This is a genomic window from Oscillospiraceae bacterium (genome assembly GCA_015067255.1).
Classification (GTDB): Bacteria; Bacillota; Clostridia; order Oscillospirales; family SIG519; genus SIG519.
Genome location: SVMS01000018.1, coordinates 1 through 43,176, shown reverse-complemented (window position 1 = coordinate 43,176; position 43,176 = coordinate 1). Strand labels below are relative to the sequence as shown.

36 protein-coding genes are annotated in these 43,176 nt (G+C 37.6%); 28 read left to right on the top strand and 8 right to left on the bottom strand.

Annotated features, from left to right (window positions below):
- The coding region (locus E7480_05560) for a 1-deoxy-D-xylulose-5-phosphate synthase (protein ID MBE6904057.1) at positions 1–226 on the bottom strand (226 nt) is incomplete at its 3' end.
- Positions 227–495: 269 nt separating this feature from the next.
- On the opposite strand from E7480_05560, the gene E7480_05555 reads away from it, so the two are divergent.
- Together E7480_05555 and E7480_05550 are read left to right on the top strand one after the other, a co-directional pair.
- A complete protein-coding gene (locus tag E7480_05555) occupies positions 496–1,344 on the top strand; it encodes a transketolase (GenBank protein ID MBE6904056.1) in 849 nt (282 codons plus the stop codon).
- Positions 1,344–2,282 carry a transketolase family protein gene (locus E7480_05550; GenBank protein MBE6904055.1) on the top strand — a complete coding sequence of 313 codons (939 nt, stop codon included), beginning with the start codon at positions 1,344–1,346 and terminating at the stop codon, positions 2,280–2,282. The genes E7480_05555 and E7480_05550 overlap by 1 nt, the downstream gene beginning before the upstream one ends.
- 68 nt (positions 2,283–2,350) lie before the next feature.
- Here E7480_05550 and E7480_05545 read toward each other — a convergent pair whose 3' ends face one another.
- On the bottom strand, positions 2,351–3,874 hold the full coding sequence (locus E7480_05545; GenBank protein ID MBE6904054.1) for a hypothetical protein: 1,524 nt from the start codon (positions 3,872–3,874) through the stop codon (positions 2,351–2,353).
- Positions 3,875–4,058: 184 nt separating this feature from the next.
- On the opposite strand from E7480_05545, the gene E7480_05540 reads away from it, so the two are divergent.
- A complete protein-coding gene (locus E7480_05540; GenBank protein ID MBE6904053.1) occupies positions 4,059–5,126 on the top strand; it encodes a radical SAM protein in 1,068 nt (355 codons plus the stop codon).
- Positions 5,123–6,109: a phosphate acyltransferase PlsX gene (plsX, locus tag E7480_05535; protein ID MBE6904052.1), complete on the top strand. Its 987-nt coding sequence runs from the start codon at positions 5,123–5,125 to the stop codon at positions 6,107–6,109. Before E7480_05540 ends, plsX begins: the two co-directional genes overlap by 4 nt.
- Positions 6,110–6,399: 290 nt before the next feature.
- Here the strand turns inward: plsX and E7480_05530 are convergent, their stop codons facing one another.
- Positions 6,400–6,576, bottom strand: coding sequence for a DUF1540 domain-containing protein (locus E7480_05530; protein MBE6904051.1), 177 nt, complete (start codon positions 6,574–6,576; stop codon positions 6,400–6,402).
- A gap of 133 nt (positions 6,577–6,709) precedes the next feature.
- Between E7480_05530 and E7480_05525 the strand changes: the two genes are divergently transcribed.
- Positions 6,710–7,387 (top strand): serine/threonine protein phosphatase, encoded by a 678-nt coding sequence (locus E7480_05525; protein MBE6904050.1) that lies wholly within the window; start codon positions 6,710–6,712, stop codon positions 7,385–7,387.
- A gap of 86 nt (positions 7,388–7,473) precedes the next feature.
- Here the strand turns inward: E7480_05525 and E7480_05520 are convergent, their stop codons facing one another.
- Positions 7,474–8,571: a hypothetical protein gene (locus E7480_05520; protein ID MBE6904049.1), complete on the bottom strand. Its 1,098-nt coding sequence runs from the start codon at positions 8,569–8,571 to the stop codon at positions 7,474–7,476.
- Positions 8,572–8,849: 278 nt separating this feature from the next.
- Here E7480_05520 and E7480_05515 point away from each other — a divergent pair, with 278 nt between their 5' ends.
- The 7 genes from E7480_05515 (at position 8,850) to E7480_05485 (ending at position 19,399) form a co-directional block, all read left to right on the top strand.
- Positions 8,850–9,941: a cadherin-like beta sandwich domain-containing protein gene (locus E7480_05515; GenBank protein ID MBE6904048.1), complete on the top strand. Its 1,092-nt coding sequence runs from the start codon at positions 8,850–8,852 to the stop codon at positions 9,939–9,941.
- A 40-nt stretch (positions 9,942–9,981) separates the two neighbouring features.
- Positions 9,982–11,805, top strand: coding sequence for a translational GTPase TypA (typA, locus tag E7480_05510; GenBank protein MBE6904047.1), 1,824 nt, complete (start codon positions 9,982–9,984; stop codon positions 11,803–11,805).
- Between the two features lie 135 nt (positions 11,806–11,940).
- On the top strand, positions 11,941–13,731 hold the full coding sequence (locus E7480_05505) for a polysaccharide biosynthesis protein (GenBank protein ID MBE6904046.1): 1,791 nt from the start codon (positions 11,941–11,943) through the stop codon (positions 13,729–13,731).
- 64 nt (positions 13,732–13,795) lie between these two features.
- The gene (locus E7480_05500) at positions 13,796–15,055 is read left to right on the top strand and encodes an L-rhamnose isomerase (GenBank protein ID MBE6904045.1); all 1,260 of its coding nucleotides are present in this window, start codon (positions 13,796–13,798) and stop codon (positions 15,053–15,055) included.
- Between the two features lie 16 nt (positions 15,056–15,071).
- The gene (locus E7480_05495) at positions 15,072–17,030 is read left to right on the top strand and encodes an SDR family NAD(P)-dependent oxidoreductase (GenBank protein ID MBE6904044.1); all 1,959 of its coding nucleotides are present in this window, start codon (positions 15,072–15,074) and stop codon (positions 17,028–17,030) included.
- Positions 17,031–17,320: 290 nt separating this feature from the next.
- Entirely contained in the window at positions 17,321–18,604 is a 1,284-nt protein-coding gene (locus E7480_05490) for a PHP domain-containing protein (GenBank protein ID MBE6904043.1), read from the top strand.
- 192 nt (positions 18,605–18,796) lie between these two features.
- Positions 18,797–19,399, top strand: coding sequence for a cell filamentation protein Fic (locus E7480_05485; GenBank protein MBE6904042.1), 603 nt, complete (start codon positions 18,797–18,799; stop codon positions 19,397–19,399).
- 56 nt (positions 19,400–19,455) lie between these two features.
- On the opposite strand, the gene E7480_05480 is transcribed toward E7480_05485, so the two are convergent.
- Complete coding sequence (locus tag E7480_05480; protein MBE6904041.1) at positions 19,456–19,803, bottom strand: helix-turn-helix transcriptional regulator; 348 nt, start codon at positions 19,801–19,803, stop codon at positions 19,456–19,458.
- Positions 19,804–19,966: 163 nt separating this feature from the next.
- Here E7480_05480 and E7480_05475 point away from each other — a divergent pair, with 163 nt between their 5' ends.
- Complete coding sequence (locus E7480_05475) at positions 19,967–20,461, top strand: DUF1273 domain-containing protein (protein MBE6904040.1); 495 nt, start codon at positions 19,967–19,969, stop codon at positions 20,459–20,461.
- A gap of 62 nt (positions 20,462–20,523) precedes the next feature.
- Here E7480_05475 and E7480_05470 read toward each other — a convergent pair whose 3' ends face one another.
- Positions 20,524–21,315, bottom strand: coding sequence for a HAMP domain-containing histidine kinase (locus E7480_05470; GenBank protein ID MBE6904039.1), 792 nt, complete (start codon positions 21,313–21,315; stop codon positions 20,524–20,526).
- Between the two features lie 219 nt (positions 21,316–21,534).
- Here E7480_05470 and E7480_05465 point away from each other — a divergent pair, with 219 nt between their 5' ends.
- The 11 genes from E7480_05465 to E7480_05415 all read left to right on the top strand — a co-directional run bounded on the left by E7480_05465 (position 21,535) and on the right by E7480_05415 (position 34,144).
- Entirely contained in the window at positions 21,535–22,731 is a 1,197-nt protein-coding gene (locus E7480_05465) for a homoserine dehydrogenase (protein ID MBE6904038.1), read from the top strand.
- A 23-nt stretch (positions 22,732–22,754) separates the two neighbouring features.
- Positions 22,755–24,560, top strand: a complete 1,806-nt coding sequence (gene lepA / locus E7480_05460; protein MBE6904037.1) for an elongation factor 4 — start codon at positions 22,755–22,757, stop codon at positions 24,558–24,560.
- Positions 24,553–25,638 carry a radical SAM family heme chaperone HemW gene (hemW, locus tag E7480_05455; protein MBE6904036.1) on the top strand — a complete coding sequence of 362 codons (1,086 nt, stop codon included), beginning with the start codon at positions 24,553–24,555 and terminating at the stop codon, positions 25,636–25,638. The genes lepA and hemW overlap by 8 nt, the downstream gene beginning before the upstream one ends.
- Entirely contained in the window at positions 25,639–27,153 is a 1,515-nt protein-coding gene (gene cls, locus E7480_05450) for a cardiolipin synthase (GenBank protein ID MBE6904035.1), read from the top strand. It abuts the gene before it with no gap.
- A 224-nt stretch (positions 27,154–27,377) separates the two neighbouring features.
- The gene (locus E7480_05445; protein MBE6904034.1) at positions 27,378–29,036 is read left to right on the top strand and encodes a ribonuclease J; all 1,659 of its coding nucleotides are present in this window, start codon (positions 27,378–27,380) and stop codon (positions 29,034–29,036) included.
- Between the two features lie 18 nt (positions 29,037–29,054).
- On the top strand, positions 29,055–29,489 hold the full coding sequence (gene aroQ / locus E7480_05440) for a type II 3-dehydroquinate dehydratase (protein ID MBE6904033.1): 435 nt from the start codon (positions 29,055–29,057) through the stop codon (positions 29,487–29,489).
- 159 nt (positions 29,490–29,648) lie between these two features.
- Entirely contained in the window at positions 29,649–30,836 is a 1,188-nt protein-coding gene (gene pgk, locus E7480_05435) for a phosphoglycerate kinase (GenBank protein ID MBE6904032.1), read from the top strand.
- A 74-nt stretch (positions 30,837–30,910) separates the two neighbouring features.
- On the top strand, positions 30,911–31,675 hold the full coding sequence (locus E7480_05430; GenBank protein ID MBE6904031.1) for a triose-phosphate isomerase: 765 nt from the start codon (positions 30,911–30,913) through the stop codon (positions 31,673–31,675).
- Positions 31,676–31,710: 35 nt separating this feature from the next.
- The gene (locus tag E7480_05425; protein MBE6904030.1) at positions 31,711–33,228 is read left to right on the top strand and encodes a 2,3-bisphosphoglycerate-independent phosphoglycerate mutase; all 1,518 of its coding nucleotides are present in this window, start codon (positions 31,711–31,713) and stop codon (positions 33,226–33,228) included.
- Between the two features lie 12 nt (positions 33,229–33,240).
- On the top strand, positions 33,241–33,531 hold the full coding sequence (locus E7480_05420) for a DUF1294 domain-containing protein (GenBank protein MBE6904029.1): 291 nt from the start codon (positions 33,241–33,243) through the stop codon (positions 33,529–33,531).
- A 163-nt stretch (positions 33,532–33,694) separates the two neighbouring features.
- Complete coding sequence (locus tag E7480_05415) at positions 33,695–34,144, top strand: hypothetical protein (protein MBE6904028.1); 450 nt, start codon at positions 33,695–33,697, stop codon at positions 34,142–34,144.
- 217 nt (positions 34,145–34,361) lie between these two features.
- On the opposite strand, the gene E7480_05410 is transcribed toward E7480_05415, so the two are convergent.
- A complete protein-coding gene (locus tag E7480_05410) occupies positions 34,362–35,087 on the bottom strand; it encodes a 16S rRNA (uracil(1498)-N(3))-methyltransferase (GenBank protein MBE6904027.1) in 726 nt (241 codons plus the stop codon).
- 184 nt (positions 35,088–35,271) lie between these two features.
- Here E7480_05410 and E7480_05405 point away from each other — a divergent pair, with 184 nt between their 5' ends.
- The 4 genes from E7480_05405 (at position 35,272) to recG (ending at position 39,681) form a co-directional block, all read left to right on the top strand.
- Positions 35,272–35,706 carry a hypothetical protein gene (locus E7480_05405; protein MBE6904026.1) on the top strand — a complete coding sequence of 145 codons (435 nt, stop codon included), beginning with the start codon at positions 35,272–35,274 and terminating at the stop codon, positions 35,704–35,706.
- A 109-nt stretch (positions 35,707–35,815) separates the two neighbouring features.
- Complete coding sequence (gene srtB / locus E7480_05400; GenBank protein MBE6904025.1) at positions 35,816–36,598, top strand: class B sortase; 783 nt, start codon at positions 35,816–35,818, stop codon at positions 36,596–36,598.
- Positions 36,599–36,616: 18 nt separating this feature from the next.
- The gene (locus E7480_05395; protein MBE6904024.1) at positions 36,617–37,639 is read left to right on the top strand and encodes a LytR family transcriptional regulator; all 1,023 of its coding nucleotides are present in this window, start codon (positions 36,617–36,619) and stop codon (positions 37,637–37,639) included.
- Positions 37,640–37,647: 8 nt separating this feature from the next.
- Complete coding sequence (gene recG, locus E7480_05390; protein ID MBE6904023.1) at positions 37,648–39,681, top strand: ATP-dependent DNA helicase RecG; 2,034 nt, start codon at positions 37,648–37,650, stop codon at positions 39,679–39,681.
- Between the two features lie 240 nt (positions 39,682–39,921).
- On the opposite strand, the gene E7480_05385 is transcribed toward recG, so the two are convergent.
- Positions 39,922–42,732 carry a hypothetical protein gene (locus E7480_05385; GenBank protein MBE6904022.1) on the bottom strand — a complete coding sequence of 937 codons (2,811 nt, stop codon included), beginning with the start codon at positions 42,730–42,732 and terminating at the stop codon, positions 39,922–39,924.
- Positions 42,733–43,176 lie beyond the last annotated feature (444 nt).

Sequence of the window (43,176 nt, the reverse complement as noted above, 5' to 3'; positions counted from 1 at the left end):
GTTTTTGATGTCCCACATCCCATACTATTTTATCTTCGGGCACATCAAAAACCTTGAGAATGGCAACGGTCAGCTCAACAACACCTAAATTTGAAGCAAGGTGTCCGCCTGTTTTAGAAATATTATCAATAAGAAATTTCCGAATTTCAGAGCAGAGCTGTATCAATTCTTTTTCAGAAAGGCTTTTTACATCGGACGGATTTTCAATTTTTTCTAAAATACTCATATCACAAGCCCTGCCTTTCAAAAAATTTTAAAGTTTATTTTAAATGATAGTATACCATTCTAATAAATTATATTACATATAATATAAAAAGTCAATTTGTTTTATTTAATATATTATTTACTCTTGAAAAATCTTTAATACAGTGGTATAATTGTTATAATTGCGATATTTTTGTCAAAATTATTTTTTAAACAAGGGATTTTACAGTTTTATTTTCAGCTGTATTATTTGTGCATTTTTGCACATTCCCATATGAAAGGAAGATATAAATGGAAAAAGCAAAGCTTAACGAGCTTTCGGTAATTGCCGCAAAAACAAGATTGCTCATACTGAAAGCAGTACACAGCGCAAGCTCAGGACATCCCGGCGGTTCTCTTTCGTTAGCAGATATTCTGACTTACCTTTATAACGTGGAGATGAACATTGATCCCAAAAATCCTAAGGATGAAAACAGAGACCGTTTCGTGCTTTCTAAAGGCCACGCTTCCCCTGTTATTTATTCTGCTCTTGCGTTAAGAGGATTTTTCCCCGTTGAAGAAATCAGCAATTTCAGAAATATCAACAGTATGCTTCAGGGACATCCCGATATGAAGAACATTCCCGGTATAGATATGTCCTCCGGCTCTTTGGGACAGGGAATTTCCGCTGCTTGCGGTATGGCTAAATCAGCCAAAATTTTCAATAAGGACTACCGTGTATATGCCGCTATGGGCGACGGTGAAATTCAAGAGGGTCAGGTATGGGAGGCTGCTATGTTTGCGGCTCACTATAAGCTTGACAATCTCTGTGCAGTTCTTGACTTGAACGGTCTTCAGATTGACGGCGAAATCAAAAGCGTTATGTCCCCCTATCCCGTTGATGAAAAGTTCAAGGCTTTCGGCTGGCACGTTATTGTTATTGACGGTCACGATTTCAATCAGATTGAGGCTGCTTACAACGAAGCAAAAACAGTTAAAGGCAAGCCTACAATAATTATTGCAAACACAGTTAAGGGTAAGGGCGTTTCCTTTATGGAAAACAACTATGCATGGCACGGAAACGCTACCAATGAAGAACAGTATCAGCAGGCTGTAAGCGAATTAAATGCTCAGCTTGAAGCTTTGGGAGGTGCAAGATAATGGCAGATAAGAAGGCTACAAGAGAGGCTTACGGTGAGGCTCTTAAGGAATTCGGCGCAAAATATGACATCGTTGTTTTAGATGCCGACCTTACAAAATCCACAAAAACAGATACCTTTAAAAAGGCTTTCCCCGAAAGACATATTAACTGCGGTATTGCAGAGGGCAATATGATGGACGTTGCAGCAGGTATTGCAACTACAGGCAAAACGGTTTTTGCCTCCTCCTTTGCTATGTTTGCGGCAGGAAGAGCTTACGAGCAGATAAGAAACGGTATTGGTTATACTCATCTTAACGTTAAAATAGGCGCTACCCACGCAGGTCTTTCAGTTGGTGAGGACGGTGCTACCCATCAGTGCAACGAGGATATCGGACTTATGACTACTATCCCCGGAATGACTGTACTTTGTCCCTGTGATGCAGGCTCTACAAGAGCTGCTGTTGAAGCCGCTATTCTTCACGACGGTCCTGTTTATCTTCGTTTGGGACGTCTTGCCGTTGAAAGCATTTATCCCGCTGACCTTAAGCTTGAAATAGGAAAGGGCAACGTTCTCAGAGAGGGTACTGACGTTACTTTAATTGCAACAGGTCTTATGGTTCAGATTACTCTTAAAGCTGCTGAAATGCTTGCCGAGCAAGGAATAAGCGCAAGAGTTATAGATATGATAAGCCTTAAGCCTATTGACGAAGAGCTTATTATAAAGGCTGCAAAAGAAACAGGCTGTATAGTAACTGCTGAGGAGCATAACAGATTCGGCGGTTTAGGAAGCCTTGTTTCCTCTGTTGTTGTAAACAATGCTCCCGTTCCTGTTAGAATGGTTGCAGTTGAAGACAGCTTCGGAAAATCCGGAAAGGTTCCCGCTGTTCTTGAAAAATTCGGACTTACAGCAGAAAACATTGTAGCTAAGGCTTTGGAAGCAATTAAAGCAAAAAACTAATTTTAAATAGCGAAAGGGTGCAATCCGTAAGGACTGCACCCTTTCTTTTTTTGGAGGATTTTATAAAATTAGCTATCGGCTTGTTCAATTGGTTGTTCAAGAGCAACCGCTTCAAGCTCGGAAATAAGCTCATTGATTTTGGGAATATAGCCCGAGGGCAAACGTTTAAGATATTGTACTGTATCAATATGCCCATTCTGAAGCAGACTATCCAAAGTTTTAACGGCATTGATTTCACTCCAATATGTGCTTGGACCTACGTCTACCGTAGCTGTGTATTCAAAATTTCTTATACTCTGAGGTGTTATTTTTGCAAAATCAATAAATGAATCGTTGACAATAGGCACTGTACGTTCAACAGAATATTTATTTAAAATAAAGTCAAGCCAGATAAGAGCTATATCCTCTACGAAGGAATAGAGCTCCTGTTTTATTCCGTCAAGAGGAATTGCTGAGCTTTGCTGTAAGGAAATAATAGCAGAAGCGTTATCGGGTCTAACATTCTGACCCAAAAGAATGTCAGTAGCGCCCATATTTTCCTGAGTATACTGAATTGCTTTATCTATGAGTGTTATAACACTACCGTTCATTCCTGCAGGCTCAAGATATTTTGCAACTCCGTCTATTTCTCCCGTAACACCAACGGCACTTCCCACTGCATTATTCCACGCAGACAATTTAGTTTTATCGTATATAGCCTTGGGGAAAGCCGTATCCATTAAATGCTTCATAGCCATAGCAAATATTTTATTGATAAAAATCTGGTTCGGAGCAAGACCTGTGCCCAACGCTTCACCGTGATAGCAATTTTTACGCTTGGTATAGTTTGCAAAGGATATGGGATATCTGCTCAGTCCTGTGTCTATATTATCTCTTATTACAACGGTTTTAGTCGATTTGGTAAAATATATTTTACCGTTATCGCCCTTATAATATTTAATTAAAAAGGTACTTTTTCCGTCTAATTCAATGCTTGAAAAATCACCCATTTGGTCAGAGCAATCGTTGTCAGAAACAATTTCCTGCGCTTGCTTTTTGCTCATTCCGTAAAGCATAGCCTCTTTTCTCAGGTCCTCTGTCATAGCTCTGCCTGCAAGAATTATGTAAGGCTGTTTTTGTACGTGGCGGTCGTTTACGTTTCCGAAAAACACGTTTATACCGTCCACCGCTTCGGTAACAAAATCACCGTATACGCCGTTACCTATATTAAGAGTAGGGTCCCAATAGGTATGTGTTGCCATATCTCCCGAAAGTGCGGCATCGAGAAGTAAATCTCTCATCATTGAGTCCATTTTCATCTTTTCCCATTTTGTTGCGGCATATTTATTAAGCAAAAGCGCCGCATCTGCATTGTCCGAGCAATAGTTGATTTTTAACGGAGATGAAAGAATATATGAAACTATATAGTCCGTTATTCTTTTAAACATATTAAATACAGGTGTGGGCAAATTCCCCGCCTTCACTCCGTACCATTGGTCGCCTGCGTAAAATCTTTCATTTTTATCGCAGGCACTTTTATAGCCTATTTGAGAATTGTATTCTTTTCCCTTTTCGTAAAGCTTCCAATCCTCTGTGAAATTTTTTCTTGACATATTTTTTATTCCTTTCTTTGAAATTGTATTTGAAAATATGAAAAACTGTTAAATATGCAATAATATGCACTCTTGATTTTTTTAAAAAAATAATGTATACTATATTGTACTTGCGATTAGTTACCATAAAATCAGTATGCTATATAAAATTCGACAGCTTAAGTTTATGCCCTATTAAAACGAAATGGTGGTGGCTGAGCAAATTTTTGCTCACAGAAAGAATATGACTCACAGATGTTTGCCGATTTTTATTCCTCATATGGCGTGTAATAACAATTGCGTATTTTGCAATCAAAAAAGAATAGCCGGCACTGTAGCTCCGCCCACTGTAGCGGAGGTAAAAGCTATGCTTAAAAAAGGTCTTTGCTTTGCCGGAGGAACAACTCATATAGCATTTTTCGGCGGCAGCTTTACAGGTATCGAAAAAAAGCAGATGATTGCTTACCTTAAAGTTGCAAAGCAGTTTGTCGATATGGGTGATTATTGCGGAATCCGTGTTTCTACCCGTCCTGATTATATTTCAGAGGATATTCTGAAAATTTTAAAAAGATATAATGTAACTACAATAGAATTAGGCACTCAAAGTCTTGATAACGGCGTGCTTGCCGCATCAAAGAGAGGCCACACCGCAAATGACGTATACAAAGCTGTTGAACTTATCCGTCAATACGGCTTTGAGCTTGTTCTTCAGATGATGGTAGGTCTTCCCAAGGACGATGAGAAAAAGGCTATGCAAACGGGAAGAAAAATAGTTAAGCTTGCTCCTGACGGAGTGCGTATCTATCCCACCGTTGTTATTAAAGATACCGAGCTTGCCGAAATGTATGAAAAGGGTGAATATACTCCTCTTTCCTTAGACGAGGCTGTAGACATTTCCACAAAGCTGTTATCTCTTTTTGAGAAAAACAATATCCCTGTTATTCGTATAGGCCTTCATTCCGACGAATCTCTTACAGACGGGGACTCAATCGTAGCAGGTCCTTTCCACTCTTCCTTCGGAGAAATGTGTCACAGCCGAATTTACTATAAGCTTATATGTAAATCTCTTAAGACAAAAGAGTATAAGGATATTATTATAAGATGTGCTTTGGGTGAAATTTCCAAAATTACAGGAAACAGAAAAGCAAACATCAAAAGGCTTAAGGCTGAAATGGGAATTAAAAAGGTCAAGATAATAGAAAGTCCTAAGCTTACTCCAAAGAAAATAAGAATTACATCTCTTGTTAAGCAGTCTAAGGAGGGACTCTTTTGAAAATTATAGTTGATGCTTTCGGCGGAGATAATGCTCCCGAAGAAATAGTTAAGGGTGCCGCTGCCGCTGCACAAGAATACTCTTTAGAAATTGCTCTTGTGGGAGATGCCGATAAAATCAAAGCCTGCATTAAAAAAAATAATATTTCGCAGCCCTTAGAAATTATCCACGCTGACGATGTTATGACAATGGAGGACGAGCCTACAAGTATACTTAAAGCAAAATCAGGCTCCTCTATGGCTGTAGGTCTTAAAGCTCTTGCCTCGGGCAGAGGCGATGCTTTTGTAAGCGCAGGAAATACAGGCGCTTTGCTTGCAGGAGCTTCTCTTTTGGTAAAAAGAATAAGAGGAATAAAGCGTGCCGCTATTGCAACCGTGCTTCCCAAAAAGGAAGGCTGTTTTATGTTGCTTGACTGCGGCGCTACTGTTGATGCAAAGCCCGAATATCTTTCTCAATACGGTCTTATGGGCAGTGTCTATATGCAAAAGGTTATGGGTGTAGAAAGCCCTAAGGTTGCTCTTTTAAACAACGGCACAGAGGAATGTAAGGGCACCCAGCTTCATATTGACGCTCACGCTCTTTTAAAGGAAGAAAAAGTAAACTTTATAGGAAACATAGAGGGCAGAGAAGCTATTTTAGGCGATGCCGACGTTATTGTGGCTGACGGCTTTTCGGGAAATATTTTTCTTAAAGCAATGGAGGGAATGGGTAACTTTATATCCGGCTCCTTGAAAAATGTTTTGTATTCCAGCTTAAAAACAAAGCTATCAGCATTGATAATGAAAAAGGAGCTTAACAGCTTTAAAGCTCAGCTTGATTATAAGGAATACGGCGGCGCTCCTCTTTTAGGGATACGTAAGCCTGTTATCAAGGCTCACGGAAGCTCTGATGCCAAAGCTATAAAAAGCGCAATCAGACAGGCTAAAAAGATATGCGACGTAAAAGCTATCGAAAAAATTTCTCAAATATTTGAAGCTGATTAAAAAAAGTGGGCTGTAAAAAAACGAAAGTTTTTTACAGCCTCATTTTTAGGATATAGGAAAATCAAGCAAAATCTGTCAATTTCACGACGACAAGTATTTGTTGTCGGTTACTCGACAGCGCACAGAGGTATGTCGAGGGCGAAATTAACATATAGCATAAAAAATATATTTTTAAAAACTATCAAAAGGATGTTTTTACATTGATTTTTTGCTCGTTCTTACATAAAAGAACAGTATCTATTCTTTATTTTCCTGTTTTATGCGCTTTGCTTTTTTACATTCCCTTATCTTTAATCCTTTTTAAAGGATGCACATACCGTCTGTGCGGCAGTGTCAGCAAAGGAAGGACCTACGTTGATTGAGTCTGCTCCGCAGTGATTGTCGTCACAATGGTAAACACAGTTGCAAACATTACATTTAATGTTTTTGTGACCCTTCTTATTTTCGTGGTTATTAAATAAATCCATATTCAATCAATCCTTTCTAATTAGCTAATTTTTTACCCTTTGCAATAGATATTTTTTGCTTTTATTTTTAATTTATTATTGAAAATTTTTTCTAAATTTTAAAAAGGAGGTTTAAGTCTTGTCAATTTTTGCAATAGGTGACCTTCATCTTTCCTTCGGTGTTGATAAGCCTATGGACATTTTCAAGGGCTGGGAAAACTACACTCAGCTTTTATACGAAAACTGGCAACAAAAAGTATCTGATGAGGATACTGTTGTTATATGCGGAGATTTTTCCTGGGCTATGACACTTGACGAGCTTAAGCCCGATATGGAATTTCTTTGCTCATTAAAAGGAAAAAAAGTGCTTTTAAAGGGAAACCACGACTATTGGTGGCAAACCCAGAAAAAGCTTGATAATTTTATAAAAGAAAACAATTTTTCAAATATTGAATTTTTATTTAACAACACTATTGTAAGAGAAAATTATGCTCTGTGCGGAACAAGAGGCTGGCTTCTTGAAAACAAAAGCATAACTGAAAATGACAGAAAAATAATAAACAGAGAATGTGGAAGATTAGAGCTTTCTTTAAAAGCAGGAGAACAAACAGCTCTTCCTATAATTTCTTTTATGCACTATCCCCCTGTCTTTGACAACTATGAATGTGAAGGTATAACTGAGCTTCTCAAGAAATACAACGTAAAAAAATGCTTTTACGGACATATTCACGGCAACGGCTCGATGTACTCAGTTTTCGGAGAATATGACGGAATAGATTACAAGCTTGTATCTGCTGATAATATAAAGTTTTCCCCCGTTTTAGTAGTTTGAAAAGGGAATGTAAAAAGTAAATAACATATAAAAAAAGTATCGCTGTAATTAAATGCGATACTTTTTTTGTTTTTAAGAATTTTAACTTATTTTACAAGAAGAGTTTTTATATTTTTACGTGCCTTTGCATCATCAAAGGCTTTGTTTACATCTTCAATTTTATAGCAGGTTGCAAGGGAAAGTATAATATCCTGAAGCTTAGGATTTTTCTGTAAAAACTCTAAATATTTTTCCACATCACACATTGAATACTGAGATGAGCCTATAATATGAAGAGCTTTAAAGGTTATAAGCTGAGGCTGAATTTCAATACCGCCGCTGTTGGAATACTGACCCGGCACCATATAAACGCCTCTGTTTCGAAGAAGGCTCATTCCTGTAGGTACAGCCTTGGGATTTCCCGATGCTTCAAAAACAACGTCAGCTCCCAAAGAATCTGTCATTGAAAGAATATGCTCGTTAAGCTCTGCTTCTGTAATACAATTCAGGTCAATAACCTCAGTTGCGCCCAGCTCTTTAGCCAATTTTTCAGAAGCCTCTGTTTTATTTACAGTAAGCGCAATTACGTTTTTAATGCCCATAGCCGCAAAATATGCAATAGCAAAAGAGCCTACAGGTCCTGTTCCCTGAACAATTGCAGTTTCTGCCTTCTCGATATTACAGCCTGCTTTCTCAGCAAGAGAAAAAGCGTGAATTGCTGTAGGTCCGGGGCAAGCAAAAACGCAAGCCGCAGTGGGATTTATCTCCTCAGGAATTTTAATCATATTTGAAACGGGAGAATAGTTATATTCACCGTATCCGCCAAAGAAATGAGGTGCTTCATAAGGATTTCCGCCGTTGGAAACGTTCATATTTACGCAGTTAGCGTCGTCCCCTTCTTTACAAAGCTTACATTTTCCGCAGGGAATAGCAATATCAACTATTACATTATCCCCTTCTTTTAAGCCGTACTTTTCTGAGTCCTCTTTTAAAATATTTGTTATTTTACCTACAAATTCGTGGCCTATAACCATAGGGCCCTTAAAAGGCAATCTGCCTGTATGAATATGAATATCAGTTCCGCATACACCGCTTGCAATAAGCTCTACCTGTGCATAGCCGCTTTTTGGCTCTGTAAGCTCAAATTCTTTAATTTCAAAAGGTACATTTTCTTTTGTATAAATGGCTAATTTTGCTGTTTTCACAATAATCACTTTCCTCCGAATTTATATTTAATTTAATATTACTCTTTTTTATTTTTTTGTAAACACATTAACTTGACATAGGTGGACAATTATGACATATTTGCCGCTTTTTGATATTTTAAAATCGCAGTTTTTTAAATTTTATAAAAATAAGAATAGTTTTATAAAAAAAACTATTGCATTGAGCCGTTATTTTTAGTACAATATATGATAGTGTAAAATCGATTTATTATGTCCTGAAGGTATTTTTATTAAGGACGGAAGAATGGAGAATTATTATGAAAACAACTAAAAAGATTATTTGCACGATTTTGACGGTATTTATACTGATGAATATGTTTACATTTTTCAGCTTTGCCGCTTCACCAAAGGTAGTGGTTTCAATCAGCTCTGACCGTACATCACAGACTGCGGGAAAAACCATTATGCTGACTGTTAATATTGATGTTAAAAACGGTGACGGTCTTACTATTGAAGAAATGAACAGACTTAAAATCAATTTCAACACCTCTCTTTTTGAGCTTGAAAGCGTTGCTCCCTTAGTAGACAGCAACGGTTTATCCATTTCAAAAAGCAATCCTGTCACAATAAACTTCAAAAGAGAAGGCGAAGAAAACTTTAACGGCGATATAGCAACCATAACCCTGCGTATTAAAAACACTGCAGATGTGGGTGAAACCAGCTTTGCTTTTTCCGTTTCCTCTTTCCTTGACAAAAACAGAAAATCCATTTCTTACAGCTGTGATTCCCCTTATACCGATTTTGTGATTTCGGATAAAGCTTCTTCAAATAATCTGCTTTCAAACCTTGTAGCAAACGAAGGTAAGTTAAGTCCTAATTTCAACAAAAATACAACTAAGTACACTATGACTGTACCCAACAATGTTAAGAGAGTAAATCTTCAGTATGCTACTGAGGATACTGCCGCAACAGCTAAAATAAGTGGTGCTTCCAATCTCAAGGTTGGAGAAAACGAGGTTAAAATCACTGTAACAGCAGAAAACGGAACAACTAAGGTATATAAAATTACTGTTACAAGAGAAGCAGAAAGCGCTTCCAACGATACCTCCTCCATCATTCCTCCCGTTGACGATTCAATGAGCAAGGAAACTTACGAGAAGGAGCTTCAGAAGGCTAAAAACAGAAATCTCATAATCAACCTTGTATTGATTTTCATTATTCTTGCAGAAGCTGCTTATATAATTATAGACAAAGTTTCCAAAAGAAAGCCTGCTCCCAAAGCTGTTATTCCCGATTCAGTAGCAGCTGCAATCAACGAAAGCTCTGGGGAAGATTTTGATGATGACGAGGGCGAGCCTCAGAATATTATCGACAGTATTCTTAACAATACAGATGACGACCTTGAATAAAGGATGTAAAGAATAAGTTGCAAAAAAGGAGAAAACACTCTTGATTAGAACAGACCTTAGAAATATAGCAATTATTGCTCACGTTGACCACGGTAAAACAACCCTTGTAGACGAAATGCTCAAGCAAGCGGGCGTTTTCAGAGAAAATCAGGTTGTGGCTGACAGAGTTATGGACAGTAACGACATTGAGCGTGAGCGTGGAATAACTATCCTTGCAAAAAACACAGCGATACATTACAAGGATATGAAAATCAACGTTATCGACACTCCCGGACACGCAGATTTCGGCGGCGAGGTTGAACGTGTTTTAAAAATGGTAAACGGAGTTTTGCTTTTGGTTGATGCCTTTGAAGGTCCTATGCCTCAAACCCGTTTCGTTTTGCAAAAGGCTCTTGAAATGGGCCACAAGGTTATTATTGTAATAAATAAAATTGACCGTCCCGACGCCCGTCTTAAAGAGGTTGGAGACGAAGTTCTTGAGCTTCTTATGGATTTGGAAGCTACAGACTCTCAGCTTGACAGCCCCATTGTATACGCTTCGGCAAGAAAAGGAGTCGCTTCCCTTTCTCCCGACGTTTCTGAAGGCGACCTGCTTCCTCTTTTAGATATGATTGTCAACTATTTTGATGCTCCCGAGGGTGACGAAAACGGTCCTTTGCAAATGCTTGTTTCCTCTATCGACTACAACGAATATGTAGGAAGAATTGCCGTAGGCAGAATTGAAAGAGGAAAAATAAAGCAAAACCAAGATGTTTGTGTTGTAAACTATCATACCGACAGCAGCTTCAGAGGTAAAATTTCAAATATTTATCAGTTTGATGCTCTTTCAAAAACTCCCGTTACCGAAGCTCAGATAGGCGACATTGTATGTGTTTCCGGCATTGAAAACATTTCTATCGGTGATACTGTCTGCGATGTATCAACCCCCGAAGCAGTAAGCTTTGTTAAAATTTCCGAGCCTACAGTTGAAATGACTTTTTGTGTAAACGACAGTCCTTTTGCGGGAAGAGAGGGGAAATTTGTAACATCCCGTCATTTGCGTGACAGACTTTTCAAGGAGCTGTTAAAAGACGTTTCCTTACGTGTTTCCGAAACTGAAACCTCGGAGGCATTCAGAGTTTGCGGACGTGGAGAAATGCATCTTTCTATTCTTATTGAAAATATGCGCCGTGAGGGCTACGAGTTTCAGGTATCAAACCCCCGTGTTATGTATAAAACCATTGACGGTGTTGAGTGTGAGCCTGTAGAAAAGCTTCTTATCGACGTTCCCGACAGTACAGTGGGTGCAGTTATGGAAAAAATGGGCTTAAGAAAAGCTCAGCTTCAGCATATGACTCCTCAGGGAAGCCGTGTGCGCCTTGAATTTTTAATACCCGCCAGAGGTCTTTTCGGCTACAGAAGTGAATTTATGACAGATACAAGAGGTGAAGGAATTATAAACTCCGTTTTCCATTCCTATCAGCCTTATGCGGGAGAAATTCCCACTCGTTCATTGGGCTCATTGGTTGCTTTTGAAACAGGTGAAAGTGTTACCTACGGTCTTTTCAATGCTCAGGAAAGAGGCCGTCTGTTTATCGGTGCAGGTGTAAATGTTTACGCAGGAATGGTTGTAGGTACAAACCCCAAGGGCACAGACCTATCGGTAAACGTATGCAAGAAAAAGCACATTACCAACACAAGAGCCTCAGGAAGCGACGACGCACTAAGACTTATACCTCCGCAAATTCTTAGTCTTGAAGAATCCTTGGAATTTCTTGAATCAGACGAGCTTTTAGAGGTTACTCCCAAATCCTTGAGAATACGCAAAAGAATACTTGACCACGGACTTAGAATGAAAAACAGCGTTACCAAAAAAAATAACTGATTTTTTCGGAAAGGGGCTTGAGTTTTGAAACGTTTTTTAAGAATTTCTTTACTTTTGGCAGCCGATGTTATAATTGTCGGAATAAGCATACTCTTTTCTTATGTCACACAGCTTGGTTTAGACTTTTTCAGGGATATGAATTATACGGATGTAATAGTTTGTTTCCTTTCTCTCTCTGTTATTTCGCTTGTTTCAAATATTCTATTTGACTGTTATGAGAGAAGCTGGAAAAACGCAGGTATAGTGGAGCTTATCCGCCTTTCCTTTTCCTGCCTTGTTTCCTGTACCCTGCTCTATATACTAAGCTTTATTTTTAATTGGGTTTCGCCCGTTAATAAAATAGAGATAAATATTTTCTTTGTTATAACGGTATGTATGCTTCAGTTTTTCCTTATGAGTCTTATACGCTTTATAGAAAGAATATTTAACACACTTTTTTCCTTTTCCAATTTAGTGAAAAATAAAAGCTATAAAAAAATAGTACTTTTTGCCTCTCCCGAAAATATCCGTCTTTTAGCTGAAAACATATATTCAGGCGGAGATTTTAAAGATTATAAAATTATTCTTATCCCTTCCGAAAAACAATCTTTAGTATTAAAATCAATAGGTACTTTTCCTGTTGCAGGCTACGGTATTGAAGGTATTAAGCAGGCTGTTTCTCAAAAAGACGTAGAAAAAGTCATTGTGCGTAAAAACGACTTTGACAGCGATACTCTTTTTACACTTCTTGAAATTTGTTCAGATAACAACTGCTCCTTGGAAACAATTTTAAGCATTGAAGAATACAGTGAAAATTACGGAAAGCCCAATTTCCAAAATCTCAGAATTGAAGATTTGCTTGGCAGAGAGCCTTCGGTTATGGAGGACAATATAGTTAAAGAATACATAACCGGAAAAATCGTTCTTGTAACAGGCGGTGCGGGCTCTATAGGCTCTGAAATCTGCCGTCAGGTACTGAAATATAAATGCGCTAAGCTTTATGTAATGGACGTAAACGAAAACGGTCTTTTCTATTTAGATGCAGAGCTTAAACAAAGCTTTCCCAATGCAAATTTCAAAATGCTCTTAGGCTCTATAAGAGATGTAGGCAGATTGGAAGATGTTTTTTCTACCTTCCGTCCCAACGTTGTTTTCCACGCAGCAGCGCACAAGCACGTTCCTCTTATGGAAATCAACCCTGTAGAAGCTATTAAAAACAACGTTTTTGGTACGTATAAGCTTTGTGAAGCCGCTATAAAATATGAGGTATCAAAATTTGTTCTCATTTCCACAGACAAGGCTGTTAATCCTACAAACGTAATGGGCTGTACAAAGAGAATAGCCGAAATGGTTATTCAGGAAATGAATTCAAAATCCGATATAACAGATTTTTCTGCCGTACGTTTCGGAAATGTTTTGGGCAGTAACGGAAGCGTTATTCCTACCTTTATGAGTCAAATCGAAAAAGGAGGTCCCGTAACTGTTACCCACCCTGATATACAGCGTTATTTTATGACTATTCCCGAAGCTGTTTCTCTTGTTTTACAGGCGGGTGCTATGGCTGAAGGCGGAGAAATTTTCGTGCTTGATATGGGCAGTCCCATAAAAATTCTGACTCTTGCAGAAAATATGATAAGACTTTCAGGTCTAAGACCTTATAAGGATATAAAAATTGACTTTACTGGTCTTCGTCCCGGTGAAAAAATGTTTGAAGAACTGAGCTTTGACGATGAAATGCATTCAAAAACGTCAAATGAAAAAATATTTATTTTGAAGATACACGGCACAAGCGAAGACTTTGAAGATAAAATGTCAATGCTTTCAAATATAGTAGCTCAAAATAATTTTTTAGGCTGTGTTGCCTGTCTTATGGACGTTGTTCACGAATACCATCCTGCAAAGAACGCTCCTGCGGCACCTAAGTCAATTTTAAGAAAAAACATATAATATTATGCTTTTTTATGAAGAAAATAATATTATTTAATAATATCAAATAAACGGAGGAAGAGAAATGAAAACACTAAAAGGCTATGAAGCCGCAAAAGAAATTTACGCAAGATACGGCATAGATGTTGATAAGGCACTTGAAATTCTTGACAAAACTCCTGTGTCAATTCATTGTTGGCAGGGCGATGACGTATCAGGAACAGAAAAAAAGGCAGACGAAGGTCTTTCCGGAGGTATTCAGGTAACAGGTAACTATCCCGGAAAAGCAAGAAACGGCGATGAGCTCAGAAGTGACCTTGAATTTGCTATGAAATATATTCCCGGCGCTAAAAAAATAAATATTCACGCAAACTATCAGGAAGCAGACACCTTTGTTGACAGAAACGAAATCGAGCCTAAGCACTTTGACAAATGGGTAGATTGGGCAGTAAAGAACGATTTAGGACTTGACTTTAACCCCACATACTTCTCACATCCCAAGTCTGACAAAGGAACTCTTTCCAATGCAGATGAAGATATCCGCGCATTCTGGATTGAGCACGGTATCCGTTGCCGTAAGATAGGCGAATATTTCTATAAGAAAACAGGTAAGCCCTGCGTTATAAACCACTGGACTCCCGACGGAGATAAAGAGTTCCCTGTTGACACTCTTTCTCCCAGACTTCGTCTTAAGGACAGCTACGATAAAATTTTTGAAGCTACAAAAGATGTTGAAGGCGTTATTGACGGTATTGAGTCAAAGGTTTTCGGTATCGGTCTTGAAAGCTATACTGTAGGCTCTCACGAATTTTGTATGGGCTATGTTGCTAAAAAGAATATTGACCATATCATTTTAACTCTTGACACAGGCCACTATCATCCCACAGAGGTTGTTTCTGCAAAATTGGGCAGCGTTTTTGCTTTCTGCGATTCTGTATTGCTTCACGTTTCCCGTCCTGTACGTTGGGACAGCGACCACGTTGTTGCTTGCGATGACGAAACAAAAGCAATTATGGAAGAGCTTGTAAGAATGGGCAAGCTTGACAAAACCTATATTGCAACCGACTTCTTCGATGCTTCAATCAACCGTCTTGTTGCTTGGATTTCAGGCCTCAGAAATACTAAGAAGGCTATTTTAAGCGCACTTTTACAGCCCGTTGAAAAAATGAAGGAGCTTGAAGCAAACGGCGACAACAGCTCAAGACTTGCATACACTCAGGAATTCAGAAATACGCCCTTCTCTCTTGTATGGGATTATTACTGCGAAAAGAATAATGCAGGCGTAGGTCTTGATTGGCTTGATGATGTTAAAGATTACGAAAAAGATGTTCTTTTAAAAAGATAACTAAGGAGTTTTAAAAATGAGTTTGCAATTACTAAAAGAAATGTCCAACAGATACGGTTCCAACCCTGCATATGTTCTTGCAGGCGGCGGAAACACATCTTATAAGGACAACGAGGTTATGTATGTTAAAGGCTCCGGTGTTTCCCTTGCGGAAATCACCGAGAGCGGCTTTGTTAAAATGGACAGAGCACGCTTGAATAATATATTCAGCTCCACCTATTCTTCAGATCCCGACACCCGTGAGGCTGAGGTTCTGAGAGATATGATGGCGGCTCGTTGCATCGGAGAGGAAAACAAACGCCCCAGCGTTGAAGCTCTTCTTCACAATGTTTTACCCTTTACCTTTATTCTTCACGTACATCCTTCAAAGGGAAACGGTCTTACCTGTTCAAAAAGCTATGTTCAGGCAGTTTCTCAGCTTTTCCCCAACAATTCCATAACAGTCGGTCAGATTATGCCCGGATACATTCTTGCAAAAGATGTAAAGGATAAAATGGAAAGCTATGAAAAAGAGCACGGCAAGCTTCCCACCTATATTTTCCTTGAAAATCACGGTGTATTCATCGGCGGTAACAGCATTGAAGAAATTGATGCCGCTGTTGAACAAATGGATGCTGCTTTTGATAAGAAAATAGTAAGAAACCCCGATTTTTCAGAGGTTGAATACGATAAGGAATTCGCTGTTTGCGCTATTCCTGCAGTTCGTATTTTAGCGGCTGAAGGAAAGGTTGCTACCTTTGTTACAAACAAAGAGGTTATGAACGTTGTAGCAAGCCGTGAGAATTTTGAAAAAGCAACTCCCTCCTTCTCCCCCGACCATATGGTTTACTGTAACGATAAGGCTCTCTTTATTGAAGCTTCCGGAATTGAAAGCTTTTATACAGAGCTTGAAGAAAAAATCAAAGAATACAAGGCTGAAAATAACAAGCTTCCCAAAATTATCGGTCTTAAAAACGTAGGCTTCTTTGCTTGCGGAAATGACAAGAAAAATGCTGATATTGCAGCATCTCTTTTCCTCAATGCAATCGAAGTAAGCGTTTATGCTGAAAGCTTCGGCGGCGGAAAGCCTATGAAGGATGAGCTTATATACGCTATAAACAACTGGGAGGTTGAAAGATACAGAAGAAGCGTATCTGCAACCTCAGGAAACGGCAACCGTCTCAGAGGCAAAATTTCAATAGTAACAGGAAGCGCTCAGGGCTTTGGCTTAGGTATTGCTAAGGAAATGGCAAAAGAGGGCTCATATCTTGCTATTGCTGACCTTAACGGCGACGGTGCAAAAGCTGTTGCAGAAGAGCTTAACAAGGAGTTCGGAAAAGGTACTGCAATAGGTCTTACAGTTAATGTAGGCGACGAAGAAAACGTTAAGCAAATGATTTACGATATGACACTTGCATACGGTGGCTTAGATGTTTTTGTTAACAACGCAGGTATTGTTAAGGCAGGCGGTTTAGAGGAAATGCAGCTTAACGCCTTTGAGCTTGTTACAAAGGTAAACTATACTGCATATTTCCTTTGCACAAAATATGCTGCAAAAATTATGAAAATTCAAAACCGTTTCACAGATGAGTGGACTGACATTATTCAAGTAAACTCTAAATCAGGTCTTGAAGGAAGCAAGAGAAACTTTGCTTATGCAGGAAGCAAATTCGGCGGTATCGGTCTTACAGAGTCCTTTGCTCTTGAGCTTGTTGAGGACAGAATTAAGGTAAACAGCATATGCCCCGGAAACTTCTTGGGCGGACCTTTGTGGATGGACCCCGAAAAAGGACTTTTCGTTCAGTATCTTAAAGCAGGCAAGGTTCCCGGTGCAAAAACTGTTGAGGACGTAAAGAAGTTCTACGAAGCTAAAGTTCCTATGAACAGAGGCTGTGAAACAATTGACGTTGCAAGAGCTATCTTCTATGCCGTTGAACAGGATTATGAAACAGGACAGGCTATACCCGTAACAGGCGGACAAATAATGTTAAATTAGGAATGTAAAAAAAGCGAAGAACGCATAAAACAAGAAAAGAAAGAACAAAAAATAACGGAAAAACATTTTTATATAATTTTTTAATAAATATATGTTTTATGCTATCTGTCAATTTTGCCCTCAGAGTACCTCTGTACAGGTAACCTACAACAAATCTTTGTTGTCGCGAAATTGACAGATTCTGCTTGATTTTTCCTATCCCCTAAAAAACAGGCTGTAAAAAAACTCTCGTTTTTTTACAGCCCGAATTTAATGTGATAAGATTAATCCTAAAGGAGTTACGATTTATAATGCAAATCGATATATCAGCACTTGAACAAAAATTAAATGCAAAAACAAAGGAAGAACGTCTTGATGCTTTAAGAGAGCTTATTGCTCTTGAAAACGAGGGAAAAATAGACAAGCCTCAGACAGGTGCATATGTAAACAACCATATTCACACAATTTATTCTTTTTCTCCCTATTCCCCTACTGCTGCCCTTTATTTTGCGCGTAAAGCAGGACTTATAACAGCGGGAATAATGGACCACGACTCTGTAAGCGGCTGTAAGGAATTTATTGAAGCGGGTGAAATTGCTTCAATGGCGGTTACCTGCGGCTTTGAATGCAGAGTAAGAATGGACCACACCTCTCTTGCAGGAATAAGAACAAACAACCCCGACCAGAAAGGCGTTTCCTATGTGGCAATACACGGTATTCCTCATCAGATGATTGACAAATGCGAGGAATTTTTAAAGCCTTACCGTGATAAAAGAAATATGAGAAACAGAGAAATGACCAAAAAAATCAATGAAATTGTTGCCCCTTACGGACTTTCCATTGATTTTGACAAGGATATTGCTCCCATTTCTCAAAGCTATGAAAACGGAAGCATTACAGAGCGCCATATTCTTTGTGCATTAGCTAACAAAATAATTGAAAAATGCACTAAGGGTGCTCCCGTTGTTGATTTTATTAAAAACTCCCTCAATATTTCTCTTTCAGAGAAAATAGAAGGATTTTTATCAGACGATAAAAACCCCCACTATATATACGATTTATTAGGCGTATTAAAAAGCAATTTTGTATCTCAGTTTTTCATTGATGCAGTAGACGAATGTCCCTTTATTGAGGATTATATTGCCTTTGCAAACAGCATCGGCGCTATTTCCGCATACGCTTATTTGGGCGATGTAGGCGACAGCGTAACAGGAGATAAAAAGGCTCAGAAATTTGAAGACGAATATCTTGATGAGCTTTTTGATATGCTGGGTGATTTGGGCTTTAAGGCAGTTACCTATATGCCTTCAAGAAACACTATGGCTCAGCTTGAGCGTGTTATGAAGCTTTGCGAAAAGTATGACCTTTTCCAGATAAGCGGAGAAGATATAAACACCTCTCGCCAATCCTTTATCTGTCCTGCTTTGGAAAAGCCTGAATTTGCTCATCTTTCCACAGCTACCTGGGTGCTTATAGGCCACGAAAAAGCGGCAAGCAAGGATATTGATGACAATATGTTCAGTGAAAAAATTGTTGCAAAATACCCCAAAATAAAAGACAGAATTCCCTATTACGAGAATATAGGAAAGAATTAAAAAAGAGGCTGTATAAGTCAATTTTGCAATGACAAAAACTTGTTGTCGCTCAGACTACTATTAAATAATCTAAATCATTAGATTTATAAAACCAAATTATCCGCCCGAAGAGATTCGAGCGGATTTTTTTATTGTAATATTAATTTTTATGTGGTATAATATTAATGTAAAATCGCAAAAAGAGGTGACGGGATGCTTGAAAATAAACTTGGCATAACAGATTCTGCCGAGCTTGCTCGTGAAGAAGAGAAAATCAGCAAGAAGAAAGCGGTGGAATTGTTCGAAAATAGAGTTCTTGATAATTTAGAATCGGGCAAAATGTCGTCCCTTATAGCCATTCACAAGGCTTTATTTGAAAATATTTATGATTTTGCAGGCAAAATTCGCACGGTTAATATTGCAAAAGGAAATTTCCGTTTTGCTCCTGTTATGTATTTAGAGGTCGCGCTTCAAAATATTGATAAAATGCCTCAATCTACTTTTGAACAAATAGTCGAAAAATACGTCGAAATGAATATCGCTCATCCGTTTCGTGAAGGAAATGGCAGAGCAATGCGTATTTGGCTTGATTGTATATTGAAAAACGAAATCGGCAAAGTTGTCGACTGGAGTTTGGTGGATAAAGATGACTATTTACTCGCTATGGAACGCAGCCCCGTTAAAGATATTGAAATAAAACATATTCTTAAAAACGCTTTAACAGATAAAACGAATGACCGCGAAGTGTTTATGAAGGGTATTGACCACAGTTATTATTACGAAAATTATACTACCTTCAAAACAGAAGATTTATAATGCAAGAGAGAACAAGTTTTTGCTTTGTTCTCTCTTTTTGTTTATATCAAAAAATTTTAGTCTTTATCAATCCCACAGGATTTTGCATATGCGCAAACAAGCTCTTCTACACAGCGGGACTGTTCGGATGTCATTTTTGAAAGATATTTATTTAAAGAACATTTCATATCTCTTGTTGCCGTTCCAAACAATAAATAATCCGCATCTATTTCAAGTGCTTTGCAAAACTCCATAAGCTTTGCAACAGATAAACCGCACAAGCCTCTTTCTATATCACTTATTTGCTGAGCACTTCCTAAATTCACTTTTTCTGCCAATATTTCTTGAGTTATATTTTTATTTAATCTTATTTCTTTAATTCTTTCCCCTATAGCAAGATTGTTTTTATCTTTATTTTTCATCATTACACCTCATAATTAAATGATATACCGTTATTATAAGGTTTATACACTTGTTATTTAATAATGTAATACCCTTATTATAAGGGTAACAACTTGACTATCGAACTGTTTTATTCTATAATAATATCTATTAAAAATACTGTATTATTAAAAGGCGGTATAATTTATGGATATTATAATAGAGCAAGATAATACCTGTTGTTTCGTTGGTAACAGAACAATAAATGAAACGAAAGAATTGAAAAAGGGTTTATATGAAAGTATTGAAAGACTGATTAATGAGGAGAATGTAGATACATTTTTATTTGGCAGTAAGAGTAATTTTAACTCTTTATGTGTTGAGTTGGTAACAGAAATAAAGAAAAAATACCCGCACATAAAACGAATTTATGTGCGGGCTGAATTTCCTTACATAAGCGAAGATTACCGAAATTATCTTTTGGAGAGCTACGAAGATACCTATTATCCCGAGAAAATTCTCGGTTCGGGAAAAGCCACATATGTTGAACGTAACTATGAAATGATAGAAAAAAGTAAGTTTTGTATTGTATACTATGATGAAGCAAATACACCTGTTACCCGCAAAAGCGGAACAAAAATTGCGCTCAATTATGCAATAAAAAAAGGCAGAGAAATCATAAAATTTCCCGACAATGAGTAAACAGAAGCTCTCCAAAAAGTAAATTAACGGATACGGCTTAAAAACCGTATCCGTTATAACCATTATAGTTCAAAGTATGACAGCTCTTCCAATACTCTCTGTTCAAAATTATAATCGCAAAACTCGGGGACAATTCTATTAAAGCCTTTAGATTTGTTTTTATTTTGCAGATACGGCATTTTAAGAACAAATTTACAACCGTTTTCATTCTCAAAATCCACCTTCAGTTCACCGTCCTGAAGTCTTGCAAAATTATGAGCAATAGCAAGTCCCATTCCTATTCCGCCAAAATATCTCGGGCTTTCTATATCTCTTCTTATATTTTCCGAAAAAATCTTTTTTGAAGTGCCTTCATCAATAGCTGCTCCGTTATCGCTGACCTTTAAAACCCAGTAGCTGCTTTCATATTCCAGCGAAATATCTATTGTTGCCCCTTCTTTTGTATTCAATATGGAATTTGATATGATATTTAGAATTATTCTCTCTGTTTTTTCTACATCTATAAAGCTTATTTTTGTATTTAAAGGCTCTGAAAAATTCAAAAATACTTTTTTATTTTTATTGCTCTCTCTTATTTCTGCAATAAGCTCTCTGCAAAAAACAGATACATCGCAGGAAACATAGTCCATTTCCAGTTTATTTTCTTCTATAGCTTTAAAATCAGCCGCATTTTCAATGGTTCTGAGCATATTATAAGAGGATTTGGAAATTATTTTTATGTATTCCTTAATCTTTTCCTTACTCTCATTATCCTCAAGATTCAGCTTCTGAGCTAAATTTGCCGTAGGTAATACAACGCTCAAAGCCTCTCTGAGCTGATTTGACAATTCTTCAAACATATCAGAATTTTTCATTTACTCACCTTTTAAGTCATTTATGAGTTTTATAATAATACAATTTTCGACAAATGTCAACTTTTGTCGACTCTTTGATTTGCCTGCTATTGCTTTATTTTTTTCTTAAACTATAATTTTATACTTATAATTAAAAAATCATTTACAAATGAAAGAATTTGTAGTAAAATAAAAAGGATATTTAATTTGAAGGGATGTTTTTTCTTGAAAGCTGCAATAATGGGATACGGAGTTGTAGGCTCCGGAGTTGCCGAGGTTCTTATAACAAATGCAAAGCATATTGAATCAAAAATCGGCCAACCTATTGAAATTTCAAAAATTTTAGATTTGCGTGATTTTGACAATGATCCTCTTAAGGATAAATTCACAAAAAATTTCGAAGATATTTTAAACGACTCTGAAATAGGCGTCGTTGCTGAGGTTATGGGTGGAATTACCCCCGCTTTTGACTATGTAATGGCTTTACTTAAAGCAGGTAAAAGCGTAGTAACCTCAAATAAGGAATTAGTTGCTGCCAAGGGCGCAGAGCTTCTTAAAACTGCTAAGGAAAAAAACGTCAATTTCCTTTTTGAAGCTTCCGTAGGCGGCGGTATTCCCGTGCTTCGCCCTCTTCATCAGTGTCTTGCTTCAAATAAAATTATTGAGATATGCGGTATTTTAAACGGAACTACCAACTATATTCTTACCAAAATGATAAATGAAAACAGAAGCCTTGAGGATGTGCTTAAGGAAGCGCAGGATTTAGGCTATGCCGAAAGAAATCCCGCTGCTGATATAGAAGGCCACGATGCTTGCAGAAAAATCTGTATTTTAGCTTCCCTTGCTTTTTCAAAGCACGTTTATCCCGACAGCGTGCATACAGAGGGTATCACCTCAATAACTCTCAATGACGTAAATCTTGCTCAAAAGGCAGGCTATGTAATAAAGCTTATCGGCAAAGCAAAAATGCATTCTGATAACACTCTTTATATCTTAGTTGCTCCTATGCTTATTGAAAACAGCTGTCCTCTTGCCTGTGTAAGCGACGTTTTCAACGCCGTTATGGTAGAGGGTAACGCTGTGGGTGACGTTATGTTTTACGGAAGAGGCGCAGGCAAGCTTCCTACTGCAAGCGCAGTTGTTGCCGATATGATTGACTGTGTAAAGCACGTAAACGCCCGCAAAGAGCTTTTCTGGCAGGATAGTGACAACAGCTTTGTGTCAGATATCAAAGAGGAAAACGTGCGTATGTATGTACGTATTTGCCCCGAAGGCTTACAAAAGGTAATGGAAATATTCCCCGATGCTAAGACAATTCAAATTGAAAACGACTTTGCTTTTATAACCTCCGAAATGAAGGAAAAGCAAATAGACGAAGGCCTTGAAAAGCTTAAAGCTTACGGATTTGAAGCAATAAATAAAATCAGACTTAAATAGTATCTGAAAGGAAAAATCCAAAGATGTCCGATTTATCACTTATAAGAAATTTTTCAATAATTGCCCATATAGACCACGGTAAGTCCACCTTGGCTGACCGTCTTTTAGAGCTTACCCAAACTGTATCTCAAAGAGATATGGAGGAACAGCTTCTGGACAATATGGATTTGGAAAGAGAAAGAGGTATTACAATAAAAGCACGTGCCGTTAAAATAAACTACAACGCTAAAGACGGCAAGCAATATACTCTCAATCTTATTGACACTCCCGGACACGTGGACTTTAACTACGAGGTTTCCCGTTCCTTAGCTGCCTGCGAGGGCGCTATATTGGTTGTAGATGCCGCACAGGGTATAGAGGCTCAGACCCTTGCAAATACTTATCTTGCCATAGACCATAATCTTGAAATTGTCCCTGTTATAAATAAAATTGATTTGCCTGCGGCTGACCCTCAGCGAGTTATCAAGGAAATTGAAGATATTATAGGAATTCCTGCAGAGGATGCTCCTCTTATTTCTGCAAAAATGGGTACAAATATTGAAGCTGTGCTTGAAAAAATTGTCGAAGCTGTACCCTGTCCCGTAGGAAATCCCGAAGCACCTCTAAAAGCACTTGTTTTTGACAGCTTTTATGACAGCTATAAGGGCGTTATTGTATATATCAGAGTTTTTGAAGGCTGTCTTAAAGAGGGCGATACTGTTCGCTTTATGGCAAAGGGCACTGAATTTGAAGTTGTTGAAACAGGTGTATTGAAGCCCTCGGGACTTTCTTCTACAGGTGTTCTTTCTGCAGGTGAGGTTGGCTATTTCACTGCCAGCATTAAAAACGTTAAGGACACCGCAGTAGGCGATACTGTAACAAATGTAGAAAACCCTGCTCAAGAAGCTTTGCCCGGCTATAAAACTGTTTTACCTATGGTATTTTGCGGAATTTATCCTGCTGACGGCTCTCATTATGAGGATTTGAGAGAAGCCTTGGACAAGCTTAAGCTAAACGATGCTTCCCTTTCCTTTGAAGCTGAAACCTCTGTTGCCTTGGGCTTTGGTTTCCGTTGCGGCTTTTTGGGACTTCTTCATATGGAAATTATTCAGGAGCGTCTTGAAAGAGAGTTTAATCTTGACCTTATAACTACTGCTCCCAGCGTTATATATAAAATAAAACGTACAAACGGTGAAGAGGAATTTATCTACAATCCTGTTGATTTTCCCTCTCCCGTATATATTGAAAAAGCGTATGAGCCCTTTGTAAAAGCTGATATAATCACCCCTTCCGAATATGTTGGCAGTATTATGGAGCTTTGTCAGGACAGACGTGGAATTTTCAAAAATATGACTTATATTGACGTTGACAGAGTCAATCTGCATTACGATTTACCTCTCAACGAAATTATTTACGACTTTTTTGACGCTTTAAAATCAAGAACAAGAGGCTACGCTTCCTTTGACTACGAGATGTCGGAATACAAGGAATCACAGCTTGTAAAGCTTGACATACTGTTAAACGGCGAGGCCGTGGACGCTCTGTCCTTTATAGTTCACTCTGAAAAAGCCTATGCAAGAGGAAGAAGAATTGCCGAAAAGCTAAAGGATAATATTCCTCGTCAGCTCTTTGAAATTCCTGTACAGGCGGCAATAGGCAATAAAATTATCGCCCGTGAAACTGTCAAGGCTATGCGTAAGGACGTACTTGCAAAATGCTACGGCGGTGACATTACAAGAAAGAAAAAGCTTCTTGAAAAACAGAAGGAAGGAAAGAAACGTATGCGCCAGTTAGGCTCTGTTGAAGTGCCTCAGGAGGCGTTTATGTCCGTTCTTAAGTTAGATGATTAGTTATAAAGCTTCTTCAAAAACGGGTATTTACGTTCATATACCCTTTTGCAGCAAAAAATGTGCATATTGTAGCTTTTACTCCCTTTGCGATTTATCAAAAAGGGAGTTTTATATTGATGCCTTAAAAAAGGATATTGAAGGCTTTTTTAAGACCAAAACACAGGTTGATACTATCTTTTTCGGAGGCGGTACTCCCAGCCTTTTAAAGACAGGCATAAAGGATATTTTAAAAAGCATAAAAAAAAGCACCGAGGTTTCTGAAAATGCCGAAATAACCCTTGAAGCAAATCCCGAAACAGTTGATGAAAAAGACCTTGAAATGTACAGAGAAGCAGGGATAAACAGAATAAGCTTCGGAGTTCAAAGCTTTGTTGAAAACGAGCTTAATATGCTGTCAAGAATTCACAATGCCTCTAAAGCAGAAAAGGTTTTAAAAAATGCAAGAAAAGCAGGCTTTGAAAACATAAGCGCAGACCTTATGCTTGCCATTCCCAACCAGACAAAAGACTCCCTTTTATATTCCGTTGAAAAGGCTGTTGAATGTGAAATCAATCACCTTTCCCTATATTCCCTTAAAATAGAAAAGGGTACAGCCCTATATGAAGCAAAAGACAGTCTTGTTTTAGCAGACGAAGAGGCTGAATGGGAAATGTATAGTCTTGCCTGTCAAAAATTAAAGGACTTCAAGTTTAAGCACTATGAAATCTCCAATTTTTGTTTTGACGGCTTTGAGTGTCAGCACAATAAAAAATATTGGAATTTATCCTCTTATATCGGCTTTGGACCCTCTGCCCACTCATATTTTGACAATAAACGTTTCTTTTGCAATTCAACTCTTGAAGAGTATATAAACGGTACAAATATTATTTGCCCTGAAGATACCGATATCAAATCCGAATATATTATGTTAGGACTGCGCACAAGCGACGGAATAGATATATCGGCGCTTGATAATTCCAAACAGTCCTTTATAAAAAGGCTTATCCAAAATAAATATGCTAAAATCAATAAAAATCGTCTCATTCTCACCGAAAAAGGTATGTGGGTTTCCAACAGCATTATTTCAGAATTGATTTGAATAAAACCGTTGCCTTATGTCAAAATTATATTAAGATGCTATATTTTGGCGGTGATTTTTTTGAAAGCGGCAACGGTTGTTTTATTTATTCTTTATACTGCAAATATTCTTGCAGTGCTTTTTATTATTTTTACAAACAGAAAAAGCGCCGCTTCCTCTCTCTCCTGGCTTTTATTTTTAATGTTTGTTCCTGTTGTTGGATTTATTTTTTATTTTTTTATAGGCAGTACCTCGAAAATTTCCCTTTTATCCCGCCGCTTCCGACAGCCATCGCTTGAAAGCAATTATCTGCGTATTTCGGAAAATTATTTTGACGGTCAGGAATTTTGCTACGACAGCACAACAAATTCACTTATACGGCTTAATCTTTGCAATTCGCTTTGCAAAATAACATATGATAACAACGCTCAGCTTTTAGTAGACGCACAGCAAAAATACCCCCTTCTTTTAAAGGAGCTGGAAGAGGCAAAGCAAAGCATAAACATTCTTTATTTTATCTTTAAGCCTTATGATAAAATAGGTATAAAAATATCAGATATTCTTTGCAAAAAAGCTTCTCAGGGAGTTGAAGTGCGATTTATATATGACTGTATGGGCAATCTTCCCTCCTCTGCTTTTAAAAAAACCTTTTCACGTCTTGAAAAATCGGGAGTTTTAGTCTGCCGGCATTTGCCAAGCCTTTTTAAAAGCTTTGTGCAGGTCAACTACCGTATGCACAGAAAAATAGTTGTTATAGACGGTAAAATTGCATACACAGGCGGAATAAATATAGGCGATGATTATTTGGGAGAATACCCCAAAATAACCCCTTGGAGAGATACCTCCGTCAGATTGACGGGAAGCTGTGTAAACCCTGTTCAGCTACGGTTTTTAACCGATTGGATTTTCATTCAACAGCTCAAAAAAAATGGCGAAAGCTTTTCAAAAGAGCAAATAAGCAAGTTTTTTCCGCCGCCTTTAAAGCAAGGGAATATGGGCGTTCAGATAATTTCCAGCGGTCCTGACAGTCAAAGAGGGCACATAAGAGATTGCTATTTTAAAATTATTTGCTCTGCCAAAAATTATATATACATTCAGACTCCTTATTTTGCCCCTGACGAAACCTTACTGGATGCAATTATAATCTGTGCCAAAAGCGGAGTAGATATAAGAGTAATGCTGCCCGGTATTCCCGACAAAAAAATGATATACAACGTAACTCTTTCTTATGTAAACGAGCTTCTTGAAGCAGGGGTCAAGGTTTATTTTCACAAAGGCTTTATTCACGCTAAAACCTTTGTAAGTGATGACTTAATAAGCAGTATAGGAACTACAAATCTTGATATAAGAAGCTTTAAGCTTGATTATGAGATAAACGCTGTAATATATGATAAGGATTTTGCTTTGGAAAATAAAAATATTTTTCTTAAAGATATTGAAAGCTGCAAAGAGGCAAGGCTTAAGGATTTTAAAAATATCGGATTTTTGAAAAAAACTTTACATTCTGTATGCAGATTGTTCTCACCGTTAGTATAATGGTTATAATTCTAACTTGACAAAAATATAATATTTATATATAATTTTAATATCAGTTTTGATGTTTTAGTCTGCGGACTTTAATATATTTAGTCTTTCTTTTGTGCGTGGAAAGAAAGATACATAGGCTTACCTAAATAGGATTACCTCCTTTAAATTTAAGGAGGTCCTTTGTTGTTGCCTGTTTTAAAAAATAAGCAGTTTTATTTTATGGAGGTTATTTAGTGAAAAATGAAAAAATAAAAATTATTCCTCTTGGCGGTCTTAACGAAATCGGAAAAAATATGACCGTTATTGAATACGAGGATGACGCAATTGTTGTGGACTGCGGTATGGCTTTCCCCGACGATGAGCTTTTGGGTATTGACTTTGTAATTCCCGATATAACATATCTTTTGAAAATTAAGGATAAGCTTCACGGTATTGTTTTAACCCACGGTCACGAGGACCATATCGGAGCGCTTCCCATTGTTTTGAAGCAGCTTGATATTCCTGTATATGGCACTAAGCTGACATTGGGAATTGTTGCTAACAAGCTTAAAGAGGCACAGGTTTCCACCAAAAATTTAATTGAGGTTAAGCATGGAAGCAAAATCAATTTAGGCTGTTTTTCTGTTGAATTTATAAGAGTTAACCACTCTATTGCAGACGCTGCAGCGTTGGCAATAAAAACTCCTTTGGGAACAATAGTTCACACAGGCGATTTTAAAATAGACGTTACTCCCATACAGGGTGAAATGATAGACCTTGCACGCTTGGGTGAGCTTGGAAAAAAAGGCGTTTTGGCGCTTATGATGGATTCAACAAATGTTGAACGTCCCGGCTTTGCTACCTCTGAGCGAAAAGTAGGAGAATCCTTTGACGCTATTTTCCACGATGCAGCGGGCAGACGTCTTATAATAGCAACCTTTGCTTCAAACGTTCACCGTGTTCAGCAGGCAATAGATGCCTCTGCAAGATACGGCAGAAAGGTTGCGGTTTCGGGAAGAAGTATGGTGAATATAGTTAAGGTTGCTATTCAATTAGGCTATATGCACGTACCCGAGGGCGTTTTAATTGATATTGATGCTATTTCCCGCTATCCTCAGGATAAAATTACTATTATTACAACCGGCTCTCAGGGTGAGCCAATGTCAGGTCTTTACAGAATGGCATTTTCCGACCACAAAAAAGTTGAGCTTAATGTCAACGACTTAGTTGTAGTTTCCGCATCTCCCATTCCCGGAAACGAAAAGCTTGTTTCAAGAGTTATAAACGAGCTTTTCAAATGCGGCGCAGAGGTTATCTATGAATCCTCCTCCGAAATTCACGTTTCGGGACATGCCTGTCAGGAAGAGCTTAAGCTTATGCTTTCGTTGATAAAGCCCAAATATTTTATTCCCGTACACGGAGAATTCCGTCACCTTAAAAAGAGCGCAGGTATAGCAAAATATATGGGAATGGACCCTCGCAACGTATTTATTATGGATATTGGCTCTGTGCTTGAAATAGGCAGTCAGGGCGCAAAAATAAACGGTTCTGTTCCGTCAGGCAGAGTTATGGTTGACGGCTTGGGAGTCGGCGACGTTGGAAACATTGTTTTGCGTGACAGAAAGCATCTTGCTCAGGACGGACTTATTGTTGTAGTTGCAACTCTTGACAGTATAACAAGAACACTGCTTACAGGTCCTGATATAGTTTCAAGAGGCTTTGTATATATGCGTGAATCCGAAGGACTTATTGAAGGCATAAAAGAGGTCTGCAAGGATACTATGGAAAAATATGAAGGTACTTCAGCTGACTGGACTGCCGTCAAAACCAAAGTCAAGGAGCATCTTTCCGATTATCTCTATGAGAAAACAAAGAGAAAGCCTATGATTTTAGTTGTTATTACAGAAGTTTAATAAAAGGAAGAAAAGAAAATGAAAATATTAGTAATAAACGGTCCTAATCTCAATCTTTTAGGTACAAGAGAGCCTGATATTTACGGCAGAGAAACCCTTGCTGATATCAATGAAAAGGTTCAAAACCACATTTCAAAATTAAAAATGGAAAGTGAATTTTTCCAAAGCAACTGCGAAGGCGCTATTATTGACAAGCTTCATATGAGCGCAAAAGAGTTTGACGGCATAATAATCAACGCAGGAGCATACACCCATTACAGCTATGCAATACGTGATGCTATAGCGGCTATCGGTCTTCCCTGTGTAGAGGTTCATATGTCAAACGTTTTCAAGCGTGAAGAGTTCAGACACACATCTGTCATCTCCCCCGTATGCATAGGCTCTATATGCGGTTTTGGCTCTGACAGTTATATTCTTGCGGCAACTGCTCTGTATGAGCTATTAAATAAATAATTTATATATTATATAAAAAACAGGGTTTAATTCACATTATTTTTTGTAAAAAAGTTTGTTCATTTTTTAACAATATCTATTGCAAAATTTTCCTTAATCCTTTATAATATATATTGGTTTCAAAATGTAAATGACTATTAAAAAAATAGGAGAGTAAATATGTTTAACAAAAAATCCATCGAAGACATTTGCGTAAGCAATAAGAGAGTTTTAGTACGTTGTGACTTTAACGTACCCTTAGACGAAAATCAGAATATTACATCTGCTAAAAGAATTATTGAATCTCTTCCTACAATCAAATATCTTTTAAGCAAAAATGCAAAAATCGTTCTTTGCTCTCATTTGGGCAGACCTAAGGGAGAATTCAACGATAAATTTTCTCTTGCTCCCGTTGCAAAGAAGCTTGCTGAGCTTTTAAACGTAAACGTTATTATGGCTAAGGACGTTATCGGTGAAGATGCAAAGGCTAAGGCTGCTGCACTTAAAGAGGGAGAAATCCTTTTACTTGAAAACGTACGTTTCCATAAAGAAGAAACCAAAAATGAGCCTTCCTTTGCAAAAGAGCTTGCAAGCTTTGGCGAAATTTTTGTAAATGACGCTTTCGGTACTTCTCACCGTGCACACGCTTCCACTGCAGGCGTTGCTGATTATATTCCTGCTGTCAGCGGCTATCTTATTGAAAAAGAAATTCGCATTATGGGCGGCGCTCTTTCCAATCCCAAGCGTCCCTTCGTTGCTATTCTCGGCGGTGCTAAGGTTTCCGATAAAATCGGTGTTATCACCAATCTCTTAGAAAAGGTTGATACTCTTATCATCGGCGGCGGTATGGCTTATACCTTTATCAAAGCAAAAGGATTTCCTATCGGTACTTCCATTTGCGAAGAAGATAAATTAGACTTAGCTAAAGAGCTTATGGCAAAGGCTGAGGAAAAAGGCGTAAAGCTTCTTATTCCCTTTGATAACGTTATTGCTACAGAGTATAAGGCTGATTCCGAGTTCAGAACTATTGACAGCGACAATATTCCTGACGGTTGGATGGGTCTTGATATCGGCGAGAAAACAAGAGAGCTGTTCTGCAACGCTATTAAAGATGCAGGTACTGTTGTATGGAACGGACCTATGGGCGTTTCTGAGTGGGAAAACTTTGCAGGCGGTACAATCGCAGTAGCTAAAGCCGTTGCAGACAGCGGCGCAATTTCCATCATCGGCGGCGGTGACTCTGCTGCAGCTGTTCAGAAACTCGGCTTTGCTGATAAGATGACTCACATTTCCACAGGCGGCGGCGCTTCTCTTGAATTCCTTGAGGGTCTTGAGCTTCCCGGTATTGCTTGCCTACAAGATAAATAATTTAAAATAACAATAAGGTGACAAGTTCTGATTGCTCTTGTCACCTTAACAATGTTTTGAAAGGAAAGATAAAAATGAAAAAAGAAATAAGAAAAGCTGTTATTGCAGGAAACTGGAAAATGAACAAAACTCCTTCTGAAGCTAAGGCTTTAATTGAAGAGCTTAAGCCTCTTGCAAAGGATGCTCCCTGTGATGTTGTAATATGTGTTCCCTTTACCGATATTGCTGTAGCTGTTGAGTTGTGTAAGGGTACAAATATCAAGGTTGGCGCTCAGAACTGCCACTTTGAAGAAAAAGGCGCTTTCACAGGCGAAATTTCAGCTCAGATGCTTAAAGAGTGCGGAGTTGAATATGTTGTTTTAGGCCACAGCGAAAGACGTCAGTATTTCGGAGAAACAGATGCTACCGTTAACAAGAGAACAAAGGCAGCTATTGCAAACGGTTTAACTGCTATCGTGTGCGTTGGCGAGCTTTTAGAACAGCGTGAGCTTGGCATAACAAACGAGGTTGTTTCAATGCAGACAAAGATTGCATTAAACACAATCGAAGAAAAAGACCTTGATAAAATCATTATCGCTTATGAGCCTGTATGGGCTATCGGCACAGGCAAAACAGCTACAAGCGACCAGGCTGACGAAACCTGCGGTGTAATCAGAGCTGCTGTTGGCGAGCTTTACGGAGAAGATGCTGCACAAAAGCTTACAATTCAGTACGGCGGTTCAATGAATGCAAAGAATGCACAGGAGCTTTTGTCTAAAGTGAATGTTGACGGCGGTCTTATCGGCGGTGCCGCATTAAAAGCAGAGGACTTCTCTGTAATAATCAATGCCGCAAAATAAATTTTCTTCTCTATACTTGAAAGGATTGAATATAAATGAAAAGACCGATAGTTTTAACTATTTTGGACGGATTCGGCATAAATCCTGAAACAAAGGGAAATGCAATCACAGATAACGCTCCAAACATTGAAGCAATTTCAAAAAAATATCCCACAACCTCACTCAATGCTTCGGGAATGGCAGTGGGTCTTCCTGATGGACAAATGGGTAACTCCGAGGTTGGACATACAAATATAGGTGCCGGCAGAATTGTATATCAGGAGCTTACAAGAATTACAAAAAGTATTTCCGACGGCGACTTTTTTGAAAACGAAGCTTTGAAAAAAGCTATGGACAACTGCAAGGCTAACAATTCAGCTTTGCATCTTATGGGTCTTTTGTCCGACGGCGGTGTTCACAGCCATAACTCTCATCTTTACGGCCTTTTGGAAATGGCTAAAAAGTCGGGTGTGGAAAAGGTTTACGTTCACGCTATTATGGACGGAAGAGACGTTGCTCCCACCAGCGGAAAGGATTTTGTACGTGAGCTTATTGACCAATGTGCAAAAATCGGTGTCGGTAAAGTCGGAACTGTTATAGGCCGTTATTACGCTATGGACAGAGATAACCGTTGGGAAAGAGTTGAGAGAGCCTATGCAGCTATCGTTTATGCAGAGGGTGAGCACAGCTCAAATCCTGTAGCAGCAATAGAAAAATCCTATGCTGAAAACATAACCGACGAATTTATAATCCCCATTATAAACGAATCTTACGAGGGCTTATCCGCTAATGACAGCGTTATTTTCTTTAATTTTCGTCCCGACAGAGCAAGAGAAATCACCAGAACCTTTGTCGACCCTGATTTCAACGGCTTTGAAAGAAGAAACGGATTTTTCCCTTTAACTTATATCTGCTTTACTCAATACGATGCAACAATGCCCAACGTAGAGGTTGCTTTCAAGCCTCAGACTCTTACCAACACTTTGGGTGAATATTTAAGCAAGCAAAACAAATCACAGCTCAGAATTGCAGAAACAGAAAAATACGCTCACGTTACCTTCTTTTTCAACGGAGGCGTTGAAGCTGTTTATGACGGTGAGGACAGAGTCCTTATCCCCTCTCCAAAGGTTGCAACCTATGATTTACAGCCTGAGATGTCTGCCAACGAGGTTTGTGACAGCGTTTGCGAAAGAATTTTAAGCGGAAAATATGACCTTATAGTTCTTAATTTTGCAAACTGCGATATGGTAGGACATACAGGAATTATCGAAGCAGCTCAGAGCGCTGTCAAGGCAGTTGACAACTGTGTTCAAAAAGTTTATAATAGCGTTGTTGAGGCAGGCGGTATCTGTCTTATTACCGCAGACCACGGAAATGCAGATAAAATGCTTGAGGATGACGGTGTTTCTCCCTTTACTGCACACACCACAAATCCCGTTCCTTTTATTGTTACACAAGAGGGTGTAAAATTAAGAGAAGGCGGTTGTCTTGCTGACATCGCTCCTACTATTTTAGATATTATGAATATAGAAAAACCCAACGAAATGACAGGAAGTTCCTTAATTATAAAATAAGGAGATTTTATTGTGAAAGGATATTTGATGCTTGGGATAACAACCCTTTTGGTTGGTATAAACATTATATCTTTTTCTGTATGTGCAAAAGATAAAGATTATGCACGGCGTAACAGAATGAGAATAAGAGAATCTTTTATGATACGTTTGTCCATTTTCTTTGGCTCTTTAGGTATGTTAGCGGGAATGTTGTTTTTCCGCCATAAAATAAGAAAACCGTTGTTTTTTATATCTGTCCCTCTGCTTTTAATAGCTCAAAGCATTATTGTTTTTCTTTCATACTATTTTTTGTTTTTCCGTTAAATAATTTGTTAAATTATTTTTAAAGTTTTTCTTTTTGCTTGACTGCCATTTTAAAAAATGGTAAAATTTTAAAGGTTTATTATACTGTTAATTCAGTATTGTTTTCACTGTATCTGCTCACGGTATGGTGCAAAAATAATATGTGAGCAGAAAGGTTTTTATTATGTCATCAAAAACTAAGACAATGTCCATTCTCCTTTATATCGGCGCAATTGTAACAACAATCATCGCAGTAATCAACTTTATCTTCGGAATTATCGGCGTTAAAGCATTTTTTGATGCTATATCTCAGGAAGGAATGGCTTTTAGTGATATCATTGATTTGTTTAGCTCAAATCCTGCTATCTATCAAACTTATCTTATGCCTGTTCTGACAGCTATTGCCCTTTACGGCGGTATTGCTCTTCTTCTCTTCGGTATGGCTCACAGACTTAAGGTTATGGCTATGGAAGAGATTGATTTCTTAGACGAGCTTGACGCTGTTGATTATTCTGAATATACTCCTGCTTTTGAGGGAAATGAAGAGGAAGAAATTCCCTTTATAACAGAAGAAATAGATGAAGACGTAGTTGACGAAGCTGTTGAAGCTGCAAGCGAAGAAGCTGCTGAATAATTTGCAAGTAAAAAGCTGTAAAAAACTTTCGTTTTTTACAGCTTCGTTTTTTAGGGGATAGGAAAAAAGGTGCAGAATCTGTCAATTTTGCGCCGACAATATATTGTTGGCGGTCACCCGACGGCGTACAGAGGTACGCCGAGGGCGAAATTGGCAGATAGCATAAAACAAATATTTACTTGTTTTATGCGCTCTGCGCTTTTTTTACATCCCCTTTTTAATTTTCTTCATACATTAACATTGCAAGTGCGCAAAGAGAAGCTGTTTCGGTTCTTAAAATTCTGTCGCCCAGACCTGCCAAATCAAGTCCTTTAAGAGCGCATTTTTCAGCTTCTTTTGGAGTAAAGCCACCCTCTGAGCCTATTATAAATCCAATACTCTTTGGCATTTTATCTTTAATAATGCTTTTAATAAATACCGTATTTTTTCCTTCATAAAAGAGAATCTTTTTATCGTATTGGCTAATATCCTCCAGAACACTGTCCAAATCGGGTAAATATTCAATTTTCGGAACAATTCCTCTTAAACACTGCTTTGCAGCGGAAAGGGAAACTGCATTATATCTTTCAAGCTTTGAGTTAACTGATTTTTTATCAAATTTAACAACACAGTTTTGGGAAGAAAAGAGAACTATTCTTCTTACTCCAAGCTCAACAGCTTTTTGAATAATAAGCTCTGTTTTATCCCCTTTTGGTAAAGCCTGATAAAGCACAGCCTCATAGGATGGCTCTTTACATTTTTCTGTTTTTTGAACATCTAAAAAAACCTCGTCCTTGCTTATGTCGCTTATTGTGCAAACAAAATCGGTGCATTTTCCGTCGCAGACAGTAATACTGTCCCCAATACGACATCTCAGCACCTTTCCTATATGATGCGCATTTTCACCTGTTAAAACTATTTTTTCACAATTTTTATTTATTGACAAATCAAAAAACTTAGGCATAAAATCACCATTTTTAAAATTTGATATATTAAACTCATTATACTACTTAAGTGTAAAAAAAACAACTCAAAATATGTCTATTTTTACAATATATTCACCTTATTTTTTACTTGACATATCAATTTAAAAATGATATTATAATAATACCTATAAATCTAAATTTATATTGAAAGGATATTTTTATATGAAAACTTTAGTTTCTTTTTCTTTAATAGCTATTATGTTATTAACATTTTCTTTTGGTGTTCTTGCTGCTGACAGCCCTGAAGCAGGAACAAAGTTTGACTATACTGTTGAAGTTTCCCCCGAAGGCTCCGGTACTGTAAAAACTGAGCCTGCTCCCAACGGCGCAATAAAGGTTATTTCTACTCCCACAAGCGGAAACATCTTTGACAAATGGGGAATTACCGGTGATTATAAAATAATTTCCGGCAGTCTTGAATCAAAGGAAATTGTTATTGAGCCTTTAGATGACGGCGTTAAAATTATTGGTTTCTTTAAAAAAGACCCTAAGGCTCCCGGAACAGGCGTTATGGATATAAGCGTTTATGTTGCTGCTGTATTGGCAGTAGTATGCGTTGCAGGTGCTTTGGTTGTTTTCAAAAAAGCTCTTATCTAAGCTCTAAAATTTAAAACAGTACTAAAAGCCTTGCTTATTTGTAAAAATGAACAAGGCTTTTTTATATATGGTAAAGAAAGGGCGGTAAATTTTTACCGCAATTTATCAAATGGAAAGCAATTCAAAAAACAAAAAAATATGGATTATACTGATAATATTGTTAAGTCTTATTACGCTTGTTTCTGCCGGCTTTATAGCTTTTAAGCTTTATAAAGATTATCTTACCGATAAGATTTACAGCGAAATGGCATCTAACAATTCCCAAGTAAGCTCCGAATCCGAAGATTCAGATTTGCCCGAAAACCCCATTGATTTTGCTTCTCATAAGCAGATAAATGAGGATATATATGCTTGGATAACTGTCCCCGGCACAAAGGTTGACTATCCTATTTTGCAAACGGATAATGACGATTTTTATTTAACTCACTCTGTTGAGAAAAAGCCTTACGATTTAGGAAGCATATATACTCAGGCGGTAAACAGAAAGGATTTTCAGGACCCTGTAACTGTTATTTACGGGCATAATTCCGCTTCCCGTGATTTGATGTTTACTACGCTTCATTATTTTGAAAATGCAGACTTTTTTAATGAACACGAATATTTTTATATATACACAGAATCAAAAATATTAACCTATAAAATTGTAAGTGCTTTTAAGTTTGATGACCGTCATATTTTAAACGCCTATAATATGAATGACACTAACTCTCTTCTAAGCTTTTATGACGTTGTAGCAAACCCTGTTTCACTTGTTAAAAACGCAAGAGAAGGCATTGAGCTTAAAGCTAAAGACAAGGTTGTTGTATTAAGCACTTGTATAACAGGAGAAAATCGTTCAAGATATCTTGTTTGCGGCGTATTGGAAAATACACAGCGCACAAAGAAAAAATAAATTTCCTTTGCTTTTTGGATGTGTAAAAATATGAGCAAATCCCTTAAAATTATCCTTATAATTGTAAGTATTTTAGCGGCAGTTTCTTTAACTGCCGTTATTGCTTTGTCTGTAATGATGAACATAGGAAAAAAACAGCTTTTAAATAACGATGACGTTTCCTCTCTTATTGTGTCTGACGTTGAAATAAGCTATAATGACGGAAAAACAGTTGTTTACAACGGCAAAACCTATAAGCTCAATGAAAACATTATATCAGGTGCATTTATCGGTGTTGACAATGAAAAGATTTCTGAGAGTGTAATCGGCACAGCAGGTCAATCCGACTTTTTGATTGTATGCGCCTTTGACGTTGAAACAGGAAAGCTTGTTTTGCTTTTAATTCCCCGTGACACTATGGCTGATATTGATATATATTCTCCAAACGGAAAATATATAGGCATAGAAAAAAGCCAGATATGTCTTTCCTTTGCTTATGGCGACGGTAAAAAAAGCAGCTGTGAAAACGTTGTAAAATCATTAGAACGAGTTTTATACGGAATGCCAATCAACGCTTATTACTCTATTGATATTGCAGCTATTGCCCCTTTAAACGATGCCGTTGGCGGAGTAACTCTTGAAAGCCTCGAAAGCTTCTTAGACGGTAAATACGAAAAGGGCAAAGAGATTACTCTTATGGGTAAGGATGCCGCAGAATATATAAGATACAGAGACAAAGAAAACAATTTTTCCGATTCTCTAAGACAGCAACGTCAATTACAGTATGTAAAAGCATATTCAAATAAGCTTATTAAAAAAGTAAAGCAAAACTTTTTAGTGCTGACAGATATTTTTAATACAGCTTCAAAATTTTCCCATACAAATATTGACTTAAACGAGGTTACTTACCTTGCTTCAATATTCCTGTCAAAAAATATGTCCTTGGGAGAAATTATTACTATCCCGGGAGAAATGAAAATGGGCGAGCAATACGCCGAATATCACGTGGACAATCAAAAATTATTAGAGCTCATACTTAAGGTTTACTATATAGAACAGTAGGATTAAATATGGACAAATTATTCAATACTGATATAAGATTTTTAAAGGGCGTGGGAGAAAAGCGCGCCCTTCTTTTTGCTCGCCTTAATGTCAGAACTATAGGAGACTTGCTTCATTTTTATCCCAGAACTTATTTAGACAGAACAAAAATATCCTCTCTTGACCAGACTCAGCTTTATGAAAATGCAACTGTTATTGCAGAGATTTCTTCTCCCATTAAAGAAGCTAAGGTCAAGGGCGGACTTTTAATTTATAAATTCACAGTTACTGACCACGTTACAGATATGCAAATTACCCTTTTTAATCAAAAATTTCTTGCGGCAAAGCTAAAGGTCGGTCAAAGCTATATTTTCACAGGAAAAATTCAAGGTACATATTTCAGACGTGAAATGACCTCTCCCGAAATTGAGCCTTTAAATGAGGATAACGAAAACGGCCGCATTATTCCCGTTTATCCTCTCACAAGCGGTCTTTCAAGAAATATTGTAGCCTCTTGTGTAAAGTCAGCCCTTTCTATGCTTCCCGAACAAATGGAAGAGCCCCTTGAAAGTGAAATTCTTGAAAAGCTGTCCCTTATAGGCTTAAAAAAATCGCTTCTTTATATTCACAATCCTAAAACCTTTGAACAGCTTAATGAGGCAAGAAAATATTTAGTTATTGAAGAATTCATAAAATTCAGATTGGGACTTTTAAAGCTTAAAACAAGAAACCGTCAGAAAACAGAGCTTTCAATCTCAAATACCGATATTTCCCCCTTTCTTTCTAACTTACCCTTTAAGCTTACCAATGCTCAAAACAGAGTTATAAGTGAATGTTTAGCCGATATGACAAAGGATATTCCTATGTCCCGCCTTGTCCAAGGTGATGTAGGCTCGGGTAAAACAGCAGTAAGTGCAGCTCTTATTTATGCTGCTTCTTCGAACGGATTGCAATCCGCCCTAATGGCACCCACAGAAATCCTTGCTCAACAGCATTATAAGGCTATGCTTTCTTTACTTCCCGACAATATTAAAATAGGACTTATAACAGGAAGTATGACAAAGTCCCAAAAGCTCAAAATAGCTAATGCGGCATCAAATAAAGAATTTGATTTACTTATAGGTACTCATACACTTATTGAAGAATATATAGAATTTGATAAATTAGGCCTTGTTATTACCGACGAACAGCATCGCTTTGGTGTACGTCAAAGAAGCCTTCTTTCGTCAAAGGGCAGAAATCCTCATACTCTCGTTATGTCTGCCACTCCTATTCCCCGTACCTTAGGCTTGATTATTTACGGTGATTTGGATATTTCAATTATTGATGAGCTTCCCCCGGGCAGAAAAAAGATATCCACCTTTTTGTGCGATGAAAGCTACCGTCAGCGCCTTAACGGCTATATCAAGGACCAATGTACCCAAGGCAGACAGGTCTATATAGTATGTCCCTTGGTGGAGCAAAACGATAAAACAGAGCTAAAGGCTGTTGACAGCTATTTTGAAAACTTGAAGGATAATTTCCCCGAAATTTCCTGCGGCTTTGTTCACGGCAGACTCAAGCCCTCTGAAAAAGAAAAGATAATGCAGAGCTTTGCAAAGGGAGAAACTAAAATACTGCTTGCTACAACTGTTATCGAGGTAGGTATAGACGTTCCCAATGCAACGCTTATGGTTATTGAAAACGCTGAGCGCTTCGGTCTTTCTCAGCTTCATCAGCTAAGAGGAAGAGTCGGCAGAGGTGAGCATAAATCCTACTGTATACTTATGTCTGACAATAAGTCTGAAAAGACCTTGGAGCGTCTTAGAATTATGACACAGACCAATGACGGCTTTGTTATCAGCCAAAAGGATTTAGAGCTGAGAGGCCCCGGTGATTTCTTCGGTCAACGTCAGCACGGCTTACCGCTGCTCAAAATCGGCAGTATATATTCAGATATGGAGCTTCTAAAGCTTGCAAACAAAATAGCCGATAAGCTTTATAATGAAAACAGAATAACCCCCGCCCTCTCAAAAGCAGTAAATAGCTTTTTCAACGACATAGGCGTTATAGTATTTAATTAAAAAAGGAAATATGAAATAAGGCTGTAAAAAACAAAAGTTTTTTACAGCCTTATTAATGTATCAATGTAAATTGCGTAAGTAATTTACATTATATCGCAATCGACCTGTAAGGACGATTATATCGCATTTTAGCGTAGTGCGAAATATATCGCACGAGCAAAGCGAGTATATCGACAAAAAGCGATATAAATCCCTCACGGAATTTGCGATATGTTGCCTACGGCAACGAGATAATATACCTTACGGCACATTATTAAAAATCATCGCTTTCAATATCAGCAAATCATAAATGTCAAAAACCGAATCTCCGTTCATATCTGCCTTTTCGTTGTCAGTACCTTTTCCCAATAAGCTGTTTCTCAAACTTATGGCATCAAGAACATTTATCTCTCCGTCGCCGTTAGTGTCGCCCTCAACAGCTTCGTTTTCTGTGTAGTTATAATGGATATTGGCATTTGTTAAATAATCGTTGCCATCATTTATTGAAATATTTGCCCATTCTTCCTCTGTACCTGAATAAAATACATCTGTCAAAACTGAACAACCGTAAAATGCATCCCAACTTATATATGTAACGCTGTCGTGAATTGTTATGCTTGTAAGGCTTGAACAATTATAAAACGCATCCAAACCTATTCTTGTAACATTGTTACCGATGATTACACTTGTAAGGCTTGCGCAATTAGAAAATGCATAATTGCCCATACTTGTAACACTGTCGGGAATAGTTATACTTATAAGCCTTGAGCACCGAGCAAATGCACTATCACCTATACTTGTAACACTATTTGGTATATTTATATTTTTTAGGCTTGAGCAAAACTCAAATGCAGAACTACCTATACTCGTAACACTATCGGGTATAGTTATACTTGTTAAGCTTTCGCAATTATAAAATGCATCATCGCCTATACTTGTAACGCTGTCGGGAATAACTAAACTTGAAAGGCTCGAGCAATAAGCAAATGTATAAACACCTATGCTTGTAACACTGTCAGGTATATTTACATTTATAAGATTTGAGCACTGAGCAAATGCACTGTCACCTATACTTGTAACACTGTCAGGAATGGTTATACTTGTAAAGCTCGAACAACCATAAAATGCACCATAACCTATGCTTGTAACACTGTCGGGAATGTTTATACTTGTAAGACTCGAACAACCATAAAATGCATAATCACCTATACTTTTAACGCTGTTGGGGATTGTTATCATTGTAAGACTATTGCAATCAGAAAAAGCTCCATGTCCTATATATGTAACACTATCTGGTATATTTATAGTTGTAAGACTACGACAATAACAAAATGCTTCATCACCTATACTTGCAATACCGTCGGGAAGCACTATACCTATAAGGCTTGAACACTGAAAAAATGCATAATCACCTATACTTGTAACACTATCTGGTATATTTATAGTTGTAAGGCCCCTGCAACCCTCAAACGCACGCTCGCCTATACTTGTAACACCATCAGGGATTTTTATACTTGTGAGACTTGAACAATAGGCAAATGTATAATAGCCTATATTCGTAACACTATTAGGTATACTTATATTTTTTAGGCTTGAGCAAAACTCAAATGCAGAACTACCTATACTTGTAACACCGTTAGGAATTGTTATACTTGTTAAACTCTTGCAATTATAAAACGCATATTCGTTTATACTTGTAACACTATCGGGAATTGTTACATTTGTAAGGCTCGAGCAATAAGCAAATGTATAAACGCCTATACTTGTAACACCGTTAGGGATTGTTATACTTGTAAGGTTCGAGCAATAAAAAAATGTATAATCACCTATACTTGTAACATTGTCTGGTATGTTTATACTTGTGAGATTTGAGCAATTATAAAATGCAAAAGAGCCTATACTTGTAACACTATTAGGAATAGTTATACTTATAATACTTGAGCAAGCACCAAAAGCGCCATTTCCTATACTTGCAACACTATTTGGGATTATATATGATGATGCTGTTTTTCCTGCCGGATAGCATATTATTTGACTTTTGTTTTTGTTAAATAAAACCCCATCAATCGAAGTATATGCAATATTTTCGGAATCTACAGTTATATTTGTAAGACTTAAACAATAATAAAATACATAATCCCCTATACTTGTAACGCTATTGGGAATCACTATACTTGTTAAGCTTGCGCAATTATAAAATGCTTCATCACCTATGCTTATAACACCGTCGGGAATTGTTATCCTTGTAAGGCTCGAACAATAAGAAAATGCACCATAACTTATACTTGTAACACTATCAGGGATTGTTATATTCATAAGGTTTGAGCAATAGAAGAATGCGCAATTGCCTATGCTTGTAACACCATCGGGAATGACATATGACGATGCTGTTTTTCCTACCGGATAACATATTATTTTACTTTTGTTTTTGTTAAATAAAACCCCATCAATCGAAGTATATGCAATATTTTTAGAATCTACAGTTATATTTGTAAGACTTAAACAAATATAAAATGCATATTCGTTTATACTTGTAACACTATCGGGAATTGTTATGTTTGTAAGGTTTGAGCAATAGAAGAATGCACAATTACCTATGCTTGTAACACCGTCGGGAATGACATATGACGATGCTGTTTTTCCTGCCGGATAACATATTATTTTACTTTTGTTTTTGTTAAATAAAACCCCATCAATCGAAGTATATGCAATATTTTTGGAATCTACAGTTATATTTGTAAGACTTAAACAATAAGAAAACGCACTATCACTTATGCTTGTAACACTATCGGGAATTGTTATCCTTGTAAGACTATAACAATAATAAAATGCTTCATCACCTATGCTTGTAACCGGATAACCGTCTAAGGTTGAAGGGATAGTAACATCGCCACTTATTGAAGTGTCGCAACCTGTTATTGTTGCCTCACCGTTTGAAACAGTATATGTATAATGATACTCTACGATATCTCCTGCACTGACGGTAAATACACCCATAGGCATAAGGGTTGCTACCAACGCAACACACAGCAAAAAAGAGATTAAGTGCCTGATATTTTTGACAATACTCATAATAAAACCTCCAAAAATTAATAATAAAAAAATGCGCCTACCGAAGCAGACGCACAAAAAACGCAAACTCCAATAGTCGCCAAACTAATTGGATAAGACAAGAACATACATCTAATCAACCCCAAAAGGAATTTGCGTTTTTATCAAATTCACAGACTGTTGAAAAGATGCAGAAATAGAGCTTTAAAATATAAAAAGCTCTTGTCTTATTTTATTCAATTAGTTTGGCAATTATTAGTTTACCACAATTATACTGCATTATCAAGTAAAAATTTTCAAGTTTGAAAAGTATGCAATAACAAAGGACTGCAAAAACATTTTGATATGCACCCCAAAAGTTAGACACTTTTGGAGGTGCATATTTTTATGGCAAAAAAGGGACAAATACAACGAAAATACTCGACTGAATTCAAAATAAGTGTTATAGTAGATATGCGAGAACAC

What these genes read in the sequence shown, in the direction of transcription:
- E7480_05495 (MBE6904044.1), top strand. Translation starts at nt 15,072, where the DNA reads ATGAGTTTGCAATTACTAAAAGAAATGTCCAACAGATACGGTTCCAAC.
- hemW (MBE6904036.1), top strand. Translation starts at nt 24,553, where the DNA reads ATGATTAGTTATAAAGCTTCTTCAAAAACGGGTATTTACGTTCATATA.
- E7480_05555 (MBE6904056.1), top strand. Translation starts at nt 496, where the DNA reads ATGGAAAAAGCAAAGCTTAACGAGCTTTCGGTAATTGCCGCAAAAACA.
- E7480_05430 (MBE6904031.1), top strand. Translation starts at nt 30,911, where the DNA reads ATGAAAAAAGAAATAAGAAAAGCTGTTATTGCAGGAAACTGGAAAATG.
- E7480_05415 (MBE6904028.1), top strand. Translation starts at nt 33,695, where the DNA reads ATGTCATCAAAAACTAAGACAATGTCCATTCTCCTTTATATCGGCGCA.
- E7480_05395 (MBE6904024.1), top strand. Translation starts at nt 36,617, where the DNA reads ATGTGTAAAAATATGAGCAAATCCCTTAAAATTATCCTTATAATTGTA.
- E7480_05490 (MBE6904043.1), top strand. Translation starts at nt 17,321, where the DNA reads ATGCAAATCGATATATCAGCACTTGAACAAAAATTAAATGCAAAAACA.
- E7480_05500 (MBE6904045.1), top strand. Translation starts at nt 13,796, where the DNA reads ATGAAAACACTAAAAGGCTATGAAGCCGCAAAAGAAATTTACGCAAGA.
- E7480_05410 (MBE6904027.1), bottom strand. Translation starts at nt 35,087, where the DNA reads ATGCCTAAGTTTTTTGATTTGTCAATAAATAAAAATTGTGAAAAAATA.
- srtB (MBE6904025.1), top strand. Translation starts at nt 35,816, where the DNA reads ATGGAAAGCAATTCAAAAAACAAAAAAATATGGATTATACTGATAATA.
- E7480_05475 (MBE6904040.1), top strand. Translation starts at nt 19,967, where the DNA reads ATGGATATTATAATAGAGCAAGATAATACCTGTTGTTTCGTTGGTAAC.
- lepA (MBE6904037.1), top strand. Translation starts at nt 22,755, where the DNA reads ATGTCCGATTTATCACTTATAAGAAATTTTTCAATAATTGCCCATATA.
- E7480_05485 (MBE6904042.1), top strand. Translation starts at nt 18,797, where the DNA reads ATGCTTGAAAATAAACTTGGCATAACAGATTCTGCCGAGCTTGCTCGT.
- E7480_05465 (MBE6904038.1), top strand. Translation starts at nt 21,535, where the DNA reads ATGGGATACGGAGTTGTAGGCTCCGGAGTTGCCGAGGTTCTTATAACA.
- aroQ (MBE6904033.1), top strand. Translation starts at nt 29,055, where the DNA reads ATGAAAATATTAGTAATAAACGGTCCTAATCTCAATCTTTTAGGTACA.
- E7480_05480 (MBE6904041.1), bottom strand. Translation starts at nt 19,803, where the DNA reads ATGATGAAAAATAAAGATAAAAACAATCTTGCTATAGGGGAAAGAATT.
- E7480_05545 (MBE6904054.1), bottom strand. Translation starts at nt 3,874, where the DNA reads ATGTCAAGAAAAAATTTCACAGAGGATTGGAAGCTTTACGAAAAGGGA.
- E7480_05470 (MBE6904039.1), bottom strand. Translation starts at nt 21,315, where the DNA reads ATGAAAAATTCTGATATGTTTGAAGAATTGTCAAATCAGCTCAGAGAG.
- E7480_05540 (MBE6904053.1), top strand. Translation starts at nt 4,059, where the DNA reads ATGGTGGTGGCTGAGCAAATTTTTGCTCACAGAAAGAATATGACTCAC.
- E7480_05550 (MBE6904055.1), top strand. Translation starts at nt 1,344, where the DNA reads ATGGCAGATAAGAAGGCTACAAGAGAGGCTTACGGTGAGGCTCTTAAG.
- E7480_05385 (MBE6904022.1), bottom strand. Translation starts at nt 42,732, where the DNA reads ATGAGTATTGTCAAAAATATCAGGCACTTAATCTCTTTTTTGCTGTGT.
- recG (MBE6904023.1), top strand. Translation starts at nt 37,648, where the DNA reads ATGGACAAATTATTCAATACTGATATAAGATTTTTAAAGGGCGTGGGA.
- E7480_05505 (MBE6904046.1), top strand. Translation starts at nt 11,941, where the DNA reads ATGAATTATACGGATGTAATAGTTTGTTTCCTTTCTCTCTCTGTTATT.
- E7480_05405 (MBE6904026.1), top strand. Translation starts at nt 35,272, where the DNA reads ATGAAAACTTTAGTTTCTTTTTCTTTAATAGCTATTATGTTATTAACA.
- E7480_05530 (MBE6904051.1), bottom strand. Translation starts at nt 6,576, where the DNA reads ATGGATTTATTTAATAACCACGAAAATAAGAAGGGTCACAAAAACATT.
- pgk (MBE6904032.1), top strand. Translation starts at nt 29,649, where the DNA reads ATGTTTAACAAAAAATCCATCGAAGACATTTGCGTAAGCAATAAGAGA.
- E7480_05425 (MBE6904030.1), top strand. Translation starts at nt 31,711, where the DNA reads ATGAAAAGACCGATAGTTTTAACTATTTTGGACGGATTCGGCATAAAT.
- E7480_05515 (MBE6904048.1), top strand. Translation starts at nt 8,850, where the DNA reads ATGAAAACAACTAAAAAGATTATTTGCACGATTTTGACGGTATTTATA.